The 57,671-nt window shown below is 51.1% G+C and carries 53 protein-coding genes (1 of these 53 running past the window's edge); 6 read left to right on the top strand and 47 right to left on the bottom strand.

Going from position 1 to position 57,671, the window contains the following annotated elements:
• The 5 genes from LIZ87_RS07730 to mtaB all read right to left on the bottom strand — a co-directional run.
• Positions 1-303, bottom strand: the 5' end (the start) of a protein-coding gene (locus LIZ87_RS07730) for a ribonuclease J (protein ID WP_227146231.1). It extends 1,332 nt beyond the left edge of the window; only the first 303 of its 1,635 coding nucleotides appear in the window; the start codon lies at positions 301-303; its stop codon lies beyond the left edge, outside the window.
• Positions 304-634: 331 nt separating this feature from the next.
• Entirely contained in the window at positions 635-916 is a 282-nt protein-coding gene (locus LIZ87_RS07725) for a DUF1292 domain-containing protein (RefSeq protein ID WP_178314696.1), read from the bottom strand.
• Positions 917-955: 39 nt separating this feature from the next.
• Complete coding sequence (gene ruvX / locus LIZ87_RS07720) at positions 956-1,384, bottom strand: Holliday junction resolvase RuvX (protein ID WP_178314694.1); 429 nt, start codon at positions 1,382-1,384, stop codon at positions 956-958.
• A 282-nt stretch (positions 1,385-1,666) separates the two neighbouring features.
• Complete coding sequence (locus LIZ87_RS07715; RefSeq protein ID WP_178314692.1) at positions 1,667-1,927, bottom strand: IreB family regulatory phosphoprotein; 261 nt, start codon at positions 1,925-1,927, stop codon at positions 1,667-1,669.
• A gap of 149 nt (positions 1,928-2,076) precedes the next feature.
• Positions 2,077-3,435: a tRNA (N(6)-L-threonylcarbamoyladenosine(37)-C(2))-methylthiotransferase MtaB gene (mtaB, locus tag LIZ87_RS07710; RefSeq protein WP_178314690.1), complete on the bottom strand. Its 1,359-nt coding sequence runs from the start codon at positions 3,433-3,435 to the stop codon at positions 2,077-2,079.
• A gap of 153 nt (positions 3,436-3,588) precedes the next feature.
• Between mtaB and LIZ87_RS07705 the strand changes: the two genes are divergently transcribed.
• Positions 3,589-3,822 carry an HPr family phosphocarrier protein gene (locus LIZ87_RS07705; RefSeq protein WP_178314688.1) on the top strand — a complete coding sequence of 78 codons (234 nt, stop codon included), beginning with the start codon at positions 3,589-3,591 and terminating at the stop codon, positions 3,820-3,822.
• Positions 3,823-3,891: 69 nt separating this feature from the next.
• Here LIZ87_RS07705 and thiI read toward each other — a convergent pair whose 3' ends face one another.
• The 5 genes from thiI to LIZ87_RS07680 form a co-directional block, all read right to left on the bottom strand.
• Positions 3,892-5,076, bottom strand: coding sequence for a tRNA uracil 4-sulfurtransferase ThiI (gene thiI, locus LIZ87_RS07700; protein WP_178314701.1), 1,185 nt, complete (start codon positions 5,074-5,076; stop codon positions 3,892-3,894).
• 90 nt (positions 5,077-5,166) lie between these two features.
• A complete protein-coding gene (locus LIZ87_RS07695; protein WP_178317400.1) occupies positions 5,167-6,321 on the bottom strand; it encodes a cysteine desulfurase family protein in 1,155 nt (384 codons plus the stop codon).
• Positions 6,322-6,455: 134 nt separating this feature from the next.
• The gene (locus tag LIZ87_RS07690) at positions 6,456-7,205 is read right to left on the bottom strand and encodes a 16S rRNA (uracil(1498)-N(3))-methyltransferase (RefSeq protein WP_178317401.1); all 750 of its coding nucleotides are present in this window, start codon (positions 7,203-7,205) and stop codon (positions 6,456-6,458) included.
• A 14-nt stretch (positions 7,206-7,219) separates the two neighbouring features.
• A complete protein-coding gene (prmA, locus tag LIZ87_RS07685) occupies positions 7,220-8,176 on the bottom strand; it encodes a 50S ribosomal protein L11 methyltransferase (protein ID WP_227146140.1) in 957 nt (318 codons plus the stop codon).
• 19 nt (positions 8,177-8,195) lie between these two features.
• Positions 8,196-8,951 (bottom strand): sulfite exporter TauE/SafE family protein, encoded by a 756-nt coding sequence (locus LIZ87_RS07680; protein WP_227146228.1) that lies wholly within the window; start codon positions 8,949-8,951, stop codon positions 8,196-8,198.
• A 753-nt stretch (positions 8,952-9,704) separates the two neighbouring features.
• Between LIZ87_RS07680 and LIZ87_RS07675 the strand changes: the two genes are divergently transcribed.
• From LIZ87_RS07675 to LIZ87_RS07665, 3 genes are read left to right on the top strand one after another with little or no spacing between them, the layout of a single operon-like run.
• The gene (locus LIZ87_RS07675; protein ID WP_178313956.1) at positions 9,705-11,429 is read left to right on the top strand and encodes an ABC transporter ATP-binding protein; all 1,725 of its coding nucleotides are present in this window, start codon (positions 9,705-9,707) and stop codon (positions 11,427-11,429) included.
• Entirely contained in the window at positions 11,429-13,324 is a 1,896-nt protein-coding gene (locus tag LIZ87_RS07670) for an ABC transporter ATP-binding protein (protein ID WP_178313958.1), read from the top strand. Before LIZ87_RS07675 ends, LIZ87_RS07670 begins: the two co-directional genes overlap by 1 nt.
• Positions 13,325-13,349: 25 nt before the next feature.
• Positions 13,350-13,805, top strand: a complete 456-nt coding sequence (locus tag LIZ87_RS07665; RefSeq protein ID WP_178313960.1) for a MarR family winged helix-turn-helix transcriptional regulator — start codon at positions 13,350-13,352, stop codon at positions 13,803-13,805.
• Positions 13,806-13,975: 170 nt separating this feature from the next.
• Here LIZ87_RS07665 and LIZ87_RS07660 read toward each other — a convergent pair whose 3' ends face one another.
• The 21 genes from LIZ87_RS07660 to LIZ87_RS07560 all read right to left on the bottom strand — a co-directional run bounded on the left by LIZ87_RS07660 (position 13,976) and on the right by LIZ87_RS07560 (position 36,532).
• The gene (locus LIZ87_RS07660; protein ID WP_178313962.1) at positions 13,976-14,398 is read right to left on the bottom strand and encodes a GNAT family N-acetyltransferase; all 423 of its coding nucleotides are present in this window, start codon (positions 14,396-14,398) and stop codon (positions 13,976-13,978) included.
• Entirely contained in the window at positions 14,370-15,227 is an 858-nt protein-coding gene (locus LIZ87_RS07655) for a GTP pyrophosphokinase (RefSeq protein ID WP_178313964.1), read from the bottom strand. Before LIZ87_RS07655 ends, LIZ87_RS07660 begins: the two co-directional genes overlap by 29 nt.
• 64 nt (positions 15,228-15,291) lie before the next feature.
• Positions 15,292-15,621, bottom strand: coding sequence for a tRNA-binding protein (locus tag LIZ87_RS07650; protein WP_178313966.1), 330 nt, complete (start codon positions 15,619-15,621; stop codon positions 15,292-15,294).
• 247 nt (positions 15,622-15,868) lie between these two features.
• Complete coding sequence (locus tag LIZ87_RS07645; RefSeq protein WP_178313968.1) at positions 15,869-17,212, bottom strand: MATE family efflux transporter; 1,344 nt, start codon at positions 17,210-17,212, stop codon at positions 15,869-15,871.
• Positions 17,213-17,465: 253 nt separating this feature from the next.
• The gene (locus LIZ87_RS07640) at positions 17,466-17,972 is read right to left on the bottom strand and encodes a CBS domain-containing protein (protein WP_178314890.1); all 507 of its coding nucleotides are present in this window, start codon (positions 17,970-17,972) and stop codon (positions 17,466-17,468) included.
• A 218-nt stretch (positions 17,973-18,190) separates the two neighbouring features.
• Positions 18,191-18,961, bottom strand: coding sequence for a peptidoglycan DD-metalloendopeptidase family protein (locus tag LIZ87_RS07635; RefSeq protein ID WP_178314888.1), 771 nt, complete (start codon positions 18,959-18,961; stop codon positions 18,191-18,193).
• 40 nt (positions 18,962-19,001) lie between these two features.
• Positions 19,002-19,955 (bottom strand): SpoIID/LytB domain-containing protein, encoded by a 954-nt coding sequence (locus LIZ87_RS07630; RefSeq protein WP_178314886.1) that lies wholly within the window; start codon positions 19,953-19,955, stop codon positions 19,002-19,004.
• 105 nt (positions 19,956-20,060) lie between these two features.
• Positions 20,061-20,837 carry a class B sortase gene (srtB, locus tag LIZ87_RS07625; protein WP_178314884.1) on the bottom strand — a complete coding sequence of 259 codons (777 nt, stop codon included), beginning with the start codon at positions 20,835-20,837 and terminating at the stop codon, positions 20,061-20,063.
• A 141-nt stretch (positions 20,838-20,978) separates the two neighbouring features.
• Complete coding sequence (locus LIZ87_RS07620; protein WP_227146137.1) at positions 20,979-25,523, bottom strand: VWA domain-containing protein; 4,545 nt, start codon at positions 25,521-25,523, stop codon at positions 20,979-20,981.
• 93 nt (positions 25,524-25,616) lie between these two features.
• Complete coding sequence (locus LIZ87_RS07615; protein ID WP_227146134.1) at positions 25,617-26,276, bottom strand: hypothetical protein; 660 nt, start codon at positions 26,274-26,276, stop codon at positions 25,617-25,619.
• Between the two features lie 239 nt (positions 26,277-26,515).
• On the bottom strand, positions 26,516-27,400 hold the full coding sequence (locus tag LIZ87_RS07610; protein ID WP_227146131.1) for a tyrosine-type recombinase/integrase: 885 nt from the start codon (positions 27,398-27,400) through the stop codon (positions 26,516-26,518).
• Positions 27,401-27,702: 302 nt separating this feature from the next.
• Entirely contained in the window at positions 27,703-29,043 is a 1,341-nt protein-coding gene (locus LIZ87_RS07605) for an MATE family efflux transporter (RefSeq protein ID WP_178317190.1), read from the bottom strand.
• Between the two features lie 6 nt (positions 29,044-29,049).
• A complete protein-coding gene (locus LIZ87_RS07600; RefSeq protein ID WP_178317189.1) occupies positions 29,050-29,877 on the bottom strand; it encodes a sugar phosphate isomerase/epimerase family protein in 828 nt (275 codons plus the stop codon).
• Positions 29,874-30,719 (bottom strand): sugar phosphate isomerase/epimerase family protein, encoded by an 846-nt coding sequence (locus LIZ87_RS07595; protein ID WP_178317188.1) that lies wholly within the window; start codon positions 30,717-30,719, stop codon positions 29,874-29,876. The genes LIZ87_RS07600 and LIZ87_RS07595 overlap by 4 nt, the downstream gene beginning before the upstream one ends.
• 124 nt (positions 30,720-30,843) lie before the next feature.
• Positions 30,844-31,836, bottom strand: a complete 993-nt coding sequence (locus LIZ87_RS07590) for a substrate-binding periplasmic protein (RefSeq protein WP_178317187.1) — start codon at positions 31,834-31,836, stop codon at positions 30,844-30,846.
• A gap of 19 nt (positions 31,837-31,855) precedes the next feature.
• Positions 31,856-32,578, bottom strand: a complete 723-nt coding sequence (locus LIZ87_RS07585; protein ID WP_178317186.1) for an amino acid ABC transporter ATP-binding protein — start codon at positions 32,576-32,578, stop codon at positions 31,856-31,858.
• Entirely contained in the window at positions 32,571-33,224 is a 654-nt protein-coding gene (locus LIZ87_RS07580) for an amino acid ABC transporter permease (RefSeq protein WP_227146128.1), read from the bottom strand. The genes LIZ87_RS07585 and LIZ87_RS07580 overlap by 8 nt, the downstream gene beginning before the upstream one ends.
• Before the next feature lie 33 nt (positions 33,225-33,257).
• Entirely contained in the window at positions 33,258-34,025 is a 768-nt protein-coding gene (locus LIZ87_RS07575) for a hypothetical protein (RefSeq protein WP_227146125.1), read from the bottom strand.
• Between the two features lie 13 nt (positions 34,026-34,038).
• Complete coding sequence (locus LIZ87_RS07570; protein WP_178315512.1) at positions 34,039-34,785, bottom strand: hypothetical protein; 747 nt, start codon at positions 34,783-34,785, stop codon at positions 34,039-34,041.
• A 22-nt stretch (positions 34,786-34,807) separates the two neighbouring features.
• The gene (locus LIZ87_RS07565; protein ID WP_227146123.1) at positions 34,808-35,734 is read right to left on the bottom strand and encodes a LysR family transcriptional regulator; all 927 of its coding nucleotides are present in this window, start codon (positions 35,732-35,734) and stop codon (positions 34,808-34,810) included.
• 33 nt (positions 35,735-35,767) lie between these two features.
• The gene (locus tag LIZ87_RS07560) at positions 35,768-36,532 is read right to left on the bottom strand and encodes a cupin domain-containing protein (RefSeq protein WP_178315516.1); all 765 of its coding nucleotides are present in this window, start codon (positions 36,530-36,532) and stop codon (positions 35,768-35,770) included.
• 539 nt (positions 36,533-37,071) lie between these two features.
• On the opposite strand from LIZ87_RS07560, the gene LIZ87_RS07555 reads away from it, so the two are divergent.
• On the top strand, positions 37,072-37,380 hold the full coding sequence (locus tag LIZ87_RS07555) for a helix-turn-helix domain-containing protein (protein WP_227146121.1): 309 nt from the start codon (positions 37,072-37,074) through the stop codon (positions 37,378-37,380).
• Between the two features lie 99 nt (positions 37,381-37,479).
• Here LIZ87_RS07555 and LIZ87_RS07550 read toward each other — a convergent pair whose 3' ends face one another.
• Both LIZ87_RS07550 and LIZ87_RS07545 read right to left on the bottom strand, forming a co-directional pair.
• On the bottom strand, positions 37,480-38,997 hold the full coding sequence (locus LIZ87_RS07550; RefSeq protein WP_227146119.1) for a carboxypeptidase M32: 1,518 nt from the start codon (positions 38,995-38,997) through the stop codon (positions 37,480-37,482).
• Between the two features lie 159 nt (positions 38,998-39,156).
• Positions 39,157-39,609, bottom strand: coding sequence for an NUDIX hydrolase (locus LIZ87_RS07545; RefSeq protein ID WP_002567924.1), 453 nt, complete (start codon positions 39,607-39,609; stop codon positions 39,157-39,159).
• 307 nt (positions 39,610-39,916) lie between these two features.
• Between LIZ87_RS07545 and LIZ87_RS07540 the strand changes: the two genes are divergently transcribed.
• Positions 39,917-41,086: a hypothetical protein gene (locus LIZ87_RS07540; RefSeq protein ID WP_227146117.1), complete on the top strand. Its 1,170-nt coding sequence runs from the start codon at positions 39,917-39,919 to the stop codon at positions 41,084-41,086.
• Between the two features lie 99 nt (positions 41,087-41,185).
• Here the strand turns inward: LIZ87_RS07540 and LIZ87_RS07535 are convergent, their stop codons facing one another.
• The 14 genes from LIZ87_RS07535 to LIZ87_RS07470 all read right to left on the bottom strand — a co-directional run bounded on the left by LIZ87_RS07535 (position 41,186) and on the right by LIZ87_RS07470 (position 57,470).
• A complete protein-coding gene (locus LIZ87_RS07535) occupies positions 41,186-42,454 on the bottom strand; it encodes an L-cysteine desulfidase family protein (RefSeq protein WP_227146115.1) in 1,269 nt (422 codons plus the stop codon).
• A gap of 141 nt (positions 42,455-42,595) precedes the next feature.
• Positions 42,596-42,856, bottom strand: a complete 261-nt coding sequence (locus LIZ87_RS07530; protein WP_227146113.1) for a glutaredoxin — start codon at positions 42,854-42,856, stop codon at positions 42,596-42,598.
• Between the two features lie 55 nt (positions 42,857-42,911).
• Entirely contained in the window at positions 42,912-44,162 is a 1,251-nt protein-coding gene (locus tag LIZ87_RS07525) for a dicarboxylate/amino acid:cation symporter (protein ID WP_178317169.1), read from the bottom strand.
• 63 nt (positions 44,163-44,225) lie between these two features.
• A complete protein-coding gene (locus LIZ87_RS07520) occupies positions 44,226-45,395 on the bottom strand; it encodes a MalY/PatB family protein (RefSeq protein ID WP_178317168.1) in 1,170 nt (389 codons plus the stop codon).
• A gap of 203 nt (positions 45,396-45,598) precedes the next feature.
• A complete protein-coding gene (locus LIZ87_RS07515) occupies positions 45,599-47,710 on the bottom strand; it encodes a sigma-54 interaction domain-containing protein (RefSeq protein ID WP_178317167.1) in 2,112 nt (703 codons plus the stop codon).
• Between the two features lie 10 nt (positions 47,711-47,720).
• Positions 47,721-50,054 carry a xanthine dehydrogenase family protein molybdopterin-binding subunit gene (locus LIZ87_RS07510; RefSeq protein ID WP_178317166.1) on the bottom strand — a complete coding sequence of 778 codons (2,334 nt, stop codon included), beginning with the start codon at positions 50,052-50,054 and terminating at the stop codon, positions 47,721-47,723.
• Positions 50,054-50,521, bottom strand: coding sequence for a (2Fe-2S)-binding protein (locus tag LIZ87_RS07505; RefSeq protein ID WP_178317165.1), 468 nt, complete (start codon positions 50,519-50,521; stop codon positions 50,054-50,056). Before LIZ87_RS07505 ends, LIZ87_RS07510 begins: the two co-directional genes overlap by 1 nt.
• The gene (locus LIZ87_RS07500) at positions 50,518-51,312 is read right to left on the bottom strand and encodes an FAD binding domain-containing protein (RefSeq protein WP_178317164.1); all 795 of its coding nucleotides are present in this window, start codon (positions 51,310-51,312) and stop codon (positions 50,518-50,520) included. Before LIZ87_RS07500 ends, LIZ87_RS07505 begins: the two co-directional genes overlap by 4 nt.
• 404 nt (positions 51,313-51,716) lie before the next feature.
• Positions 51,717-52,592: an alpha/beta hydrolase gene (locus LIZ87_RS07495; protein WP_227146110.1), complete on the bottom strand. Its 876-nt coding sequence runs from the start codon at positions 52,590-52,592 to the stop codon at positions 51,717-51,719.
• An 8-nt stretch (positions 52,593-52,600) separates the two neighbouring features.
• Positions 52,601-54,007 carry a glucuronate isomerase gene (gene uxaC / locus LIZ87_RS07490; protein WP_227146108.1) on the bottom strand — a complete coding sequence of 469 codons (1,407 nt, stop codon included), beginning with the start codon at positions 54,005-54,007 and terminating at the stop codon, positions 52,601-52,603.
• Between the two features lie 134 nt (positions 54,008-54,141).
• A complete protein-coding gene (locus LIZ87_RS07485; RefSeq protein WP_227146105.1) occupies positions 54,142-54,942 on the bottom strand; it encodes an SDR family NAD(P)-dependent oxidoreductase in 801 nt (266 codons plus the stop codon).
• Positions 54,943-55,148: 206 nt separating this feature from the next.
• Positions 55,149-56,390, bottom strand: coding sequence for a UxaA family hydrolase (locus tag LIZ87_RS07480; RefSeq protein WP_227146102.1), 1,242 nt, complete (start codon positions 56,388-56,390; stop codon positions 55,149-55,151).
• A complete protein-coding gene (locus LIZ87_RS07475) occupies positions 56,383-56,721 on the bottom strand; it encodes a UxaA family hydrolase (protein WP_330664564.1) in 339 nt (112 codons plus the stop codon). The genes LIZ87_RS07480 and LIZ87_RS07475 overlap by 8 nt, the downstream gene beginning before the upstream one ends.
• Positions 56,722-56,762: 41 nt before the next feature.
• Positions 56,763-57,470, bottom strand: coding sequence for an RraA family protein (locus LIZ87_RS07470; protein ID WP_178317182.1), 708 nt, complete (start codon positions 57,468-57,470; stop codon positions 56,763-56,765).
• Positions 57,471-57,671: the final 201 nt, after the last annotated feature.

Genomic DNA, 57,671 nt, shown 5'->3' with positions numbered 1-57,671 from the left:
GTGCTCCTCCAGCTTATGTTCGATCAGGGCAATGGTCAGCTTTGTGCCGTACACAGGCACATTTACCTGCTGTAAAATGTAAGGAAGGGCTCCGATATGGTCCTCATGGCCGTGGGTGATGACAAAGCCCTTTACCTTGTCAATGTTCTGCTTTAAATAGGTCACATCCGGTATTACCAGGTCAATGCCCAGCATGTCGTCCCCCGGAAATGCCAGTCCGCAGTCCACAACAATGATGCTGTCCTCATACTCAAAAGCCGTGATGTTCATGCCGATCTGCTCAAGGCCTCCCAATGGAATGATCTTAAGCTTGCCCCTGCCGTCCTTCTTTGACGCCTTTGAGGGCTGCTTTGCAGGGCTTTTTCCATCCTTCTGGCTCTTCGCAGGCACCTGCTTGGGCTTCTGGGTATTTGCACTTTTCTGGGGAGCGGCTGCCTTCTGGCCTCCTGCATTTTCCTGGTGCTGCTCCTGGCCCTTTGCTGCATTCGCATTTTTCGGAGCTGTCCTCCTCTGTGCCGTTCTCCTGGGCTGTGGTTTCCCGCCGGATTTTCCCGAAGCCTCTTTTGCCTCAGCTGTATTCTCTTTTTCTTCTAAAAACAAATTGATTCCTCCAATCTAATTTTATCATAAAGCTTTATTTCTCAAGAGCCACGTCTGCGTCGCTCAGCAATTCTTCAAATATCCCCATCAGGCCGTCCAGTTCCACATCGTCCTCCACGAACTCATAGATAGCTTCCGGGTCGCCTTCACCGGATACGTCCTTCAGGATATAACATTCTCCATCCTGTCCCTCCGGTGCGTCTGTCACAAGCAGGTAGTTCCTGCCGTTCATTCTCGTTTCTTCCAATACATAAAAATCTACTGCTTCCTCTGTATCTGTTACCATGGTGATCATGGTTTCTTTCTTCTCTGTCATATGTTTCTCCATCTGTATGGTTTCTTCCTCTTCCTCATCCTATCTGGCATTTGCAAGGCTGTCCAGATATCCCTGAAGGATCATGGCTGCCGCGATCTGATCCACGGATTCCTTCCTGTGCTCCCTGCGCACGCCGCTCTCCATCAATACACGGTCTGCTGCCACGGTGGTGAGCCGCTCATCCCAGAGCACAACAGGCAGTCCTGTCCGCCGCTCAAGAGCGCTTTTCAGCTCCTCTGTCTTCTTTGCGCGCTCACCCAGGGTGTTGTTCATATTCTTAGGATAACCAAGAACGATCCGTTCAATCTCATATTCCGCAATTAGTTCTTCAATTCTTGCAAGGGTTCTCCGAAGCTTATTCTCGTCCTTGCGCGTAATGGTCTCCACTGTCTGGGCAGTGATACCTAAAGGATCGCAGACTGCTACCCCCACTGTCTTTGAGCCGTAATCCAGACCCATTATCCTCATATTCTGTTCCTCCGAACCTGTTCCTTGACTATGAAAGTCCCGCCGCCGCAAGGCGGCACTAAATTCAGGTATGCCCAATGCGCCCGCCAGATTTTCGTGGTGCGGTGGCGCGTCCGCCAGCCGGGCGCATGCAGGTTTGCTTTGCCGACCTTAGATATGAGCACAACAAAACCAGCTGGCTATTTGCCAACTGATGCCGCCCTCTCATACCCATATATCCGAAATCCATAAAATCCGGCAGAAAGCCCCTCTGGCTCCTCCTCTGCCGGATAACAGCGCCTATTATTTTAAACGGGCATCAATATATACAGCCATCAGCTCCTCCAGGATCTCATCCCGTTCCACCTTCATAATAAGGCTCCTGGCTCCTCTGTGGCTGGTAATATAAGTGGGATCCCCAGACATGATATAACCCACGATCTGATTGATCGGGTTATATCCTTTCTCGGTCAGGGCAATATATACCTGCTCCAGCACATCACTGACTTCCATCTTCTTGTCCTGAACAGCCTGAAAATATTGTGTTTCTCTCATATTGCCCATATCATCACGTCCTTTAAGTATTCTTCTCTATTCTACCTTATATTTTCCTATTCGGCAATAGAGTATTTTCTTAATTTTAACCATTTATTGTCATATTTTTGTAAAATGTCACATAATTTTTCCGTCTTTGGCGGATTTTACACGTATTTTTATAAAAATTTTACTTTTAACAGCTCTTCTGTAAGCAGTCCATCGCCCTGGAGAAGAACGCATTTCCCGGTAAGCTCATCACCCTGGGCCGGGTCCTCAAGAGGAAGGGCAGCCCGCACATACTGGGGTGTATAGCCTGTCATATAGGTCTTCCCATCGATCCGGACCGTCTCCTCAAAAAGCACAGACACCTTTTCTGCGGCAAAGCGTTCCCTGTACTCCCTTGACATTGCCTTTTCCAGAGAAAGAAGCTCATCGCTCCTTACGGCCTTTACCTGCTCGCTCACCTGGTCCGGCATCACGGCTGCCTTTGTACCTGCCCGCTTAGAGTACTTGAACACATGCATTTCATAAAAATGCACCTCCTCCAGGAATTTCCTTGTGACGGCAAACTCCTCCCCTGTCTCCCCCGGAAAGCCTACGATCACGTCCGTGGTGATGGCCGGATCTGTAAAATGCCTCCGCAGTATCCTGCACCGTTTTCCATAATCTTCTGTCGTATAGTGGCGGTTCATCCGCTTTAATGTTTCATTGCAGCCGCTCTGGAGGGACAGGTGGAAATGAGGGCAGAATTTCGGCAGGGCCGCCAGCTTTTCAGCAAACTCCTCTGTGATGATCCTGGGCTCCAGGGACCCCAAACGGATGCGCTCCAGCCCTGGGATCCCATGGATCTCCTCGATCAGCGCCAGAAGCTCCCTGTGGTTCCAATCACCCTCCTGCACCGGATTTCCCTCCATGTGCTCAATGCCGTAGGAACTTAAATGGATCCCTGTCAGCACGACCTCCTTATAGCCTCTTTCCGTCAGTCCTCTGATCTCCTCTGCCACATCCTCACGGCTCCTGCTGCGCACTCTTCCTCTTGCATAAGGAATGATGCAGTAGCTGCAGAACTGGTTGCATCCGTCCTGCACCTTGATAAAGGCTCTGGTGTGGGCTCCCATATCCTCCAGCCGGAGGTTCTCATATTCCTTTGAGCAGGCAATGTCAATGACATGGGACTGCTTCCCGGCCCGCTCCCTCATATAGTCCTCAATAATGTCTGCCAGCTCCGCCTTTTTGTTGTTTCCCACGATAATGTCCACGCTGGCATCCTCTTTCAGCTTCTCAGAGGCCACCTGCACATAGCAGCCCGCCGCCACCACCACGGCCTCCGGATTCATCTTTTTTGCCCGGTGGAGCATCTGGCGGGATTTGCGGTCTGCAATGTTGGTGACAGAGCAGGTGTTGATCACGTATACGTCCGCCTTCTCATCAAAGGGAACGATCTCGTACCCGCGTGTTTTCAGCTGCTGCTCCATGGCCTCTGTCTCATATGCATTTACCTTACATCCCAGATTATGCAGGGCTGCCTTTGGCATCTCGATCCCTCCTGTTCACAAATTACCAGTTTCATACATTGTTTTTCATGCAATCTCACTATTGACTTTTAGTCCCTCCATCTGTAGTATTAAAACAAAGTAGGTTTTCCTGCATAATTATCACTTTACATACATTACAAGGAGGTTTTCCACATGAAAACAGTTCGTATTTCGTTAAATTCCATTGACAAAGTTAAGTCATTTGTAAATGATTTATCAAAGTTTGATGTTGATTTTGATTTAGTATCCGGCAGATATGTGATCGATGCAAAGTCCATCATGGGTATCTTCAGCCTGGATCTTTCCAAGCCAATCGACTTAAACATCCATGCAGAAAGCGGTGTTGAGGAAATCCTTGCTCTCCTCTCCCCATACATCATCGACTGATCGATTCGTTATCCGTCAAGAGTCAAGTAAGAGTCCGGCAGGCCGGACTCTTTTTTCGTTTCTCCCTGCTTATCCCTCGCAGTGGATCACCTCTGTGGTCTCAAGTGCTGTCTTCACCATCTCATCGATCTTCTCTTCCAGATGGCGCTCAGAGCTGCGGATCACATGGATATTCGGCTTTGTCACAGGATGCTTTGCCACGAAAATGGTGCAGCAGTCCTCATAGGGCTGGATGGAAGTCTCATAGGTTCCGATCTTCTCCGACACGTCCACGATCTCCTGCTTGTCAAAGCCGATCACCGGCCGGAATACCGGCATAGTGCAGACCTCGTTGGTGGCTGCAAGAGACTGAAGAGTCTGGGATGCCACCTGGCCGATGCTCTCTCCTGTGATCAGGCCGATGGAGCCTGTGCGCTCCGCAATGGTCTGGGCAATGCGCATCATGTAGCGGCGCATAATGATCGTAAGCTCCTCATGAGGGCATTTATCATAAATATAAAGCTGGATATCCGTAAAATTCACTACATGCAGATCCATGGGGCCTGCATACCGCGCCACCAGGTTGGCCAGATCCACCACCTTCTGCTTTGCCCGGTCACTGGTATATGGCGGGGCGTGGAAGTAGACAGCATCGATCTTCACTCCGCGCTTTGCGATCATATAGCCGGCCACAGGACTGTCAATGCCGCCGGAGAGCAGAAGCATGGCCCTGCCGTTGGTACCCACAGGCATACCGCCCGGACCCGGGATGATCAGGGAGAAAATGTTCACCTTCTGGCGCACCTCCACCCGGAGCAGAACATCGGGATCGTGCACATCCACCTTCATCTCCGGGAAAGCCATAAGGACCGCCTCCCCTAAGTCACGGTTCATCTGCTCTGAACTTATGGGGTACTGCTTATCCCCTCTGCGGGAGACCACCTTAAAGGTGAGATGGCGGTCAGGATATACCTGCTCCACATAGGATACCACCTGCTTCTTTACATTTTCAAAATCCTTGTCTTCGATCTGGACCATAGGGCAGATGTCTGCGATTCCGAAGACCCTCTTTAAGGCCTCTATGGTATCATCGTAATCATACTCTCCCTCTGCCTTCACATAGATGCGCCCGGACTCCTTTGTCACGGTAAACTCTCCGTCCACATCCCTTAAGGCATAGCGGATCTGCTTTATCAGGGCATCCTCAAACATATAACGGTTCTTGCCCTTTGTACCGATCTCGGCATATTTGATCAAAAATGACTGGTACTGCATGTTTTCTCCTCTTTCTATCATATAGGCCGCGGACTCCGGCCTTTTGTTCCGCAAAACAGGGGTTCTCTGCCGGATAAACGGTGAACCGGATCAGGCCCTGTGGTATCTTCTCAGCACCGGAAGCAGCTCCTTCAGCACCCCGATGCAGTAATCAATCTCTTCTTTTTTGTTGAACAGCCCAAAGCTGAACCGCAGCGTGGAATCCAAAAGCTCCTTTTTCACCCCGATCGCCTTTAAGGTGCCGCTGATGGCAGGATGGTTGGAGGAGCAGGCGGAGCCTGAGGACACATAGATGCCTTTATCCTCCAGCGCATGGAGCAGCACCTCGCTGCGCACCCCTGCAAAGCTTGCGCTGACGATCTGGGGCGCTCCAGCGCTGCCCTTTAAGCTGTTGACGGTAACGCCCTCCAGCTTCTCCATCTCATCGATCATATGATCCTTTAAGCCTGTGATATAAGCTATCTTCCGGCTGTGGTCCGTGTACATCTCCATTGCGGCCACGCCCATGCCTGCAATGCCCGGTACATTTTCCGTGCCGGAGCGCATGTCCTTCTGCTGACCGCCGCCGTAGAGGAGAGGCCTCACCTTCACCCGCTCGTCAATGTAGAGGAAGCCCACGCCCTTTGGACCATGGATCTTGTGGGCGCTGACGCTTAAGAGGTCAATACCCTGCTTTTTCGGACGGATGAGGAGCTTTCCGTAAGCCTGGATGGCATCTACATGGAAAATGATGGAAGGAGCCTTCCCGTGGATCAGGGCTCCGATCTCCTCCACAGGCTCCACTGCTCCCATCTCATTGTTCACATACATGATGGAGACCAGGATGGTATCCGGCCTTATGGCCTCTTCCAGCTCCTTAAGCGATATGTGGCCCTCATGGTCCACGGAAAGGTATGTCACCTCAAAGCCCTGCTGCTCTAAAAATGCCAGCGGGTTGTACACGGAAGCATGCTCGATCCTGGTGCTGATGATATGCTTTCCCGCCCTCTGGTTCGCCATAGCTGTACCGATGAGGGCCATGTTGTTGGACTCCGTGCCTCCGGAGGTAAAAAGGATCTCCTTCTCCTTTACCTTCAGGGTCTTTGCGATCGCTGCTGCTGCCTGGCGCACATACTGCTCTGCTTCCATGCCCTTCCTGTGTTTTGCGGAAGGGTTGCCGTAATCCTCTGTCATTACTTTTACCACCATGTCCTTTACGCTGTCAAGGACACGGGTGGTCGCTGAATTGTCAAAATATGCTTCCATCCTATCTTCTCCTTGCACACAGAGACTGCTTCTTTTTCCTGATACTCCCGGCAAAGCAGCTCTCTGCTCCTTCCATCTGCATTAAGCTCTGTCTTTCCCCATTCCAAACGCGCTTTCAGCCTGCAGCAGCTCCTTTAAAATGCGCCCTCCAGCTTCATCATGATCACTGACAGCAGCGCAAGTCCCGCTGTCTCTGTCCGCAGGATGCGCTTTCCCAGGCTTATGGGGCTCACGCCGTACTCCAGGGCCGTCTCGATCTCCTTCTCATCAAAACCGCCCTCCGGCCCGATGAAAACCGCGATATCCTGACCAGGACCAATACGTTCAAGAGCCCTTCCTGCGCCCTCCATGCCCTCTGCATTCTCATAGGGGATCAGGCGCACCTCAAAATCTCTTTCCTTTATATAGGCAAATGCCTCTGTCAGGCTCATGAGCTCCATCACCTCAGGCATGCGGCTGCGCTTTGACTGCTTTGCCGCGCTCTCCGCAATGGCCTGCCAGCGCCTGCGCTTTGCTTCTTCCTTCTTTTTATCCAGCTTTACCACGGCATTCTTTGTGGCTACCGGTACAACGGCAGCTGCTCCCAGCTCCACTGCCTTTTGGATGATAAGCTCCATTTTATCCGATTTTGGCAGTCCCTGAAAGAGCCAGATCCCGGAAGAAAGCTCCCTTTCCTCCTCATTGACCGCTGTGATCTCTGCCTCTACCAGGTCATTTTCCAGGCTTTTTACCAAACAGGTGTAATCATGTCCCTCGCCGTCACTGATCAGGACCTGCTCACCCGGCTTCATCCGCAGCACATGCTTCATATGGTTCACATCCGGCCCGGTGATCTGCACCAGGCTTCCTTCTACCTGAGAAGGTCTCACAAAAAAATGATGCATATATGGGCCCCCTGCTACACCCTTCTTGCTGTCACGGACACCCACTCTCCCTGGTAGGTGACCTCCACTACCTCCAGCTCCTCACTCTCTGCAAAGGCAGCCCTTACGGCCTCCTCCTTCATATTGATAATGCCGGAGGTGATGAAGTAACCGCCCTTCTTTAAATGGGCCGGGATCTCCTTTACCAGCAGGATGATGACATCTGCCAGGATATTGGCAGCCACAATATCGTACTTCTCATATCCTGCCCAGTCCTTGACGGCCTTATCATCAATGATATTTCCCTGGAGCACATGGAACTTCTCTGTGGAAATGCCGTTGGCCTCCAGGTTCTCTCCCACAGCCGTGATGGCATTTTCATCCAGGTCCGTTCCCCAGACCTCCCCTGCCCCCAGCTTTAAGGCCGTGATCCCCAAAATACCGCTTCCTGTTCCCACATCCAGCACCAGGCTGGTATCCTCCACATATTTCTTAAGCTGGCGGATGCAGAGCTGGGTGGTCTCGTGCATGCCCGTGCCAAAGGCTGTGCCGGGATCGATCTGGATAAGGAGCTTGTCCTTGTGCTCCTCCGGTATGGTCTCCCAGGTGGGCTTTATCAGGATATCGTCAACCGTGAAGGGCTTAAAATACTGCTTCCAGTTGTTGATCCAGTCCTTGTCCTCTGTCTCGGAGGCGGTTATCGTCCTGGCTCCCAGATCCACAAACAGGGCCAGCTCATCTAAGCCTTCCTCCACCTTTTTTAACATTTCACCGGTATCCACATCATCATCCAGATAGAAGCTCACCTTTGCAATGCCCTCATCCGGCGGAAGCTCCGGAAGGATGTCAATGAACATGCCCTTTGTCTCCTTCTCTGTCAAAGGCACATTGTCCTCGATCTCAATTCCTTCAATACCGATGTCATCAAACATGCTGCTGACCAAGTCCACTGCCTCTGTGGTGGTGGTCAGTGTAAATTTTTTCCACTTCATATACATTCTCCGTTCCTGATCAATTGCCGCTTAGTATCTTCACAAAAAGTATCCCCAGCACCACCAGCACCACAGGCCGGACGATCCTCTGTCCGCTCTTCACCACCAGCCCTGCCCCCAGATAATTCCCTGCAATGGAGCAAAGGCCTGCTGCCACTCCCAGGCGGAAATTGACATTTCCTGTCAGGACAAAGGTTGCCATGGCTGCCAGGTTGGAGGAAAGATTTGTCACCTTCGTGAGGGCGGAGGCGTTTCTGGTATCCATATGGGCAGCTCCCGTGAGTATGAGCAGCAGAAAGGTTCCCGTGCCCGGCCCATAGAAGCCGTCATAGCCTCCGATGAAAAAGGCAGCTCCGATGCAGATGGCCGCCATTTTTTGTTTGGAAATTTCTCCCAGTTTCTCCGTGCTCTCCATATTTTTCCTGCGGAGCACATAGTAGGCTGTCACAGGAAGTACCACGATCATCATATGCCTGATCACAGAATCCGGCACCATCAGAGCCAGGTGTGCGCCCAGAGCTGAGCCTGTGACAGCAGCCACCGCAACACAGGCTGCGGTCAGAAGCATTCCCTTCAAGTATCCGTGCTTTGCCAGCCGTATCATAGAAACCGTTGTTCCCATAGATGAACTTGTCTTGTTGGTTCCCAGCGCCACATGGGCCGGAACCCCTGCGATCATATAGGCTGGTAATGAAATAAGCCCGCCTCCGCCTGCAATGGAATCCACCAGGCCAGCCAAAAATACCAGCGGGCACACGATCAGATAGGGTATCATGATTTGTTTCCTCTTCTGTATTTCTTTCATTGTAAGCCTGCATGCGCCCGGCAGCGGACGCGCTGCCACATCATGAAAACCTGGCGGGCACATTTGGCATACCTGAATACATGCCGCCTATCCGGCGGCAGGACCTTCATTGTAACCAAACTTTCTGCAGTCTCTGATAACGTATATTACAGGAACCGCTGCGCGAACCCTGTAATCAGATTTACGGCGCTTGCTGCGCCTTTTATCAGAACCCGCTTTGCGGCTTCTGATAACCCATATTATCACAGATTACCAGGGCTGGCAAGAAGAGGCAGAGGATTTTTGCAATAAAACAGCCCGCTTCTGCATTAACCTTATGAACGGATGAAAAGCAGGCTGAAAGGGACCGGCGTTCCGGCCAAACGTTTCCATAAGAGAAAGCCGCGGCTTTCGAAAGGCGCGCGGCAGAGAAACGAAATTCCTTTTTGCATTACACTCCATCACACAACCGGAGCCATACCCCCTGCCAGCTGATTCATTTGTACCAAAGACGATATCTCCAAGCAGATACAAAAGAAAAAATCCTTCTGGTTTTATCTGTAAAACCTGAAAACAGCCCTCCGAAGCCTGCAGCAGCAGGACGGAGGGCCGTTTTTTGCTGCGTGTATTTTTTTCTGCCTCTTGAGTTTTTGCATGCTATTGACATTTCCTATAAATGTACATACAATAGTTGTATCTGCAACTATTGCAGTTGCAACTTATTTTCATCCGGGAGGAATTTTTATGAAGCGCTTTTTTTCCTACCTAAAGCCCTACAAAAAGGACGCCATTCTGGCCATACTGTGTATTGAAGCCGAAACCGTGTTTGAGCTTGTCATCCCTCTGGTGATGGCTTCCATTGTAGATATTGGGGTGGCAAACGGGGACAGGCGGTATATTATTACCAGAGGGATCCAGATGATCCTCCTGGCTCTCATATCCCTTGTACTGGGCCAGGGCTCGGCCATCTATGCGGCCAGATGCGGTCAGGGGCTGGGAGCCGAGATCAGGAAGGCACAGTTTGCAAAGCTCCAGCAGTTTTCCTTTGCAAATACGGATCATTTCAGCTCCTCCTCCCTTGTGACAAGGCTCACAAGCGATGTGACGGCCATTCAGAACACCGTGTCCACCAGCATGCGGCCGGGCTTCCGCTCCCCTGCCATGATGCTCACTGCCATGACAGCCTCCTTTCTCATCAATCCAAAGCTGGCCACAGTATTTCTGGTAGCTGCGCCCACCCTGGGCTTCCTGCTCTTTCTCATCATCAGCCATGTGCGCCCTCTTTACACAGTGATGCAGGGCTCCATCGATATGGTAAACCGCATTATCCAGGAAAATCTGACCGCCATCCGTGTAGTGAAATCTTACGTCCGCGGCGGTCATGAGATCAGCAAATTTGAGGAGGTCAATGAAAACCTCCAGCATACAGCAGAAAATTCCTTCCGCCTGGCTGCCCTCAACATGCCTGCCATGCAGTTTGTCATGTATTCCACCATCCTGGCGATCCTGTGGTTTGGCGGAAAGCTCACAAGCATTGGCGGCATTAAGGTAGGGGAGCTTACAGGCTTTTTAAGCTATGTGCTCCAGGTCTTAAACTCCCTTATGATGTTCTCCAACGTCTTCCTTATGACAACCAGGGCTTTGGCCTCCTGGAAGCGCATTACCGAGGTACTGGATGAAGAGATCGACATCAAGGAGGACAGGGCTCAGGATATCCGGGTAACAAAGGGGGATATCCGTTTTGAACATGTTTCTTTTAAATACAATCTGAATGCAAAGGAGCATGTGCTCACTGACATCTCCTTCCATATAAAGCCCGGACAGACAGTGGGGATCCTTGGACAGACAGGAGCCGCCAAGACCACCCTGGTGCAGCTGATCCCCAGGCTCTATGAGGCAACGGAGGGAACTGTATGGGTGGACGGCTATCCGGTATATGAGTATCCCCTTAAGGGTCTCAGGGATTCCATCGCCATGGTGCTCCAGAAAAACACCCTGTTTTCCGGTACAGTAAGGGAAAACCTGCTCTGGGGCAAGGAGGACGCCACAGAGGAGGAGATCGCAAGAGCCTGCTCCATTGCCTGTGTGGATGAGTTTCTCTCCCGCCTGGAGAATGGCCTTGACACAGACCTGGGCCAGGGCGGCGTCAATGTGTCGGGAGGCCAGAAGCAGCGCCTCTGCATTGCAAGAGCTGTCTTAAAGGCACCCAAGGTGCTGATCCTGGATGATTCCACCAGCGCCGTAGATACAGCCACAGAGGCAAAGATCCAGCAGGGACTGGCAGAAAGCCTTCCTGATACCACAAAGATCATCATTGCCCAGCGCATTACCTCTGTCATCCATGCAGACCAGATCCTGATCCTGGAGGACGGAAGGCTGGCAGGCCAGGGAACACACGAAGAGCTCCTTGCCTCCAACTCCATTTACCAGGAGATCTATTATTCCCAGCAGGAAGGAGGAAATCTGTAATGGCAAAGACCACTAGCTTCAGCCGTCCAAAGAACACAAAAAAGGCCCTGCTCACCATGCTGGGATACTTAGGCCGCCACAAGTGGTACATGCTGGTCATCGCCCTTTTAGTAGCTGTCAGCAGCATGGCAGGTATTCTTGGGACCTATCTCCTAAAGCCTGTCATCAACCAGTATATCCTGCCGGGAGACATACCTGGGCTTGTACGGATGATCGCTCTCATGGGAATCCTGTACCTGTGCGGTGCACTCTCCTGTCTGGCCTACAATCAGATGATGGTCCACATTTCCCAACAGGTGGTAAAGGAGATCCGCTCCGATCTGTTTTCCCATACCCAGAAGCTGCCCCTATCCTATTTTGACGCCCATACCCATGGGGAGCTCATGAGCCGTTTTACCAATGACGTGGATACCATAAGCGAGGCGTTAAACAGCAGCTTTGCCATGCTGATCCAGAGCTTTATCACTGTCGTCGGCACGCTTACCATGCTCCTTGTATTAAGCCTTCGGCTGTCTCTCATCGTTATGGTGTTCCTGGCTGCCATGTTCCTGTTCGTGCGCTACAACAGCAGGCGCAGCAAGAAGTATTTTAACCTCCAGCAGCAGTATCTTGGAAGCATCAACGGCTTTGTGGAGGAAATGGTGACAGGCCAGAAGGTGGAAAAGGTATTTAACCACGAGGCAAAGGATTTTGAGGAGTTCTGCCGCAGAAATGAGGCCTACCGCACAGCGGCCACAAGGGCTCTCTCCTACTCTGGCATGACCGTGCCCACCATTGTATCTCTTTCTTATATTAATTACGCATTGTCAGCCTGTGCAGGCGGCCTCTTTGCACTGTCCGGCCTGATCGATCTGGGCACCCTGGCCTCCTATCTTGTCTATGTGCGCCAGAGCGCCATGCCCATGAACCAGTTTACACAGCAGATCAACTTCCTTTTAGCCGCCCTTTCCGGCGCAGAGCGCATTTTTGATATGATGGATGAAAAGCCGGAGATCGATGAGGGAGCTGTAACTCTCTGCAATGTAAAGGAAGCAGAGGACGGAGCTCTTACGGAATGCGAAAGCTTTACCGGAAAATTTGCGTGGAAGGTGCCCTCAGACGCGGATGAGCCTGACAGCAGGCAGCGGGAACCCCTGCGGCAGTCCTCCCGACTCATCCCCCTGCGCGGCGATGTACGCTTTGAACATGTGGTGTTCGGCTACACACCGGAAAAGCGGATCTTAAACGGGATCAGCCTCTACGCAAAGCCCGGCCAGAAGATCGCCTTTGTGGGCTCCACCGGTGCCGGAAAAACTACGATCATCAATCTGATCAACCGCTTTTATGAGATCGATGGCGGCATGATCACCTATGACGGCATTGACATACGAAAGATCAAAAAGGACGACCTGCGCCGCTCCCTTTCCATGGTGATCCAGGATACCCATTTATTTACGGGAACCATTGCGGACAATATCCGCTACGGACGGCTGAATGCCACGGATGAGGACATCAGGATGGCTGCCCGTATCGCAAACGCCCACTCCTTTATCCGCCGCCTGCCTCAGGGTTATGATACCATGCTCCACAGCGACGGCGCCAACCTGTCCCAGGGACAGAGGCAGCTTCTGGCCATTGCAAGGGCTGCCATCTCCCGCCCTCCTGTGCTGATCCTTGACGAGGCCACCAGTTCCATTGACACCAGGACCGAAAAACTCATTGAGACCGGCATGGACGCCCTGATGGAGGGAAGGACCGTATTCGTCATCGCCCACAGGCTTTCCACGGTACGCCGCTCTGAGGCTATCATGGTGCTGGAAAAGGGTGAGATCATGGAGCGTGGAAGCCATGAGGAGCTGTTAAAGCAGAAGGGGCGGTATTATCAGCTGTACACCGGCATGTTTGAGTTGGAATAGAAGGCCAGAAAGTGAGAGAATCATTATGATAGAAAAAAGTAACATACGCCGTTTAATGGTAAAATGCGAAAAGGCACGCAAGAACATCCTCCATCCATATTTTTCCCAGATAGGCCTTACCTTTGGTCAGGGGCAGGCCAGAGTTTTGGAAACCCTCCTTGTGCGGGACCACATTTCCCAGAAGGAGCTGGCTGACCTCTGCCATATTGATGTCACTACCATATCGCGGGCTATTGACCGCCTGGAGGATACCGGATATCTTGTCCGGGAGCGGGACCCCGGCTGCCGCCGCTCCTTCTCCATCTGCCTCACAGACCATGGGCGGGAGGCTGCTTTCAAGGTACAGCAGGTCCTTTCCTTTGTAGACGACCGTATCTGGGAAGGCTTTTCCCCGGAAGAAATGGAACAGCTTTCCGAAATGCTTCAAAGGATCTGTAAAAACCTGGAAGTTTCCGCTTTTAAACCTCAACAGCCGCAATAAACAATCCCCGGAATAGCCCTCCTCCATCCCATGGGGCTGTTCCGGGGATTCCTGTTAAGAATGCCAAAAGCAGCATCCTTCTGACCCTGGGCGGGCTGCTTTTATCAGAGGGAAAACGCTGGTAAACAAACTGACAGACCGCCTGCCTATCGAGATACGCGGGCTCTGTCTCACAGCAGCTGGACAAATTTGTAATGGCTCTGTGCCATCCCCTCCCGCTCATAAAACCGATGAGCCCCGGTACGCACCTTGTTGCTGGACACCTCCAGCCTCACACAGCCCTCCTGTATGGCGATGGCCCTTGCCTCCTCAAACAGGCTGTGGCCGATCCCCTGGGAGCGCAGCTCCTGATCCACTACAAATTCTACGATCTCCCCGATCCTCCCTGCCCGGCAGAGCATGGGGCCGGTCCGCAGGGTGAGGATCCCCGCCACACTGCCATTTTCCTCTGCAGCCAAGCAGAAATATCCCGGAAGCTTCTCATATTCTAAAAACGTCCGCTCAAAGCCCTCCCTGTCTAACTCTTCCCCCTCCAGTTCACAGAGAAGCCTGTAAATGTACGGCTCATCCTCCATTTTCGCAAATCTGATCATTCTGACGATCCTCTCTCTCTGTTTTTCCCTTGCTCTCTGCTTCCTCTATCTGGCGCTCCCATTCCTCCTTTGCGCTGCGCATCCTTCGGAAATAGGAGCTCATCTCATCCGCCATACCGGACAAACGGTTTAAAAGAGTAGAAAAATCTTTTAACATCACATCATCCTTAAAATAGGGATATACGATATCATGGTCGATCTCGCTCCAGCCCTCCTCAAACAGGGTCCTTCCCTGGATCTCCACATAATAGCCCTTGTACTTAATGATATAATGGAGAGAACGGTAAATGCCGTCCGACTTAATATCGATCAGGCTTTCATCATAGATCCTGCTGTCGCCGTTTCTGCGGTAGACCTTGGGGCGCTCCGCAATATAGTAGTGGCTCTTGTCCTCATCAAAATCATCGATCCTGTTTTCCACATACAGGCCGGGATCATTTTCAAACACCGTGGTGATATAGCGGTGAAAATAGATCCAGTCCTCACGGTACAAAAAGAATACCCGGATACCGATCAGGTCCGTAATATATTTGTAGAAATTCGTCCTGTCGATCCTGGCAAAGCGCTCCGGATGCTCATTCCTCTTGCGGATGATCTTTTCCAGAAGATGGCCGGGATCCTTTGTCCTGTAGCGGTAGGAGTGGATCCCGGCTTTCTCGATATCATAGAGATAGTCATTGACAAAATCCTTGCCAATGCTCTTTAATTCCTCCTCCATTGACAGGTAATTGTCATAGATGGCTGCCAGCTCCTCCCAGGAGATCCCAGCCGCCTCAAATTCCTCCTGTTCCATGTTATATTCTCTGAAAAAAGCTTCCCGGTTGATCATTGCTATCCCTCTTTCCTGAATTTGGGGTATACCGGTATGCGAATCCCCCTGTACCAGCCGCTTATCAGCAGATGCGGTCCCCATTTTTCACCTTCTCTGATGGTCCTAAGAGCACGATCCCCTGCTCCGAATCACTCCCCAGTACCAGCACCTCGCTCTTTACATCTCCGATCCTGATGGACGGGAAGTTCACCACTCCCACTACCTGCCTGCCCACCAGATCCTCCGGCTGATAGCAGGCTGTCACCTGGGCCGAGGACATTTTCACTCCAAGCTCCCCTCCAAAATCGATCACCAGCCTGTAGGCCGGCTTCCTGGCTCTCTTGTTCACAGATGCCTCCACAATGGTGCCAATGCGCATATCGATCTTATCAAAATCCTCTATTGTGATCATAATTCCCATCCTCCCTTTTCCATATACTCCCGGAGTCTCTTTGTGCCCGATTTTGTGAGATGATTTTTTGTCAGTTGTGCCCATATTTTTGAGGCGTACGCAGCGCATGCATCAATGAAATTTGGATGCGGCCGGCGGAAAATCAGCCGCAAAAGCGAGTGCAGGAAAGATTCCGAGAGTACATTTACTCATAAGTATAACATAATTTTCCCCTGACTCCAACTAAGTTATGTTTTCTTATGATATCTTACTTTCTCTTTTTCATGCTCTTTCCGTAGATCACAAAAAATACCACATTGATGACAATGCCGAACACGGTTGCACTGGGCGCTGCCAGTCCAATATTTGTCAGGCTGGCATTGGGCTGAATGCTCATAAAATAAGACATGGGAAGCCTTACAAGGAAGGTCTGGGCAATGCCCTGGAACATGACAAATACTGTCTGGCTGTGGCCGTTATAATAGCCGATAAAGCTGAACAGGATGCTGGTAACCACCGCCTCGATGCTGAAGCCCTTTAAGTACTCGGCGGCCCTCAGGATGACTGCCCCGTCCTTTGTAAACACATAGGACAGCAGGTCTCCATGGAAAAATGCCAGATACGCAATGAAGACTCCGATAAAGGCTCCCATGCCCATTCCAGTTATCAGGGAGCGCCTTGCCCGGTCTTCCTTTCCCGCGCCTACATTCTGGGCCACAAAGGCGGACATGGACTGCATCAGTGCACCTGGCACCAGCATGATAAAGCTCACGATCTTGTTGGCGACTCCATAGCCGGAGGATGCCTCCAGCCCCAGCCTGTTGATAAAAGCACAGAGGGCCAGAAAGGAAAACTGGGTCAGGATCTCCTGAAAGGCAATGGGAATGCCCACCTTGACGAAATTGCCGATCTCCGGGTTAAAACAGATGTCAGAGCGTTTCATTGTAAAGGGAAGCTTCTGCCTGCGGATGATCATCAGGGACAGGACTACGCTCACTGCCTGGGCAAGCACAGTGGCAAGGGCCGCCCCTGCCACATTCATCTTAAACACAGCCACAAACAGCAGGTCTCCCACCACATTTACTGCGCAGGCGATCGCCACAAAGACCAGAGGAAGCCGTGAGTTTCCCAGCCCGCGGAAAATGCTGCTGATGACATTGTAGGCCACAATGAACAGAATGCCTCCGCCGCAGATACGCACATAGGAGGCTGTCAGATCAACGGCTTCCTCCGGGGCCTGCATCAGAATGGAAAGCTGTCTTGCAAACATCAGCATGACCGCTGCGATCGCCACAGACAGCACGGCAAAAAAACAGACAGCCCCGCCGATCACCCTGCCGACACGTTCCTCACGCTTCTCTCCGATATACCGTCCGATCAACACGGTAATTCCCATGGAAAGCCCTGTAACTGTAAATGTCACCAGATTTACGATCCCGCTTCCCGTGGATACGCCGGATATTCCTGCTGTTGTTCCAAACCAGCCCACCACCAGAATATCCACTGCCCCGTACATTGCCTGGAGCACAAGGGCTCCCAGGACCGGCAGCATGAAGGTCAGTAGCTTTGCAGCGATGCTTCCCTGAGTAAAATCATTTGAATGTTGTTCCATTTTTATGTACCTTGACCTTTATGTTTTTCCCACCCCTATACAAAGTGAAATGACCGGTCGGGGAACCGGTCATTTCAGGAGAAGGTATTTCGTTTCTTATGGGGTGTAGCAAAAACTATATAATGTATTGGGGGGGTTACGTCTATTATAATAGCATAGGACAGCAAAAAAGTGTGCACAAACTTTTTCTTTTATCGGAGATGTTTTTATGCAATTTGGTACATTACTGTAATGCAGTGGCTTTGGACCGGACCTAGATCATCATCTCTTCCCTGCTTCTCAGCCGCACAGCCTCCGATATGTCCGTCTTTTTGTAGCTCGCTTCATTTCCCGCATTCTGGCCTGAGCGCTGGCGGGCAAGCTCACATTTCTGGTAAAAGTATTTGATAATGTCCTTTCGGGTGATAATGCCGATAAAACACTTTTGATCATCAAGCACAGGGACAAAGTTCTGATTCAGGACTTTTCCGATCAGGTCTTCCATATCCGCATCCGCCTTTACCGGACGGTTATCCAGACGGCGGCGCACGGCTGTCACCGGGATCTTTTCCGCACCCTTCAGATTTAAGTTGTACTGATTCTTGATCCCCCACAGCAGGTCTCCCTCTGTCAGTGTGCCGACGTACCGGCCTGTCCTGCTGATGATCGGTACTGCGGAATACTTATGATGCTCCATTTTTTCCAATGCCTGCCGGAGGGTGTCATCCTCATTTATGTAAGCCACTTCGCTTTTAGGCGTCAGGAAAAATAATATATTCATACGAATGCTCCTTTTTCTCTATTCTTATTTCAGTATACCCTACCCCTCTTAACCTATTGTGAACAAATTATTATAAAAATCTGAAATTTTATTACAGAGAGCAAAAAATCTCCATACAGTTCTGCCAGTCAAATGCGATTTCATTGGCCCGGCGCTGTATGGAGATTTTGCTGCAAACTTACGGGAAGCGCGAACTCCGCTTCGCTCTGTTTGCTTTTTTATTCCATATGATCCAGAGGATCTATGGTCTTTCCCTGATGGTCCAGTTCAAAGTATACATTCACGCCTTCTACGGAATAATACTTTGTAGGCTCTGACACATAGCCCAGTATCTGTCCCTTATGAAGGTATTCTCCCTGAACGGCAGTGACCTCCTTCAGCTGGCCGCAGGTAGCTGTGTACTCATTTCCCAGATCCAGCACCACATAGCTCCCGATCTCCTCATTGGAGCCCACCTCCAGCACTCTTGCATTGGCGGGAGCCTCCACAGGCGTGCTCACGTCAGACTGGATGACGATGCCGGGATTGCACTTGTACTGATCCAGGGTCGGGAAATAGATGGTCTGATCCATGCTGTAGTCAAGGAGCACATTGCCTCTGACAGGCCAGGACATTCGGCTGGTGTCTGTAAAATCCAGCACCAGCGCCTCCGCTGCGCTATTTCCGGCTCCGACCTCTGCTGCCAGGTCATTGCCCTGGTTCCTGTTTTCGGCCACCGCTGTTTTCTCCTGGCCTTTTGTCTCTGCTCCCTTTGTCTCCTCCTTTGTCTCTTTCACTGCATCGGACGCTCCTGCGATCTGCATGGAGTCCGGCGTTGTCTCCTGGGCGATCAGCTCAGGCTGTGGCATCTCAAGGTAGGGGTTCGTCTCCCCGGCCTTTCCTCTTTGAACAGTAATGATCCCTGCTGCGGCTACAATAGTCAGCAGGCCTAGCACTAGCATGACAAGAAACAGCTTATCCTTGAACATCTGGTTTACTTTGTCTTTCACGTTTATCACCTCGGTACTATTCTTACCAAACCGAGACAGCTTATTCAGAAATCAAAGCAATATTTTTATAAAAATATCCCAGGATGTCTTCTGCTCTCCAGCCCTCCTTTGCCTTCTCATTGGCTGTGTGCTGACTCAAACCATATCCATGGCCGATCCCCTTTGAGACCGCACGGAAGCCCTCGCCGTAGGCCTCCATGGAAAAGCAGGCGGAGCTTAAGCCTAAGGCGTACTGTATTTCCTCCCCTCCAAAGAGAAAGCCTCCTATCTGGATCTGCTCCACATAGCCTGCCCCATCCCTGGATATGATCTGCACACCTGCGGGAAAATCCTCTGCCTTCACCTGGCGTGGTCCTGCCCCTCCCTCCGGGATCCCATTCACTGCCCTGGCCCCTTCCTCCCCTGTAAAGGAAGAAAACTGCTGGAAGCCCTCTGCCTCCACATCAAGGGGGCAGTCCACGGGCTGCAGATAGGGATGGGCAAAGTCACCTGCTCTTGTCATGCCTGCCGAAGCCCGGCAGAACATGGGGTCTATCGCCTTTCCCTCATATGTCATGATCACACCGGAGGTCTCCCTTACTGCCTGCTCCAGCTTCTGATAATATCCGGGAAAGGAGCTGGTTCCCCACAGCCGTTTCAGCTGGTCTGCCTCCATATAATCCATATCTAAGGCTGATTCCGGGATCTCTGTCCCATCACCAAAGGACTCAAGCTGACGGCAGATATATGTTCTGGCAATGACCGCCTGGGCCTTCAATGCCTCCAGCTCATATTCAATGGGCATCTGCCTTGCGATCACTCCCGGCAGATATTCCTCCATATCCATGTAGTAAGCACCGCTCGTCCTGTCAAGAAGGATCCTTATGCCTCCCGCTGCTCCCTTCTGATGTTCATAGCGCAGCTCCTCGCCGTGAACTGCGCCTGTCCACCCCAGTGTTCCCACATAGGGAACCAAAAATACGGTCAGGGCCGCCCAAAGGAAGTGTCTTCTCATACCTCCTCCCCTCCTTTCTTTTTGCATCCAATGACACACTTCCTCTATACAATATATGCCGGGGCGTGTTTGTCTATGTCCAGAAGGGCTGGTCCGCGGTCTCCGTCATTCTGTCTCCCAGGCGTACAGGATCGTCCTGGCATCGGAAAATTCATAGCTGCAGGTCACAAAGGAAAACAGCGGCTTCTTGATTTCAGGAAGTACCGCCTTTGCCGAGGCCCCTGCCGTCATCTCCTCCACATAGGAATCAAAGGCGTCCTGTGACAGAAACTCCGTCTTTCTTCGGATAGCATCGGGGGTTGTATACAGGGCCGCCGCTGCCTTTAGATGGAACTCCCTGTCAGGCGTATAAATATAAATGTCTCTGTGGGCGTCAAAATACGCCTGCTCCTTAAATTTTACGATATCCTTGAACATGCTTCCATTGCGCATATTGTGGCCATAAAGAATGTTGTGATAGCCGGAAAAATCCTTTTCACTCTCAAAATCCAGATAGATTGCCCCTGCCGCATTCTCCTCCTCGTGGATGTCATGGTGGAGATATTTGTCATTGTCACCTGCCTGCAGGATCGGATAATCAATTTTCGTGCCTGGTATGGTGATCCAGCCTACCACCTCCGGATTGATCTCCCACAGCGCTTCAAAATCAATGGGAGAACAGTAGCGCTCCTCCCTTGTCTCCTCTGTGCTCTCTGTTTCTTCTGCTTCCTCCAATCTGATTTCCAATACTTCCGCCTCTGTCTCCCTCACTGCTTCGGCCAGAGACTGATACTCCCGGTCTCTTCTGCTGCCCTCCATTTCCCTTAATAGCAGTTCCGCCCCTCCTGCCAGGATCGCGCCTGCCGCCAGGATCAAAAGACATCTGGCTCCATTTTTCCTCATATTAAGCCTCCTTCCTCCCGTATACCCACATCACCTCCCGGTTCTGTGGACTTTCTGCCATATCTGTGTCTGCCAGGTACGTCAAAAGGGGGCAGCCTGTTTCCCGCTGCCCCCAGATACGGACTTTTTACTGTCCTGCTCTTATGCTTCTTCTTTCTTTTTTTCTGACATTCCTACATACATCACAGCCAGCATTCCCATAAGGATAATGATCATGGGATTGTCTGCCGGATGCTCTCCTGTTTTGGGAAGTCCTGCTGATGGAATCATCTCCTCAGGTACCTCTTCCACCTCGATCTTTGTCTCCTGGACACCAGGGCCTCCGGTTACCGCTGTGCTGGCTTTGGGCCCTCCGGATGAGGAGCCGCCTCCGCCTCCACCGCCGCTGTGGCCTCCGCCTCCGCCGCTTCCCGGATCAGTAGGAGTTGTCCCTCCGGTTCCATTAACTGTATAGGATACAGCCGGTTTCAGGAAATCCTCCGGCTCAAGCTGATTCTTGTTGCTGTCTACCGGATGCAGGGTCGCACTGTTGTTTGTATATAAGCCATAGCTTAAGGAACCGTCATTATTCTCTCCAAACCTGTCATAGGCACCGTAGGTCTGTGTCTGTGCTCCTGCAGCCTTTGTCTCCTGAAGCTCCACCACATAGGTGAGTGTCACAGGTTCAAACTGACTGACCGGCGTATTGATCTCCCATACAAAATGTTCGCCGCCCTTTAAATCTCCCGGAACATATCGGAGTACATATGGGTAGGTCTTTCCGTCACTGCTCCCGTTTTCATTGCCAAAGCCATAGCTAAGGCCGTCGCCCAGAGGCGTTACCGCGAGAGGCTCCTTGTTTACCGTGAGTGTCAGTGCATCGGAGGAGTTGACAAAGTTGAAATTGTAGTCATTCTCCACATAACCCATGTAGTCTGTTACCCAGCTTCCGGCATCCAGAAGGTAGAGGATGTCGTTTTTGATCATATCAAAGGATACATCTTTTCCTCCTGCAAGGTAATCCATGAATGCAGGGCCCCAAAGATACTGCTGTCCCAATCCCGGATTTGCTCTCATCGCATAGCAGCGATAACCCTTTGAAGAAGCCTCCTTGTATACCTGGTTTGTGTAATACAGGGCTTTATCGACCGACATTGGATGGATGGAAGCCTCCTCCAGCGGGGTCTTATTCACAGCTGTCCCTCCAACAGGATAATCATAGGTATCTCCATCTGCAGCAATACCCGCTCCGATTTTGGACATCCAGTCCTCCCAATCAGCCGGGGCCTCCTCTGTCTTGTATTTTGAATACCAGTTGTCCGGTCCTGCCCAGTCTTTAACAGCATCAGCCCAGAACGTCCAAGCAGTTACTGTTGGCTCTTCACCGTACATGTAGGTAATTCCATCACTAACAAATACAAGATATTTGCGGGACGCCTCCACCTCGGTGTCCTCATCCAGCATTCTTGTTCCAGCCAAAAGACCTGCATGGGTGTTGGTACCGGAGGAAATGTCCTGCTTAATGGCAGCCTCAATCTCCCCATACTGTGTAGACAGGTTCATCCATGAGGAAACATGTGCGGCCTTATTGAAAATCACAACGCCTACCTTTACCTCTGCGCCTGTGGCATCAACCTGCTCCTTCAGATCACTGAGCATCTGCAGAGCCTGATCCTCCAGGCTGGGGCTGGTTGATTTATCCAATACGAATACTACATCAGAGACAAGCTTTTCTTCTGCCGCCGGAAGAGAAAGTGTCACATTGGAGCGGTATTTTCCCTCTGTGAGGGCAAGCTGGGTGGCCTCCTTTGATTTTGAGGTCGTCCACTCGGTAGCCGGAATATCGGGGTTGGGGTTCTCGTCTGGTGTTACCCAGTAAATCGCATCCTTGAACCATGTAAAGGTTTTAATTAGATTATTTTCATCAATTCCTGTAAAATTCAGGGTATGGGAACCTGTCCGGTTAGCCTCAATGATCTTCTCTGTGGCATAGGCAGTAGAGCCGTCAGGGTTCTTGCCCCAGTCTACGTCAAGATCATCCACGCCTGTCAGCTTCCAATAGCCCTGGCTGTTCTCAGGCACCTGATAGCTGGTATAAAAGTCGATGGTTCCCGGCTCCACTGCTTCCACATAGAAGCTGCCGTCGCCAAAGGTATTGCTGTCCAGAACCGGTGAAACGGTCTCTCCGCTTTCTCTCAGATTTACCAGGCCCACAATGGCATTTGTCAGAGTATTGTTTTTCACATCCGCCTTTAATGCTCCTGTATTTGTCTGATCCTGGATAACGATCTTGCAGCGCAGGGACTCTGTTCCTGTTACCGTATTGTCTGCAAAATTCAGGCTGCCTGCCTCACCGCTTCCGCCGTAGTAGCCGTGAAGGGCAAAGGAGCAATTGGTAAAGGTATTGCCTGTTACTTCAGCCCCCTTCATAAGAGTACCATCTCCGTACATAGAGACAGCTTCTTTAAACCCGTCGAAGCTGCAGTTCATTACATTGAACTGGGTGGTACCTGTGTTGATAAATACACCTATATTCGCGCCTTCTCCCTGGAAGGCACAGTTTTTTACGGTGATGTTGTCCCCCTTCTCTCCACTCTCCGTAAAGTTGGAAATGCCTGCCGCATACCATGGATTCGATACAGTTCCAAACTCAAGGGTCAGCCCCTCCAGGGTAACATTATTAGCCTCGCGCACAGAGATACCGAAGGTGTCAGGATATGCCCCTGAAGTTTCAGCTGGGGCAGCACTGCTGTTTACTACCTCAATAACAACCTTCTCTCCCTCTGCCGCCTTGACTGTCAGGTCATTCATACCATTCAGGACAGTAAAACGTGAATAGGTGCCTTCCTTCACGATGATCGTCCAGCCAGCCTTATCCTCCTGCTTTTCAATATAATTAATGGCATCCTGAACCGTCGGATAAAGCGGAATTTCTCCCCCTGCACCCCCGGCCGGATCCACTGTCACAGTCTTTTCCGGATCAGATGCAGTACGTGCAAAAACAGAAAATCTGTCCACGCTCAGACGGATACCCGATACGGCGTTATCCTCCGTTGTCTCCACCTCCGCGTCAGGCAGCTCGGTCACCTCGTCCTCGTGGATATGGAGAATCTTGTTCTCTAAACCGGCGTTCTCTGTTTTCTCCGGCTGCTTCAATTCAATGTTTACCTGGATCTCTGCGCCCTCCAGGGGTTCGACCTCTTGTCCGTCTGCATCTACAAAGCTGATATCGTAGAGCAGCAGTCCATAGGTAGAATAGCCCTTTGCAGCGATCTGGTTTTTCAGCTCTTCATATTTCTCAGAGCCCTCCTCTATATCCTGTGCTGTCAGTGTGACGCTCTCGGAGAATGCGCCTTCCGGCACAACTGCGGTAATGTCTGCCTTCTCTGTCGCACAGGTATAGCTGCTTTCTGCAAAATTGTCTTCCAGTCCCAGTTCACCCGCCGTTATCGCATAGGCTGCTGCCGACTTTCCATTTACAAGCACTGCCTCGTAGATCTCGCCGTCCAGTTCACCCACATGAGCAGCTGTCTCTTCCTCATCGTCCTCTGTCTCATTTTCTGCATTGCTGGGGCTTGCTGTTTCTGCTGTGGTCAGCAGGGTGCGTGTATGTATGGAAATGGAGGCGTTAAGGGAAAGTGCTGTCCCGGCATCGGCAGCGTCGGCAGCTTCTGCTCCTTCGCTTCCTGTATCTGACGCTCCTGCCTCTGAGCTGCTTTCTCCCTCTTCAGCACCGGCCTCTATGCCGCTGCCTTCATTTCCGCTTTCACCGGCTTCTTCTGCGGAGCCGCTCTCCTCCGGTGCGCCGTTTTCTCCTGTTGCACCACTCTCTTCCTTGCCTTCACCTGCTTCAGGCTCCTTGCCTTCTTCCGGTGCCTGGCTCTCTCCGGGCGCCTCGCTCTCCTCCGGTGCCTGGCTTTCTCCGGGTGCTTCGCTCTCTTCCGGTGCCTGGCTTTCTCCGGGTGCTTCGCTCTCCTCCGGTGCCTGGCTCTCTTCGGGTGCTTCGCCTTCCTCCGGTGCCTGGCTCTCTCCGGGCGCTTCGCTTTCCTCCGGTGCCTGGTTCTCCTCCGGCGCACCGGCATTCACCCCACCTGCTCCGGCGCCTGTTCCCGCTGCGCCTGCTCCGGCCGTTGGATTCTGAAGGTCGATCTCGATCACCTGTTCCACGCTGTCAGCGGGAACCACCGTGATGTCGTCGGACTCCACTCCGTCAACCACGATCCGGCCAGTGCGTTCTTCCTTTGAATCATTTACCAGCAGGAAAATGATCTCCTCATTTCCCGTTATCTCATATGCATCTAAGCTCTGTGTCTCATCAAGGCGCGCAAAGGTCCGCAGCTTCAACCTGTTTCCATCGGACTCTGCCTCTGTGTCCAGTTCATACAGCATATCGTCTGCCAGAAGCAGTTCCTCGTACTGCTGTGCCTCCGCACCCTCGAATTGCAGTTCTTCCTCCCCTACCGGTTCTCCCTCTGATGCCGCTTTCACCATAGCCTTTTTCAGGTCCTCTGACTTCAGTGAAAATTCCTGTACTGTCCCGGAAGGCGTGATCCCATAGGCCAGCATGGCTGAATTGGCAATTCCCGTGCTTACCAGGCTTGTACATACCACAAGCGACAGGAAACGTTTTATGCCAGCCAGACCAGCCCGCGCCAGGGATGCCGTTTTTCTTCTCCGGCTCCTCCCTCTTATCCTTTCCTCTTTCATGTTCCGTCCTCCTTTTTCAATGCTCCATATCCCCATGGATAAATGGATGTTTATATCCGGCCGCATTTCCTCTGACAGAAAGCAGCATAGATATCACTTACCTTCTTTCTGCCCTTTCTCCTTCTCATACTTCTGAAGGAAAGGATCATACAGCTCTTTTTCCGCCATAAGCCTGGCATTTACCGCATCCTCATAATCCCGGAAGCTCCCCAGATTGTAAATTTTCCCCTGAAAGCCAATGGAAGCCCTCCAGCGGTTGTTTTCCCGGCGGTAAACACCCCTGTGCCCGGAAGTGTTGTTGGCACAGGTCCTGCGGCAGGCGATCCGCTCCACGCAGGTGCCCTCCACAAAATGGATGGCTTTTTTCATATTTTCCTTGCGCTTTTCCTGGCCCAGGCAGCCGCAGCTTTGGGTATTCCCTGAACGCAGGTTATCCCTGCTGCAGACCACATGGTTTCCGCAGTCGCAAAGGCATTCCCATTGATTCATCCTGCCATCATGTTCGGAAGCTGGTCCCAGAACAGTCAAACGCCCATAACGATGGCCCCGCAGATCGATACTTCTTCTCCGGGGTAGTACTTTTCTATAACAGCCGCAGCTTTTTGTGTGTCCGCTCTTTAAATGGGACTCTTCCACTACGGTCTCATTGCCGCAGGTGCACCGGCACCGCCAATACCGGTGGTTCCCCGCCCTTTTCTCTTCTTCCACCACAGTAAGGCGGCCAAAGCTTTGTCCTGTCAAATCCTGTTTCATACGCCTGACATGACATAATGCATATTATGTCGTGAAGCAGCTCCAGGCGATTGCCGGATACATGTCCTAAAACAAAAAAAGCCTGCCCAAAGACAGACTTTTTCAAAGGCTCCTGCATTTTCCCTGCAAAGGCCCATATTTTTCCATTTATGCCGCACCCGCATTTTCAAAAAAAGGTTGAAAATCATGCGCTTTAGTGCTAACATATATTTATGTATGTAAAGTGGAGGTGGAAATTTTCATGACATAATATGCATTATGTCACGAACAGGATTTTCACTCCCTTTTTGTTTTTCAACTAATCCCAGCTCCAGTTGTCTCAGGCAGGCTTCCATACTGCTGATCACCGTATACCTTCTTGTGGTTTCCACGCTGTTGTGTCCCAAAAAATCCGCTAAACGTACCAGATCCTTTTCCTTTTCATAAAAGCTCCTTGCAAACATATGCCTCAGATTATGTGGGAACACCTTACTGGACCTGATACCGGCTGCCTTGCACAGGCTTTTCATTTCCGCCCATATATTTCTCCTGTCGACAGGCGTTCCGTTTCGTGTCACAAAAACCACCCCCCTCTTTATCTTATTCTTATTGCAGTAGTTTTTCAGCAGGAGGACCAGGGAGGACGGGAGGGGAACGATACGGTTCTTTCCCTTCAGCTGGATCCGGATGACCTGCTGCTCTAATGCTTCTACGGTAATGAATTTCAGCTCACTCACCCGTATGCCAGTGCTCCCTATTGCCTGAAGAATACAGCTTAGACGTATCTGTCCGTTCTTTTTTGCCGTCTGTATCAGGTGCAGATATTCATCCCTGCTGATCATCCTTTCATCAGGCCAGAATATCTGTCTTTGAAGGCGGCAGGTCTTCACGCAATACTCAGGCCTTCCTATATATCGGAAAAAGCCATTCAGAGCAATCAGCATGGAATTGACACTGCTGAGTTTGTAATGTTCCTGAAGATACTGTTTATAAACGATCACCTGCTCTCTGCCGTACTCCTCCGCATCCACAAAATCGAAAAAGCGCCGTACATCCCGCATATATTTTTCGATCGTGCTTTTGCTTTTCTCCTGTTCCCTTAAGTAGTGCTCAAACCGTTCCATGTCTTCTCTCTTCTTGTCCATAACTATGCTTCCTTTCATCTCAGTACCCAGGTCAGCCCTCCTTCTAACCCGCATATTTTTGTTCGTATCTACGGTATCATTTTTCTCTTACACAGCCATTTTCATACCCGGTTTAAAAAACGTCCCAGACATGCCGGAACGTTTCATGCATTACTTTATTCTATTAAGCTGAAATGCAGGATTGTTTCATTATACCAGACTTCAACCTTTTTTCAATAAGAATTTAACTAAGGAATTTAAAAGGCCCAGCAAATACTGCCGGGCCTCAAATATAGACAAACGGTTCTTTTTGTAACGGGAGCTCATTTCACTTTCTTATCCAGCCACTTTTCCCCCCTAAAACGCAGGAAATATACTCCTGCCCGCAGGATCCAGTCGCAGTACATGGCGATCCACACATTGTACACCCCCAGGGCAGGGAACAGACGGACCAGAAGATAGCTTCCGCCCACACGGCACAGCCACATGCTGGTAGTGGATATGGTCATGGTAAATTTCACGTCTCCTGCGGACTTCAAGGCATTGGCAGTGGTAAAGCCCATGGGCCAGAATATTCCGCAGATCACGCCGTGGCTCACAAGCATTACAACACCGATCTCAAGTGTCTGGGGCGTCAGGTTGTAAAGTCCCAGTATCTGGGGCGCCAGTATCATGGAAGCAATGCAGCAGATCCCCTGAAGGATATAGGCCAGACGGATCAGGTAGGACGCATTTTCCCTGGCCTGCTTTTTCTCGTCAGCGCCAATACACCGCCCTACGATGGTGATCATGCCGATTCCGATCCCTGCTCCGGGCATGTGGAGAAACTCTGTGACAGTCAGAGAAACCGCATTGGCTGCAATGGCAGAGGTGCCAAAGCCAGTCACAACACTCTGCACCAGAAGCCTTCCTATGTAAAAAATGCTGCTCTCTAAGCTGGTTGGGATCGCCAGGCTCAATATGGCAGAGGAGGTCTTCTTATTCAGCCTCCAGGTAAGAGGAGGAGCCAGCTTCAGCATATCCTGCTTTCGAAACAGCATGGAAAACAGCAGAAGGCTGACGATCATTCTCGAAAGCAGAGATGCCAATCCCGCACCGAACACGCCCCATTTTAACAGGAAAATGAACACGCCGTTCATGAGGATGTTTAAAATGTTCATGGTCAGCGAGGTATGGAAGGACAGCTTCGTATATCCCAGAGCCCTCATCACCGCGGCGCTGCAGCAAAACAGCGCGATAAATGGATAGGAAATGCCTGACAGCGTAAAATACACAGATGCATTGTCCATCACGCTCTTTTCCAGAGAGCCGTAGAGCAGCCCCAGTATCAGCCGGTTTCCGGCTAAGGCCACTGCCATAAGGGCTGTGCCGGCCAGCACCACGATCAGCACCAGATGCTGCACAGCCTCCTTTGCCGCGTCCAGATTCTTACGGCCCACATACTGAGAACACACGATGACTCCGCCGGTAGACAGTGCTGTGAGCACACTGTTGATCAATTGATTGATAAAATCCACCAGGGATACCGCAGAGATAGCGTCCTCTCCAATCCCGCTCACCATGATCACATCAAACATTCCTATGGCAGCCATAAATACCTGCTCCATAATGAGCGGCAGGATGATCCCATGCATCTGCCTTCTGGTAAATAACGTTTCGCTCATAGTCCTCTATTCAATGAATCTGCTTAACATCTTCATTGCCTTTCTGTCTGCTTCTTTCGGATCGCGCAGATAGCCTCCGCCCGATGTCTCAAGGCCTAAACTGCCCTCATAGCCGTGGCGCAGGATGGAAGCCATCATATCATCTAATGGCGACTTCCCGTCCCCCCAGGTCAGATGCATCCCGTCCACAAAATGCATGGCGCCTATGTGTTCTCCAAAAGCCAGAAACCAGTCCTCCAGCCGCTCCCCATTATAGGCAATGGCTCCCGTGTCTGCCATAAGCCGGAACGCAGGGTGGCCTACCTCCCGCTCCATCCTTACTGCGTCCTCCAAAGTCACTACCAGATTTGTCTCGCAGGCCTTCAGGCTTTCCATGGCAATGAAAACGCCATGTTCTTCGGCCTCCACGCAGAGACGGCGTATCATATCTCCGGAGCGTTTAAAGGCCTCCTCCCTGTCGTGGTTTAAATAGCCCCATCCTGAGTTGATGGAGATAAAGGGACTTCCCAGCTCCTCACAGGCCAGGATACCATTTCTGAAATATTGGAACACATGCTCCCTCTGTGCGGGCTCTTCCGTTGCGATCTGATACCGGTAATTGGATCCGGTCACCAGAAAACCGGTGATGGAAAGCCCATGGTCCTTCACCCGGGAGCGGATACGCTTGCAATCCTGATAGGACAGGTGATCGCAGTCAAAGTGCGGCGGTCCGCCCCACAGGGAAATACTCTCAAAGCCCAGCTCCTCCATGGACTCCAGAAAATAGTCAAAGGTATGCCATTTGTACATGAGGTTCATGCCGGCGATCTGTCTTCTCTTTATCTTTTTGCTCATACGGACACCTCCCCTAAAGCCCAGGAAATGATCTCTCCCGTCCTCTCATCCGCCAGCCACGGCTCCTTCAGATAATCACGCACATAAAAGCTGCAGCCTATGGACTTCCCGTATCCCACATGTTTCAGCACTTCCAGGATCTCCACAGGATTCAGATATCCGTCTCCCCAGTAATGCCTTGCCCCGTCAAATTTCGTATTATTGAAGCTTACATGGGACAGGCTCTCCCCAAAAGAGGAAAACCAGTCCTCCAGGCATTCTCCCGCCTCATACACAGAGGCCGTATCCACTGCCGGAAGAAAGCTTTCTGAGGAAAGCTCTGCCAGAAATCCCTCCATGTCTGCCTTTGTCCGTATAAGGCTGGTGCCGTCGCTAAAGCTGTTCAGCAAAAGAAACTGAAAGCCATAGGGCTTTCCCAGCTCTCCCAAGTGTCTCAAGCTGTCCTTCAGCCGTCTTCTCTGCTCCTTTTCATCCCTGTCAAGCAGAAAGCCATTTGCTGTCAATATGATCCTTCCTGTCCCCAGGCCGGCGGCAAATTCCAGGAAGCGCTTTACATACTCCCAGGTCTTTCTCTCTCCTTCTCCCTCTGCTCCCAGGGTATAGCGCATGGAGGAAAATTCCGGTGTGAAGCTGTTTACCTCCATGCCGCGGCCTTCGATCTGCCTGCGCACCTCTCCTGCGTCCGAAGCGCTGTAGGCATCGATCCACATATGAGGCGTTGCCCCGAACAGATCGATCTTCCTTACTCCCAGCTCCTCCTGCTTTTCCAAAAATGTTTCAAAGGGGTAAAACCGATAATGGATATTGGAATTTGCAATATCCTCCCGTTTTATGGTGCCCATATGATTTCCTCCTAACATCCGGCAGCATGCATCACTGGCCCATGTGCCGGATTCTCCGTAATGCAGATGACCGGATCCCTTCCAGAATCCGGTCATCTTCAGATTATTAAGCCAGTTGTAGGAATTACTTGTTGTTTAAAATGTTCTTGGAGCTGAAGCCTTCCAGAAGTGCCGGATCATCCAGTTCTAAGATGGCTTCCTGCTCATAGGATGAGAATGTGCCGTCAGATAAGATCTGGTCAAGCCACTCGTCGATCATTGCTACGAAGTCCTCATTGCCCTTCGGAACTGCGATGGATGCACCTGGATCTCTCTCTACCGGGATATCAAAGGACAGGTCATAGTCGATCATCAGATCCGGGTTTGCCTTACAGATAAGGATCGCATACTTCTCGTTGAGAACAGCTGCATCTACCTTGGAGTTTGCAACTGCCAGCACGATATCCGGGGAGGACTCATACTCAACTAACTCTGCCTTTGGATACTGCTCTGCGAAGGTCACAGAGGTAGAGGTTCCCTGTCCGGATGCCGTGCGGACGCCCTCCATCTCCTTTGCAGGGTCAAACATCTCATCATTTTCTCTGTCCTTCTTGATCACGATGGTCTGGAGAGAACGATGGTAAGGCTGTGTGAAGTCCATATTCTCTCTTCTCTCTGCGGTGCCTGCCAGAGACGGTGCAAAGTCAACCTGCCCTGCCTGAAGGGATGCAAGGACACCAGGGAAGGTCATATCGTTGATCTCTACTTCAACAGGAACGCCCAGCTTCTCTGATACATAGTCAGCCAATCCGTAGCACATACTGATCTCAAATCCGCACAGCTTGTCCTTGCCGTCCACGTTCTTGTGGAATCTCCATGGCGGGGACTGTGCATTGATAGCCGCTACCAGCTTTCCTGTCTCCTTTGCCTTCTGAAGGATCGGACCGTACTCTACTTCTTCTGCTGCCTCTGTCTCTTCCGCCTCAGCCTCTGTCTCCTCGGCCTTTGCTTCGGTTGCTGCCTCTGTTGCTGCGGTAGTGGCAGGTGCTGCTGTCTCGGCGGGCTTAGAGCCGCATCCGGCCAGTGCGCTGACTGCCATTGCCATTACAAGTGCTGCTGATAACCATCTTTTTTTCATATTACTTCTCCTTTCTTATTTAAAGGACCTTTGATAAGAAGTCCTTTGTTCTCTCGTGTACAGGGTGGTTGAAGAGCTGCTCCGGTGTGTTTTCCTCCAGGATAACCCCCTGATCCAGGAATAAAATCCTGTCAGCCACTTCTCTTGCAAATCCGATCTCGTGGGTTACGACCACCATGGTCATGCCGTCCTTTGCCAGCTCCTTCATCAGGTTCAGAACCTCGCCTACCATCTCCGGGTCAAGGGCGCTGGTCGGCTCGTCAAAGAGCATGATATCCGGATTCATAGCCAGGGAGCGGGCGATCGCCACCCTCTGCTTCTGGCCGCCGGAGAGCTGCCCCGGGAACTGCTTGGCCTTTTCCTCCAGGCCTACTCTCTTAAGCATCTTCATGGCGAGCTTTTCGGCCTCTTCCTTTTTCATCTTTTTGACCTTGATAAGAGCCAGGGTGATATTGTCCAGTACATTTTTATTCGCAAACAGGTTGAAATGCTGGAACACCATTCCGATCTTCTGCCTGTGCTCGTCTAAATTCACCTTCTTATTCATAAGAGACACGCCCTCAAAGACAATATCTCCCCCAGAAGGCTTTTCCAGCAGGTTCAGACAGCGGATAAAGGTACTTTTTCCGCCTCCTGACGGGCCGATGACACAGACCACCTCTCCTTTATGGATCGTGACGTTAATCCCGCGGAGAACCTGAAGCTTTCCAAAATTCTTTTCCAGATTAATTACATCAAGCACTGTATTTCAGTCTCCTTTCCAGATAATTCACGCCCTTCTCCAGGAAGAAGCAGACGATAAAGTACATGGTAGCCGCTATGATAAGGGGTTCAAATGCCAGGTAGGTATTGGCCCTTACGGTATTTGAGTTGTACATCAGCTCATGTACGCCGATAACGGACATCATGGATGTATTCTTAATCAATATGATAAACTGATTACACAAGGATGGAAGAATACTCTTGATTGCCTGTGGAATTACGATCTCCTGCATAGCCTGCCAATGTGTCATGCCCAGACTTCTTGCCGCCTCCATCTGTCCCTTGTCAATGGATTCAATACCGCCTCGCACGGTCTCGCCGATATATGCGCTGGCATTGACGGTAAGAGCCACCACAGACGCCGCAAACATGCTCAGATTCAGGGAAAGTGAGTAATACACAATGTAGATCTGGATCAGCATTGGCGTACCGCGGATAAAGCTTACATAAAATGCCACTACGTTCCTGATGGCAAAATTCTTTGACAGGCGCATAATGCCGATAATAATGCCGAACAGAATACTGGTGATCACAGATACAGCGGCAATCTTCAGTGTTGCGGACATGCCCTGCAGATAGTAATAGCTATACTGCTGCCAAATGGTTAAGACTTTCAAGTTTCCCACAGCCCGGTTCCTCCTTCCAAGTAAGTATATTGTTTAGTCCTCTGTCCACTCCTGTCCTGGGGCCAGGCTTACGCAGAAATCCTTCTCCCTTACATAATGCTCATACCATACGTAAAATACCTCCTTGCCAGGCTCAGCAACCAGAGAATGGTCGAAGCCCGCAGGGATATAACTCCACTCGCCGCCCTTGTGGTTCACCACAGGCGCGTCCTCCACTGTCATGTTAAAATCGGCATTTCCCAGGCAGTAGTTCCACTGCTCTACCCGGTCGTGCCCCTTCTCCACTGTACCCTCGCCTACAGCTCTTACAACGCCCAGCATGATCCTTCCCAGCTGCTTCGGGCTGAAGATCCACCAGGATGCGGTATTCGGTCCCTTGCAGTCCTGATCATAGATGATGGCATCGCTCATCCTTGTAAAGTATGGCAGACGGATGTGTCCCTGCTCGTAGATCTCCTTGTCCCACTGGTTCATCTCTACCACGCTGAGAACAAACTCCATATCCTCAAAGGCATGGATCGTGTAGGGAACGCGGTCAAAATCAGGCGCATAGAAGGCAACCTCTGTTATCTTGTGAAGAGCCTCCTTTGATTTTATGTAGCCCCGGCCCTTACCAAACATCAGGATAACGGTCTCCTCCTTATGAAGCTTGGGAGATACCTCGCAGCCTGCCTTTAAAAAGCACTTAAAATTCCGGATCCCTCCGGCATAAGTACCGGGAAGGAGTTCTTCCATATAGAATCCATTTTCATCATAATTTACATTAATATCTTCATTTTTAACAACATATACTTTCTGCATGCTTCACATCTCCTTATTTATGCTTTGGGGCAGGCTTCACTATGAAATCCTTTTCTTTTGCATAGTGTTCATACCATACATAGTAGGCTTCCTTGCCTTCATCGGAAACAAGGGCATGATCCTCTCCTGCCGGAACAAAGCTCCAATCTCCTGCCTTTGTGGAAATGGTCTCATCTCCTACTGTCAGGTTGAAATCAGAATTGCCCACACAATAGTTCCACTGATGTACTGCCGCATGTCCTTTTTCTCTTGTACCGCTTCCGACCGCCCTTACAGCGCCGATCATGATCCTGCCCAGCTGCCTTCCCTGAAGCACATTCCAGGAAGAGGTTCCCGGTCCCTTGCAGTCCTGATCATAGATGGAACATTTGCTGATAGTGCGGAAGAAGGGAAGCCTTGCATGGGAAGCGTTGTATACCTGCCAGTCCCACTCATTCATATCCACAATACTCAGCACAAATTCCATATCGTCGATCGCATGCACCGTATATGGAGTCTTATCAAATTCCGGAGCATAGAAGCTCAGCTCCTCCACATGGTATGCATCCTTTTCATCTGTCACATAGCCTCTTCCCTTTCCGAAGAAGAGGATCACGGTTTTATCTCCATACAGCTTTGGGCTGTACTCACTTCCGGCTTTTAAGTTATATCTATAATTACGGATCCCGCCATCGTAGGAGCCTGGCAGCAGTTCTGATACTGCGATGCCATTTGCATCATACTCTATGTTGGAACTCCTCCTATCAATCTGAATTGCCATTTTCTTACCTCCCTTGTTACGCTTAATCTCCTTCGTCCTTCTCCTCTGCCGCCATGGTGAGCCATGGCTTTGAACGAATGAACCGACTTACTTCTCTGTCCCAATACTGGATCACTTCGGGATACAGCTGATAATTTGTTTTTGATGTCACCCGGTAGCATATGCGCTCCGGCGGCGACTCCTTCAGGGTATACAGCTTCATCCCTGCCTCCTTCTCCAGCCTTGTCCCCATGGAATGAGGCACAATGGCCCAGCATTCATGTTTTTTCATAAAACTGAATGCCAAAGGCGGCGAATTTGTCTTCAAATATGGAAGCTCCTTTGGGTTGAACCAGTGCTCGTACCACAGGTTCAATCCCTGCTCCTTCCAGTCAAACTGGCAAGCGTCTCTGATATCAAGCTGGCTGGGGTGGACAGAATTGCCTGGAAATGAAAGCTCCGGCGACGCCGCCAGTATCATCTGCTCCGTAAAAAAGGGAGTCAGAGACATACTCTTCTGGCGCAGGGGCTCCATCACATAGGCAATGTCAAGCTGCCCACCCTCTACCATGTCAAAAAGACGCTCATTGTTATTCAGAAGAAAATGCATTTTTACGCGGTTCCCCCGCCGTATCACGTCATTGTACAGCTCGTCCAAGAGGTAAAGCCCCATGCTTTCCACACAGCCGATGCTGATGACAGGATGGCGGGAGACTTCCTTGAAGGAAACAATATCATACTGGATATTTTTAAGACGCTCCGCGATGGGGAAGAATGTCTCTCCTTCCTTTGTCAGAAGGCTCTGGTTCTGCCCTCTCCCGCGCTCAATGAGCTTACAGTCCAGCTCCTCCTCCAAAAGCTTTAAACGGTAGCTGACTGTTGACTGGGAGACGAAAAGAGTTTTCGCTGCTTTCGATATGCTTCTCGTCCGGGCAATTGCCAAAAACACTTCAATATTTGCTAGATCCATTCTTCCTCCGTTTTTCTTTCACTTGCCCCAGAACTACTCCTCGTCAGCAATCGCAACCTCCGGATATCCATCGGTGGCAAGCTCTACCCAGAAGTAGTTGATCTTCTGGTCTGCAGTTGCCTTGCTTCCGTGAGGTACTCCTCTGTCTGTGTAGGACACGTCGTATGGTCCCATCTCCACATCGCCCTGGTCTGCTGTATATGTAAAGCTGGAATCCTGAAGCACGAAATACCACTGCTCCACAACATCATGAGTATGTGTTCCAACAAAGGACGGGCCCTCACCTACATTGTAGCCCATGCTGTATCTTCCTAACTGTCTTCCCTCTAACAGAAGGTGGGAACGAAGGTTAGAGCCTGCGTCACCGGTAAAGCCCTCGGTGTATCTCATGCCATCTCTGAAGAGGCGGAAGCGCGGAAGCACAATGTGCTGCAATTTAAATCTTCTGATATCCCAGTCATTCATAACGCCGATATAGCGGTAAAACTCTAAGTCCTCTGCGCCTGCATGGATCTCGATCAGTGGATCACGGTCAAAATCAGGGCAGAACACAGCTCTGTCATCAATATTGTAGGAGCGGTCAGTTGTCAAAACATATCCGCTTGCTGAGATAAATGCAAAAAACTGGATCTTATCAGTAATACTGAATAATTCTGGTCTCCATACATGTCCCTTTTTCAGAACACAACGGAAAATCCGTAAATCCTCGCTGCAGCCGGCCAGGATCTCTGTCTGGGCAAAGCCATCTTTGAATTCAAACGTTACATCACTGCCTTTTGCTAACTGCATCTGCTTCATTTTTACTTAATCCTCCTTACATGCTTCATGTTTGAAATTTTTTATCAATATTGATGTAGGTATTATATAAAAATTCCCCAGATATCGTCAATTTATGTGTGAATATTTGAATTATTGATTAGTTAATATTTAAATATTAGATTTTTATTATTTATTACGGATAAATAACATTTTTTCAACGAATTATAGTAGACTTTTCCTAGATGAAACTGTTTTTTCTTATGTAAGCTTAACACATTTCATTGCTTATATTATTTTTAAAAAGTAAAATGTGCTATTTGCTTCTTTTATAAACATCAATGTTTTTATTATTTAAAGCAGTGTTTGATCTTGATCTTTTTTAACGTATCTATTATACGATTATAATAACTATTCTGCAACGATTTTGCGCATTATAATATCGACTATAATTACTATAAAAATCCCGCCGCCGGATAGGCGGCACGAAATTCAGGTATACCCAATGCGGCCGCCAGGCGTTCGTGGTGCGGTGGCGCGCTGCCCGCCGGCCGCATGCAGGTTTACTATGGAGGCGTCACATGATTGACATTCTTCAAAAAATTACGAACCAGAGAACTGCCAGAAACTGGACGGAATACCAGCTAGCCCTCCGCTCCGGGCTTCCCCAATCAACCATATCCTCCTGGTACCGAAAGGAAATGCTTCCCTCCCTTCCCTCTCTCGAAAAAATCTGCAATGCCTTCGATATGTCCATGGCCCAATTTCTATCAGATGGGAATTTCACCGAATTAAGCCCCTCTCAAAAAGAATTGTTAGATAAATGGGAGCTGCTGACCCCCTCTCAGAAAACTGCTATATTAGAATTATTGAGAACGATCGTAGATTAAATTGACAAATATCGAGCACCGCCGCTCCCTTTTCTATGGTTAGAACCGGCGGTGCCCTGCATCTCTTGGATCTTGCTGCCGCAAGCCCCGAAAGCCTCTTTATTTTCCTGTCAGGCCATAAAGCCTCGAATATTTCTCCTTCAGATACTTTACATAATACTTCGGATCAAAGTCCTCCCCTGTGACATCGCGAAGAATTTCCCGGCTGGTCTTGATCTTGCCGTACTGGTGGATGTTCTCCTTTAAGTATTCCCTGATCACGCCGATCTCCCCTCTCTCCAGAAGGCCCTCAAAATCCATGATTTTCTTCATGTGGAAATAGAGCTGTGCCCCAAACGCGCTTCCCAATGCATAAGAGGGGAAGTATCCAAAGGAACCCTGGGACCAGTGGATGTCCTGCAATACCCCTTCTGCTGCATTCTCAGGCCGTATTCCCAGGTATTCTTCGTATTTATCTGCCCAGATCTCCGGCAGCTTTCTTACATCAAGCTCCTCCTCGATCAGCATTTTCTCGATCTCATAGCGGATAAGGACATGGAGGCTGTAGCTCAGCTCATCTGCTTCTGTGCGGATCAGGCCAGGCTGGATCTTATTGATCCCTTCCACGAACCTGTCCAAGGATATCTCCCTTAGCTTCTCCGGGAACATATCCTGCACCTTGCTGTAGATAGGCGCCCAGAAGGCTCTGCTGCGCCCGATGATGTTCTCAAAAAACCTGGACTGGGACTCATGCATCCCCATACTGGCTCCCTGTCCTGCTGGCGTCAGAGTAAGCTCGTCCCGGATACCCAGCTCATATATGGCATGGCCTGACTCGTGGATCACGGAAAATAAGGAGCTGTCCAGGCGGTCCGTATAGTGGGTTGTGATTCGCACATCCTTATTGTGAAGGTTGGTAGTAAATGGATGGGCACTGACTGCCAAGACACCTCTGTCAAAATCAAAGCCCACATACTCTGCCAGGAAACGTCCCAGCTTTTCCTGCTCTTTTTCAGGATAGCCGCCGGAAAGAAAACTGTCATCAATATCCTTTCCGCACTCCATGACCTCCCTTAAGAAAGGCACCAGTTCCTCCTTCAAAGGGCTGAAAAACCTGTCAAGATTTTCCATGGAGAAGCCCTTTTCATAATCATCCAGCATGATGTCATAGAGGGCTTTTTCCTCCCCGCCTCCGGCGTTTTCCCGTCGGTATCCGGCAAACCGCTTCTGATAACCGATCACCTTTTTCAACGTAGGTGCAAAAGCTTCAAAATCCTGGTTCTTCTTTGCCTCCGCCCAGACGCTGGTGGCCTGGGAGGTCAGCCTTGCAAAGTCCTGGTATTCCTCTTTCGGAATGTATTTGATCTGCAAAAGCTCCTCCTTCAGTTCCCTCACATTGGCCGCCTCTGCTTCACTTAGGCTTCCTTCCTTTTCACACTGTTCCAAAAGCTCCTTCATCCGCTCACCGGTCACTGCCTGAAAATACTCTCCCGACAAAATCCCCACCACACGGGCCGTCAGCTCCCCAGCCTCCTTTGGTGCCAAGGTCTCATTGTCCCACTCAAACAAGGTCATCGCTGTCTTCACGGCCATGGCTTTGTCCATTTCCTGCCTTAGTTCATCGTATGCTCTGCTCATATTGATGCTCCTCCTCGTCCTTGCCATTTTTCTAAAACCGAAAGGATTCCTTCCTATTAGTATTCAGGTCTTGTCTTCCTATTATGCAGATAATCTCCCTTCCAAATCCAAAAGACGTCCCAGCCCCGCCGGAACGCCTTTTTTTGCATCATTCTTCTGTTAGAAATACTTCTTGCTTCCCCAAAGATTACTTTTCTTTAAATCCAGATATTCATTGTAAGCCTTTTCCAGTATCTGCTTCTCATTGGAAAACTTCAGCAGATGGTAGGCCTCGTAAAACTTGTAGTATCCGGAATCTAAAAAGTATTCTTCCCGCTGTGGTTTGCTGTAATAGCTGTCGGCCATCATCAGATACCAGTGGACATCCTTTTCCACCACATCTTGAGGGGTGTTGAAGGAGTATTGGCTTTTTCCTATATACTTGATGATGGATGCACTGACACCGGTCTCCTCCTTTACTTCCCGGAGAGCCGTCTCCTTATATTCTTCGCCAGCTTCTACTGTTCCCTTTGGCAAAACCCAGCCTTCATATTTGTTCTTGTAATTCTTATAAAGGACAAGGATTTTCCCTCGAAATATAACCACACCGCCGCAGCTCGTTGCCTCAATCATTGCAATCCCTCCTGGTGTTGGTGTGAACCCGGTTATGCTTTGCGTTGCTTTTTTAGCCAGTTTGCATAAACCATAACTGGTCTTAGTATACAACTTTTACAAAGGATATGCAAGGGGATATCGCAATACCTGAGGACTAAATATTTCGATCCTTGCCTTTTTCTCTCTTCTGTGCTACCATAGAATCATCTTTTATTTCTTATGCCTAAGGGCATCTGTTTCTTTGATTCTGGTATCCCACAGGGGATCGTTATCCGCTGGTCGGGCACCTTCCAAACAAAGCACAATATAAGAAGGAGGTAGCATCATGACAAATGTTCCACGCACACAAAAAAACACCGGAGGGCTGGCCGCCTATTTTCCGATCATCCGTTCCCGGCAAGAGATCCTCCGGGATATTCGAACCCATCCTTCGCTTTTTCTCCAATTCCAGCAATGGAATCAGGAGGAACAGGAGGCCTTCCTGGATATCTGCTCTGGAGCAAGAGGGATCAAGGTCGTATATGACGGTTTTTTTAAAGAAATTTTTAATCCGGAATTTTCTCCGGAACGTCTGGAGTCCCTTCTCTCCCTGCTTCTCAACCGAAAGGTCCGTATTCAGACGGTTCTTCCCAATGATTCCGTCCGCCTGGGTTCTGAGTCTTCTCTCCTCTATACAGACATTATCGTGGAGCTGGAGGACGGAAGTCTCTCTAACATTGAGATACAGCGCATAGGCTATGCCTTTCCCGGTCAGCGCAGTGCCTGCTATTCAGCAGACCATCTGCTGCGCCAGTATAAACGTGTTCGGAGCAAAAAAGGAAAGCATTTTACCTATCGCAGTATCAAAAGTGTCTACACCATTGTCTTCTTTGAAACATCACCTGCAGAATTTCACAATTTTCCCCATAGTTATATCCACCGTTTTCACCAGGAATCTGATACAGGACTTACATTAGAGCTGCTCCAGGAATATTTCTTTATCCCTCTTGACATTTTCAGGAAGAACATGGACAATAAGATTATAGGAACGGAACTGGAGGCATGGCTGGCATTTTTAAGCTTCGACGACCCCAAACGGATCAGTGAACTCATAACATGCTATCCCGATTTCATGACCATGTACCAGGATATTTATCAGATATGTCTGAATACAGAGAAGGTGATGCATATGTATTCGAAAAAATTAGCAATATTAGACCGCAACACGATCCAATATATGATGGATGAAATGCAGGCCCAGCTAGATGAAAAGGCCGCCCAACTAAGCCAAATAACCGAAGAGTTAACTCAAAAGAGTGAAGAGCTAAACCAAAAAGATGAACAGCTAAACCAAAAAGACAAACAGCTAAACCAAAAAGACAAACAGCTAAACCAAAAAGACGAACAGCTAAACCAAAAAGACGAACAGCTAAACCAAAAAGACGAGCAGCTAAACCAAAAAGACGAACAGATCGCACTTCTCCAAGCCCAATTAGCTGCTCTCTCAAAAAAATAACCCTTTACACCAAACAGCCAATCCCATGAACCAGAGCTCTATTGCCCTGATGCCATAGAATTGGCTGTTTTGCCATTCCAGAGAGCGGACAGCTCCCTATTATTTTCCTTCCATGATCTCCACGATCACCTTCTCCGTCCCCACCATTCCCGGCGAAGCGATCAGGCCCATATTCCTCATGGTATCCTCCGGGGTATTTCCGTTGATGCCGTGTTCATTGTCAATGAAAATGCCTCTCAGGGCAAAGTCGGCACAGCGGAAGGCACAGTCCGTGGCTACCACGCCCTTCATGGTACAGCCTTTGTTGCCGCCGTCACAGATCATGCCTGTCAGGCTGCTTGCCATATTGTTGAGACAGCGCTCCATGGCTTCCACTCCGCCGCCATTTAAATATACCAGGCCGCAGGCCATGCCGCTGCCCGCTGCGATGCCGCAGCCGCAGAAGGCAGACAGCTTCCCGGAATATTCCTTGATGTACATACAGATAAGATAAGCCAGGGCAGTGGCGCGTACCAGGGCGTCCTCCCCCATATCACGGACGGATGTCACTGCATAGAGCGGCAGGGTAGCGATAATGCCGTGAGCGCCTGAACCCGTGATGCTCATGGCCGGCTTATCAAGGCCCATGACTCTGGCTTCTATGGCTCCTCCGCAGAGCAGGGAAGCTGTAGCCTGCTCATCCTTTGAGATGATCTTTCCTCCATTTTTTTCCAGAAGGTATCTGCCGTAGCTTGTCCTGGGGCTTTCAAGGCCTTCTAAAAACAGCTCATAATTCATCCTGTGGGCGTCCATGATAAAGCGAAGCTCCTCCCCATCCACAGTGGTGATATATTCATACATTTCCCTCAAGGTATAGGAATGGATCAGGGGAGTTTCCACTTCCTTTCCGGCCTCTGCCTCCTCCTTTGAGAGCACAGTCCTGCCGTTCACCGTGATCCGCACAATATTGGTATGGGAATCCCGTATGGTAACGGCTGCTTCCCCATCCTCCGTCCGCACTGCAGCCTCAATAAAAATACGGCTGGTGATCTCTTCCATGTGAACCTTTACAATTCCTGCCCCCACCAGCGCCTCTGCCCTCCTGTTATCCTCCTCTGTCACATCAGCCAGGCTTTCAAGCCCCTTTTCCGGCCGTCCTGCCACTGCTCCAAGGGCTGCTGCATAGACATTTCCCAGGTGGCTGCTGTTGGGAATACCGCAGGTATAGGCATTTTTATAAATACCGCTGTTAAGCTTTAACACTACCTCTTTTAACTCCCCGGAAAGATAGGAACGGGCAGTAGCCACTGCGAACGCAATAGCCCCTGGCTCTGTTACTCCTAAGGCCGGTTTCATGTCTTCCTGTATTAATTTTGTCAATTCATGCATAGGTCCCTGCCTCCTTCTATAAAAGCCTAGTGTGCTGTCTCATTCACTTTCAGCAGAATGAGACAGCACACTAGGAGGCCTGCCATCTATCGCATTCATCACAGATAACAGGCCGCCTTCCGGTGCCGCTTTGGCCCCGGATTATTTTATTTTCTTCAGGACAACATCCAGATCCATGGTTTCCGTGCCATCCTCCAGGCGGAAGAACGGAATGCCAATGCCTCCGGCCTTTCTCACTGCCTCGTACATGTCATTGCTCTCTCTCACTGCCAAATAGGCCTTCAGATCCGGCAGGCTTGCTGACAGGTTCTGAAAATCAATATCAGCTCCTGCTTCCTTCAGCTTGCAAAGAGCATAAAGGGTATCAGGACATAAGTGGCTTCCAATTACAGTGATCTTCATTTTTCTTTCCTCTCTTCTCATTTTATTTTATATGATTTTGTTCCATTTTCAAGCCTTAAGCGTTCTCTTTCTCTGCGCGTACTCTCTTCTCCAGCCAATCCTTGCCCTCCACCAGTCTTGTCACCATCATGGAAGCAATGGTATCACCGCTGGCATTTAAGCAGGTAGCAGCCGGGTCAACTAAGAAGCCGATGGTAGCGATCAGCGGAAATGCCTCTGCCGGGAAGCCAAACAGGCTGACGATCAGCATCTCACCCACCAGGCCGCCGCCGGGTGCGCCGGACAGCACAAAGGCGCTTAAGATGGAGACTGCAATTGCCATAGCATAGGTTCCCACGCCGGTAAAGGGCTGGCCGAAAATGCCGAACAGGAAGCTGATCTTCACAATAGCTGACAGCACGGAGCCGTCCATGTGCATGGTAGCGCCCATAGGAAGGACAATGTCACGGATATCAGCAGGAACGCCGATCTTGTCACAGGCCTCCGTATTCACCGGAAGGGTAGCAATGGAGCTCTGAGTAGCAAATGCAGTCACTGCCGGGTTCAGGATATTTTTGAACATACGCCTTACGCCCTCTTTTCCTCCTGCAAAGTAAGCATATGCCGGGAAGGCAACGATGAAGTACAGGGCACACATAGGATAGTACACCAGCATGGTGTGGCCGTAATCACCGATCAGGCTGGGGCCGAATTCTCCTACCAGGGATGCAAAGTAAGCGCCCAGGCCGATAGGAGCATACAGCATGATCAGGTTTACGATCTTCATGATAACGTCGTTTAAATTGTTCAGGAACTGTCCTACCGGGCTGTCCTCCCCTCCGCAGGAGCTGACACAGAAGCCGAACAGGATGGCAAATACGATGATGGGCAGCATATTTCTGCGGCTTAAAAGTCCGGTAAAGTCATCTACGGTCAGAGATCCCACGATCATATCTCCGATGCTCGTCATCTCCTGCAGCTCCGCTGTTGCAAACTCAATGGTGGTTCCGGCTGCAGGCGGGAACACATTTACAACTACCAGCACCAGCGCGGCTGCAACTGCGCCTGTGCTCACAAAGATCAGCACCAGGCTTCCAAGGATCTTGCCCAGGCGCTTCATGTTCACCATATTTCCAACTGCGCTGGAAATGGACACAAACACCATCGGAACTACAACGGTAAACATCAGGTTCAGGAAAATGTCTCCGATAGGAGCCAGAACCTTTGCCTTCTCCCCCAGGATCACACCCAGAATAGCTCCAATGATAATACCGGATAATAAGATGATCGGAAAACGGTAATTCTTCCATATTGTGGACTTATTCATATCAAATCTCCTTCTCTTTTTGTATTTAAGCTGCGCAAAACGGTTCTCCCCGCCCGTTTTTCTTTACAGTGCCTCCACAGCATCCTTTAACTGCTTCAGTGCCTTTTCCAGAATGCTTCTGGGGCAGGCTGCATTCAACCGCATATAGCCCGTGAGGCTCCGCCCAAAGGTGTAGCCTTCATTCAGTCCCAGGCCGGCCTTGTCGATCATAAAGCTGCGCAGGGTCTCATTGTCCATATTCAGTCCCCGGCAGTCCAGCCATACCAGATAGGTGGCATCAGGCATCACAGGCTTGATCTGCGGGATATTTTTCTCAAAATACTCCTTGATGAAATGGAAATTCCCATCCAGATACACTAACAGCTGCTCCAGCCATTCCTCGCCCTCATTGAAGGCTACCTCCATGGCTACGGAGCTGAAGGCATTATTCCTGTGAATGTCCATCGCCATCCAGAATTTGTCAAATTTTTCCTTATATTCCTTATTGGGGAATACGGTAGTGGAGGCCTGGAGTCCCGCCAGATTGAAGGTCTTTGTTCCGGAAATGCAGCTGATAACCTTTGACGCTGCCTCCTCGGAAACCATAGCTGTAGGAATGTGCTTCTTTCCATGGAAGATCAAGTCGGAATGGATCTCATCTGATACGAACAGCACATTATTGTCAAAGCAGATCCTTGTCATGCGCTCCAGCTCTTCCCTGGTCCAGACAATTCCCAGAGGATTGTGAGGGCTGCACAAAAGGAAGATCTTTGCCTCCTTTGCCTTTGCCTCAAAATCTTCAAAATCAATGGTCCATCTGCCGTCCTTTTCCACCAGCTTGTTTTCCAGAACCTCTCTGCCCCATGCCTCTGTTACATCGTAGAACTCAGAATATACCGGAGTCTGGATCATCACCTTATCTCCGGGCTCGGAAAACAGCTTTACAATGGCGGACAAGGCAGGCACCACGCCCAAGCTCCAGCTCATCATCTCCTTGTTGATATCCCAGCCGTTTCTGCGCAGCTGCCATCCCCTGATGGCCTCAAAATAGGAATCCGGCCTGGAGGTATATCCCCAGATCCCTTCCTCCGCCCTCGCCTTTAATGCGTCAATGATCGGCTGTGCTGTCTGAAAGTCCATATCAGCAACCCACAGCGGGATCACATCTGCCCTGCCAAATTTCTTCATACGCTCATCATACTTTGAGGATCTGTTGTTTTCACGGTCAATCACCTGATCAAAATTGTACTGCATATTTTCATACTCCTTTCTTACTCACTGGCTTTGCTTTATTATAGAGCAAGTATGATGCCAACTTTTAAATTCAGGATAAAAAAAGCAAAAAAGCCTGCTTTTACAGCAAAAGCAAGCTTTCTCTTTCTATGAATCCGTCTCATGAAAGGACTTAATTGTGTTCAAATGGTTGACTATATGGCATTATACGGTTCTATTTGGTTTTAATTGGTCCGAGGCTGGTATCTTTCCATCTCCTCCCAGCAACGCTGTCCCGCTGAGGTGATCCGGCTTCCGCCTCTGCCACGCTCCACGCGGGCCAGGCCGTATTCCTTAAACACGCCCAAAACTGTCCGCACCTCCAGCTGGGAAAGGCCTACGCCCTCTTTCCTGGCGCGCTCCAAAAGCCGCTCCCGCCCGCCAGCCTCTCTGCTCTTGCTCCATTGATACAGCATCTTAAGCACAAAGCCGTAGGCCTCCGGCAGGATCCCCTTTTCTTCCATGGCCCTCTCCCACTCAAACAGCCTCCTCGGCTCCGCCTTTGGAGGGACAAAAGGCTCTTCCTGCACCTCTTCCCGCTCATAGAGAAACGTGGGCGGCAGATCCTCCTCTGTGATCACAGGGCTTCCAGTAAATGTAAAATACTCTGCCAGATTCCTGAGTTCTCTGATATTTCCGGGCCAGCTGTATTCCCGGAAAATCCCTTTGACCTTCTCTGACAGCACAAAGCTTCCTCCCAGCTTGCGGCCAAACCGCTCCAGCAGAAGGAAGACGTCCTCCCCCCTGGCTCTTAAAGGAGGGATGAGAACGGGCAGAGTATTCAGCCTGTAGTAAAGATCCCTCCGGAAGCTTCCATCCCGGACCTTTTCCTCCAGGGATTCATTGGTTGCCGCCACAATGCGCACATCAATATGGATGATCCTGTTTCCGCCTACGCGCATGATCTCATGCTCCTGAAGGACACGCAGCAGCTTTACCTGAAGAGCAGGACTCATGCCCTCCACCTCGTCCAGGAACAAGGTTCCGTGGTGGGCAAACTCAAAAAGTCCAGGCCTGCCGCCCTTCTTTGCCCCTGTAAAGGCGCCCTCCTCATAGCCAAAGAGCTCGCTCTCCAGCAGGTTTTCCGGCATTGCCCCGCAGTTGATCGCCACAAAGGGCCCCTTTGCACGGCTGGAGGCCAGATGCACGGCATTTGCAAACAGCTCCTTGCCCGTACCCGTCTCTCCGATCAGCAGCACCGGGGATTCTGTGGAGGCCATCTTCCTCAAGATCTGCTTTGTCCTCCGGATCCCTTCCGAATCGCCTACCACATCGTCAAAGGTATATTTGGCCCGGTAGCCCTTGTGGAGCAGCTGACTACGCAGCTCGTTTTGGCGGTTCTCCGAATCGTTAAACCTCTGCAGGATCGCAAAGGCGCCGATACATTCTCCCTTTCTCAGAACGGGGCTGACAGAGACTGCCACATTGGCGCCATTGATGCGGGTGACCTTTGCCTCCAGCTTTCTCTTTGTCTTTAAGCATTCTAAAAAGGGAATATTTCCCAGCACTGTGGAGGCCTGCCTGTGCATTACCAGAGAACGCTTAAGGCCTGTTATCTCCTCCGCCTTCTCATTCATGGCAAAGAGCTCCGCCCGCTCATTGATACCGATGATGCCCTCATCCAGGATCTCCATCAGGATATCAAACTGGCTCTCCAGACGCCTGGTCCTGGCAAACATAAGGTCAAAGCTGTAGGTATTGGTGGCAATGCTGGAAAAATACTCCTGGAAAGGACGTGTCTCCAACAGCTCCTCCAGCCCCAGCTTCAAGGCTGCCTCAATCATGGTCCCCGAGGTCAGACAGCGCTGTCCGATGTTCATCACCTGCTTCATTCCAGCCGGGACATACCGCTCCTCATCCGGGGTGACCGCCAGGTCAATGCCCTCGGCCGCCGCCGGATCTGCTCCGGGATAAAAGGGAATGAACTGGAGATGGTTCACTCCCAGCTGGTTTAAGCCTGCCGTGGCCTCGCGCACCATCTTCTCTGTCAGGTTCACGAACAAGGCCTTTGTACCGGCCGGGATCGCCTGAAGCCTCTTCACCACTTCCCAGAGATAGCTCACATGGATCTCGCTGATCTGGGCGTCAATAGGGATATACTGGGGCACATCCTCCCTGTTGTCAAATGCATCCGTAGACATAAGATACAGATCTGACCGCTCCATTTGGGAGACCGTTCCTGCCAGCACACTGTAGGACTTTACCTCCACGTATTCCCCGAACAGCTCCTGGACCTGCTTCCCATAAAATCGGCTCGCCATGGGGTCAAGAGCGATCACCGCAACCTTCTTTGCCATGTTTCCCCTCCTACTGTACCTCCTGCATTCCCATAAATACCTTTTCTGCAGTAATCGGAAGCTCCCGGATGCGCACGCCCACTGCATTGTACACAGCGTTGGCAATAGCCGGAGACGGCGTATTGATCACGATCTCTCCAATGGACTTTGCACCAAAGGGTCCTGTGGGCTCATAGCTGCACTCAAATTCCACCTGCACTTCCCCGATATCCAGGCGGCTGGGCAGCTTGTACTGCATAAAGGAATTTTCGTACACCTGTCCTGCGGCAGAGTAGGTCACATCCTCATACAGAGCCATGCCGATCCCCTGCACCAGGCCTCCTTCTGTCTGCACCCTTGCCAGGTTAATATTCAGAGGCGTGCCGCAGTCCACCACTGCCGCAAAGCGGATGAGCTCCACATGGCCGGTCTCCTTGTCCACCTCGATCTCTGCTGCTCCTGCCATAAAGGGAGGCGGAGATACCGGGGAAGTATGGGACTCTGTGGCCTGAAGGGCATCCTCGTTAAAGCACATGACGCGGTTGCCGATCTCCTTCAGGGAGATCTCCTTCCTGCTTCCATCCTCTTCCGGTGAAAGCTTGCGGACAACACGTCCGTCAAATTCCAACTCTTCCGTGCTGCATTCCAGATACTTGGCAGCCTTGTCCATGATCTTTTTCTTCAGAGTTTCACATGTCTTTACCACAGCCATGCCTGTGAGATAGGCGGTACTGGAGGCATAGGAGCCGGAATCATAAGGAGAAATGTCAGTGTCCACGCCGTAAACCACAATATCGTCCACATCGCAGTCCAGGCATTCTGCTGCGATCTGGGCCAGGGTGGTATCACAGCCCGTTCCCATATCGGCTGCACCAATGGTCATGCTGTAAAATCCGTCGTCATTGACCTTCATGGTAATGCCTGCCACATCCACGCCAGCGATACTGGAGCCCTGCATTGCCATGGCCAGGCCTACACTGCGCACCTTTCCGTTTCCCATATCCTTTCTGGGATATTTTTCATCCCAGCCGATCATTTTCTTTACCCGCTCCACACAGCGGTCCAGGGCACAGCTGTTTGCTGTCTCTCCATAGTAGGCAGGCATGACATTTCCCTGCCTTACCATGTTGAGCTGCCGCATTTTCACAGGGTCCATGCCGATCTTTGCTGCAAGCTCGCTGACAGCAGACTCCACTGCAAAGATGCCCTGGGTAGCGCCGTAGCCCCGGTAGGCCCCGGCAGACATGCGGTTGGTGTACACCACATCGTATGCAAAGCGGAAGGCCTTTGGCGTCCCATAAAGAGGGATGGCCTTATGGCCGGAAAGTCCCACGGTCGTCGGGCCATGTTCGCCGTAGGCGCCTGTATTTGACAGAGTATACACGTCCATGGCCTGCAGGATGCCATTGTCATCGCAGCCCACTCTTACGCGCACCTCCATCTCATGACGGGGTGAGGAGGCGATCTGGGATTCATAGCGGCTGTAGACCATCTTTGCCGGCTTTCCCGTCTTTATGGTGACAATGGCAGGATAAACCTCAGCCACCACTGTCTGCTTTGCGCCAAACCCTCCGCCGATCCTGGGCTTGATGACCCTGATCTTTGACTTCGGCACATCCAGGGCATTTGCCATGATGCGGCGTACATGGAAGGTGATCTGGGTGGAAGCCACCACATTCAGGCGGCCATATACATCCATATAGGTAAATGCCCGGAAGGTTTCCATCATGGCCTGCTGGTTTGCCTTTGTGTGATAGACCCTGTCCACAACATGGCTGCAGCCTGCAAATGCAGCCTCCAGATCCCCATGCTCCTCACAGCCGGAGGCGCAGAGATTCCTGCTGTTGTCAGCCCCCACATTGCACAGGGACTGCCAGTTATCCTCCGGATGCACCAGGATATGGCTGTCCTTTGCATCATGCATATCCAGAACAGGCTCCAGAACCTGGTATTTTACGCGGATCAGGCGCATGGCGTGGTCCACTGCCGCCTCTGTCTCACCTGCCACAATCGCCACTGCATCTCCCACAAAGCGCAGACGGCGGTCCAAGATCAGCCTGTCGTAGGGGCTGGGCTCCGGGAAGGTCTGGCCTGCCATGGTAAAGCGCTTCTGGGGCACATCCCTCCAGGTCAGGATACATTCAATCCCCGGTATCCTGGAGGCAACGCTGCAGTCAATGTCCGTGATCAGCGCATGGGCATAGGGACTCCTTAACACCTTTACGATCAGGCAGTCCTTTGGGGCCAGATCATCTGCATACACCGGTTTTCCCGTCACAAGCGCCTTTGCGTCCTTCTTCACAAGGGGTGCACCTACCACGCGGAACCGTTTTCCTGTCAAAGGGTTGATATATGGGCTTTCCATCACGCTTTTCCCCCTTCCTGCTTATATTCCAGATACTTCTTTACCGCCCGCAGCTGGGACATGTAGCCGCTGCAGCGGCACAGGTTTCCGGACAGGTATTCCTTGATCTCTTCCTCGCTTGGGGAGGTAAGCTCTCTTTCCATTGCCAGCACGTTCATGATAAATCCGGGGCTGCAGAAGCCGCACTGCTCTCCGCCCTCCCTGGCAAGGAACATTCCGAACTCCTCCGCCTCCTTCTGCACGCCCTCCAGCGTGGTGATATGGCGGCCCTGGGCCCTCACTGCCAGAGTGGAGCACGAAAGGATTGGGGTATTATCCATCCATATGGTACAGAGGCCGCAGTTTGCCGTCTCACAGCCCCTTTTTACGCTGTAGCAGCCCAGCTGGCGCACCAGATCCAAAAGCACCATATCCGGCTTCACATCTGCCTGGACCTGTTTTCCATTTAACCGAAAACTGATATTCATGACCGGCTCACACTCCTTCCTGTCAGGCTTTCCATCAGGCGGCGGGTATACACGGCTGCAAGCGTCCTCCGGTATTCCCCGCTCCCTCTGATATTGCTTCCATAGGTAAAGGAATCCGCAGCCTCCTTCGCCATCCTGGGAAGCGTATCAAAATCATCCTCCGTAATGCACACCAGCCTGGCCTTGGCAGGTCTCGCCCCAATCGCCACAAACCAGCGGCTGCCGAGACGGGAAACACAGCATGCGATCAGCGGGAAATCGGTCTTTGAATTTCTCTGGCTGGCATAGGCCGCCCTTCTTCCATCCTTCTTGATCACAATACGTACCAGGATATCCTTTCCATCCCTGCGCACAGGCCGGGCTGCAAATTCTGTCAGCGGGATCCTGCCTTCATGGTAAAGCTCCACATAAGTATCCAGGGCCATCATACAGGTAAGAATGTCGGAAAATCCAAAACGGCTGTAAATGCTCCCCCCTACCGTAGCGCAGTTCCGCATCTGTACACCTACGATACCTTTTGTACATTCCTTAAAAATGCCGTTAAAATAGCTGTTCAGCCCCTCGTGCTTCTCCAGCTGGCGCAGGGTACACATGCAGCCGATGGAAAACCCATCCGCTGTCTCCTCAATCCGGTCAAGTCCCAATCCGGACAGATCTACAATGGTACGCTTTGTAATATTTGTCATCTTCATCCAGACCATGCCGCCTACCACCAGGCTGCTGCGCTTCTGACACAGCTCATAGGCCTCTCCCAGATTCTCCACTTTCACATAGTCATCTGCTCGAAACACTGATTTCTCCTTTCGTAAATGCAAATCCCTTATCCATTTAAACAATCATATTATGAGAACCGCTTCGTGAACCTCATAATCGGATTTACGGTGCACAAAACGCGTCTTTTTTGAGAATCTGCTTTGCAGCTTCTCATAACCCATATTTTTACAGCTTCCAGGTACCATACCCTCAAAAAGCCGTGACAGGCAGATGCATTATAGCATGAAATCCTTGTATTTTCTACATTTATCGTTATTCTTTTGCAAGATAGATAACAGTTCAGACGGCTGCCGGGAGGGCGGCTGGCGCTCCCGGCAGCCGTCTGAACTGTTACCAAGATAGCGGAATTGGAAATAGTACCCGAAACGTAAAAGCAGGAGGCCCGCCGTAAACCGGCCTGCCTCCTGCCTGATATCAAATACTATGATCCCTGTTCTTTCTTCCTCTGTCTGTCCAGCCACTCTGCGCACTGTCCAAACCAGCCAGCCACATGGACATCTGCAAACCGTCCTTTGGCAGGCTCCTCCACCTCCTTTGTGGCAAGGGACAGGCCGTGCTCCCCCTCAGGGTAAATATGAAGCTCAAAGGGGACTCCCTCTCTTGCCAGGCCTTCTGCAAACAGGAGCGTATTCTGCACAGGCACGTCCCTGTCGGCAGCCGTATGCCAGATAAATGCAGGGGGCGTCTGGGAGCTTACGTAGCGCTCCAGGCTGAAATAGTCCCTTCGGGAGTCCTCCTCTCCGGCCAGCATCTTCATGCTGCCCTGATGAGCATAGAGCCCAGACGTGATCACAGGATAGCACAGCACCAGCCCATCCGGGCGGATGCATCTCTGCTCTTCTTCGGAAAACAGGCTGCTGTCGTTCCAATGCACGCCCAGGCTTGCCGCCACATGGCCTCCGGCAGAAAAGCCGCAAAGGATCACCGGCTTATGAGGCCAGTCCTCCCGCACGCGCTTCACGGCAGAAGCCGCATGGAGGAGCGGGGCAATGCCCAGGCATTCTCCACCCCCGCCCGCTTCTATCCTCCCGGCTTTTTGTTGTACTGCCCTTGCTTCTGCGGCTCTTTCCGGCGCTTCTCCCCCGGTCTCTTCCTTATCCAAAACCGGGTAGTACAGGATCCACGGCTTCCAGCCCGCCCCTGCAAAGGCCTCGGCCACAGGCCCGGCCTCCCTTGGGGAATGCCACTGGTATCCGCCGCCGGGGCAGATGATGATGTTTCCTTTCCACTCCTGTGAAACAGACGCGCCTTTCGTCCCCGCCTCAGCCAGTCTGATATTATCCTCCAACCTGCTCATCTCTTCCATCACACCTGAAATCCAAAGAATTCATTTACGTTGTTGAAGCAGACATCCTCGATCACCTGCTTTAAGGCCTCCTCGCCGGAGAAGTATTCCCCTCTCTCCACCAGCTCGCCAAAATAATTGCAGAGTACCCTGCGGTACAGCTCATGGCGCGGGTAGGAGATAAAGCTGCGGCTGTCTGTCAGCATGCCCACAGACAGGCTGACGGGATAGAGGTTTGCACAGGACTCAAACTGACGCTTTATGCCAAATGCCTGGTCATTAAACCACCAGGGAGCCCCCAGCTGTACCTTCGCTCTTACACCATTGTCGCAAAAGCCTGCTGCAAGGATGGCCCAGGCCTCGATCTTTGTTCCGTCCAGTGGATAGAGGATGGTCTTCGGCAGCTCCCCTGCAATGGTCAGGCGGTTTAACAGCTCTCCCACACTGGTGACGGAGCACTGGTCGTCAACACAGTCAAAGCCCGTGGACTGTCCTACATTTTTCACTCCTGTTGTATTGGCATCCAGATAGGTTCCGATATGCAGCTGCATCACATAGCCGTTCCTGTGATAGCGGCGGGCCATCTCATAGAGGAAGGCGCTCTGGTACTGATCTGCCTCGTGGGCGCTTATGGGTTCATTTGCCCTGGCCTTTCGGAAGATCGCCTCGACTTCCTCCGGCCTGTAATCTGCCCAAGTAAAATAGGGGATGCCGTCATCGCTGACTGTGGTGCCTGTGGTCTCCTGGAAAAAGCGCAGTCTTGCCTCCAGAGCATCCAACATGGTTTCAAAGGAAACAACCGGAATGCCCGACACCTGCTCAAGCTGGTCCATATAATCTGCAAATGTATCAAGGAGGAGAAACATTGCCTTATCCGGACGGAAGGCAGTGATCACTCTGGTAAACATCTTTTCCTCCTTTAGGGCAATGTGGTAGCGCAGATCATCGACAGGATCCTCTGTGGTGCTCACCAGCTTTACATTGGAGTGCTCCATGCACCAGCGGCGGGTCATGTGCTGTTCCCGTATCATTGCCGTGGTCCTCTGGTAGATCTCCTCTGCATTTTCACCGGAAAGCGGCTCATCAATATCGAAATAACGCTTTAGTTCCAGTGCGCACCAGATATAAATGGGATTTCCGATAAGCTTCGGAAGGATGGCGGCAAAGGCAAGATACTTGTCGTGGTAGCTGGCCTCCCCTGTGATATATTTCTCATCGATCCCAAAGGTACGCATGGCGCGCCACTTATAGTGGTCGCCCCGAAGCCACATTTCTCCCAGATCCTCAAACTCCTTGTTCTCATAGATCTCGGAGGGCTGCAGGTGGCAGTGATAATCAATGACCGGAAGCTTTTCTGCGTATTTGTGGTAAAGCTCTCTTCCTGTTTTGCTTGTGAGAAACAGCTCCTCATCAAATCTTGTATTCATGTTCCCTCTCCTTACTATGAAATGTCCGCCGCCGATAGGCAGCATGTATTCAGTTATGTTAAGTGTGCCCGCCAGACTTTTATGATGCGGCGGCGCGTCCGATCGCCGGGCGCATGGAGGTTTCCCCTCCGGATTTAGAATCCGATCAAAGCTCCGCCGTCTACCGGTATACAGCTTCCGCTGATATAGCGGGCTGCATCACTGCACAAAAAGGCTGCGCACATGCCCACATCCATGGGATCTCCCACCGTCTTTGCAGGGATCCTGCCCATGATCTTTGCCAGGCGCGGCGGGTCATTGTCCACTGCCTTGTGGAACATGGGGGTGTCGATCCAGCCAGGAGCAATGGCATTGACTGTCACGCCATACTCTGCCAGCTCGGCTGTCAGTGTGTGGATGAGTCCCAGGAAGCCTGCCTTTGCAGTAGAATAGCCAGCTACCTGCGGCTGTCCGATATAGCTTGTCATGCTTGCCTGGAATACGATGCGTCCCCTCTTCTGATCCTTCATGTAGGGAACAACGGCCTTTGTCATTGCAAAGGATCCCACCAGATGCACCTCCAGGACTCTCTTATAGTCCTCAACGGTCATATCCCAGATAAATTTCTTGCAGTGGTTTCCCGCATTGTTGATCAAAATATCCACGCGGCCCTGCTCTGCCACGATCCTGTCCACCAGCTCCTGTGCATGGGCGGTGTCTGTGATATCAAACTGGTAAAACTCTGCCTTATCTCCAAACTCAGACAGAGCCTCTGCTGCCTGCTCCGGTGTCTCAAAGCTGACAACGCAGACCTTTGCCCCGGCGCTCACAAGGCAGCGCGTAATGGCAAGGCCCAGACCCGTGGACCCTCCTGTCACGATCGCAACCTGGCCCGAAAGATCATACCAGTTTGCCATTTTAAATTGTTCCATTTCTTCTGCTGTAAATGCAGCCATTGTCCTTCCTCCTGTCTTTACTATAAAAATCCTGCCGCCGGACAGGCGGCATGTATTCAGGTATGCCAAGTCCGCCCGCCGGGCGCATGTAGGTTACTATGAAATGTCCGCCGCCGACAGGCGGCATAAATTCAGGTATGCCCAATGCGCCCGCCAATTTTTTATGGCGCGGTGGCGCGTCCGCCCGCCGGGCGCATGTAGGTTTGCTATGATAATTCCTCGCAGGCCCGCTTAAAGGCGACCTGCTTCTCCTGATATTTATAGGGAATGTAATATTCCCTGTGTCCTAATGCCTCGCTCTTTGTCGGCCTTCCGGCCGCTGTGGCAGCCACATACTCCGCCAGCTTCACAGCCATCTCATCCTGGCTCATTTCCCCTGTGAGGATGGGGCTGGCATCAAAGTCCATGTCCTCCTCCATCCGCCTGTAGGTAGCATGATTCCCGGTGATCTTGACGCAGGGGGAGACTGCACTTCCTACCACATTTCCACGTCCAGTCACGAGAAATACGATGTGGGCCCCGCAGCTTACCAGATCCATTAATCCCTCATTGTCATTTGGATTCGTGATCCCGAACTGCATCCAATGCGGATCCGGTGTTGAATCAAGGAGCCACAGGCCGCTGTGCGCAGGTGGCACTGAAACCTTAAGTACCCCTTGGATCGGCCTGGAACCGCTCTTGACGACAGCCCCCATGCTCTTCTCCTCAATGGTGGAAAGCCCTCCTGCGAAATTGCCGGGACTGACCGAATACTGGCGTACGGACTTGCAGTAATCCAATGCTTTATCATAGGTGTACCGGATCTCCTCACGGACCTTGTCACTCGCCGCCCGCTCTGTAAGCAGCCTGTCAAGTCCAATGGCCTCTACGATCTCCTCAAATATGGCTGTGCCGCCCATGTCCACAAGCTTGTCATAGAACCGCCCCACGACCACATTGCCTGCAAGGCCGCTGGTATAGTCGCTGCCGCCGCACTCTGCGCCGATCACCAGATCCCGAAATCCCATTTCCACACGCGGCGTTTTTTCAAGCTCCTTTAAAGCCTCCCTCACCCAGGCCGTGCCCTTTTCCACGGTCTGTCTGGTTCCGCCCTCATTCTGGATGAACATCCAGCAGGCAGGCTTACCCTCCTTCCCGGCAATACCGGCCAGCCATTCCGGCTGTATGTATTCACAGCCCAGTCCCACTGCCAGGACGGCGCCTACATTCGGATGGCGGATCAGGCTGATGATCAGATCCACCGCATACTGATTGTCCGTGCATCCGTCAAAGCCTACCAGCTCCACATCCGGATGTCCTGCCTGTTCCACGATCCTTTGCCCAACAAACTCGGAACATTTTACCGTATAAATGACCAGCACCCGGTTGCGGATGCCAGGCGCTCCGTTTTTCCTCTGGTAGCCCTGCCAGGTTAAATCCGTCAGCTTCATCGTTTCATCCTCACTCATATTTTGTATCCTTCGGCGCGCCTGTCTTCACATCCAGATGACTGGATCTCTCATCGTAGATGCTGTGCATGACATGCAGGTGCACCCAGCTCCCCTTGGGGATATCTGCCGTGGCCCGCCCGATCACAACGCCGTATTTCACAATATCCTCGCCTGCCCGGATATCCTTAAGGGCGATCTTGTGGCCTGTGGGAATGTCTGTGGCTGCCGCAAGCCCTGCCTCATGGCAGTCGCCGATCAGCCTTACCTGTTCCCCCGCCTTTGCCTCTGAAAGCATGGTCGCCACATTATCCTGTAAATCAATCTGAAATGCTGTTATCTCTTTTTCCATATCCATCATCCTGCTCCAGCCTGTGTCCCGCTGCCCGAACCCTACAATATCCCAAACTCTGCAAATGCCTGGGTTGCAGACATACCGCCCTCTATTGCCTTGCGGACTTTCTTTTCCCCGGAGGCCTTGATGAGCGCCTTCTCGATCACCTCGTCCTTCATGTCCTTCGGAATGATCAGGACGCCGTCAATATCACCGAACACCAGATCCCCGTCATGGATCGTCACCTGGCCGATCTCGATGGTGCAGCGGTAATCACACACATAGGTGCGGACAGAGGAATCCTGAGCCCAGCACTGGGTGCAGAATACCGGGAAATTCTGTCCCAACACCTGAGGCGTATCCCTGCTGTAGCCATCCAGCACAGCGCCCACAGCCCCTCTTGCCTTTGCGGTAGCTGTGAGGAGCTCGCCCCAGAGGGCGCTGTGATGTGCGCCTGTGGCAATATAGACTTCTCCCGGCTTTAACTGGTCCAAAGCCTCTGTCAGATAGCCAAAGGGCTTCTTCGGATTTTCAAACACATCATTTTCCAGGACCGTGCAGGCATAGCCTGCGATCTTCAACCGGTTGTCCGGCTCGCTGCGGTCAATATAGGCATCTGCCGGTACAAGGGCCTCCAGAGGGCGGATCCCAGCCGGAAGGAACTGGTGCTTATAGCCCATCTGATCCAGAATATCTCCCACTACCGGGGTATAAAGCTTTTCTTTCATCAATGCAAACAATTCTTCGTCATTTTTCCATTGTGCCATATGTAAAACACCTCTCTGTTATTACTATGAAAATCCTGCCGCCGGATAGGCGGCATGTATTCAGGTATACCAAATGCGTCCACCAGTCTTTCGTGGCGCGGCGGCGCGTCCGCCCGCTGGACGCATGTAGGTTTACTATGAAAATTCTGCCGCCGGATAGGCGGCATGTATTCAGGTATACCAAATGCGTCCACCAGTCTT

Source organism: Lacrimispora sp. 210928-DFI.3.58 (assembly GCF_020554865.1).
Taxonomy (GTDB): domain Bacteria; phylum Bacillota; class Clostridia; order Lachnospirales; family Lachnospiraceae; genus Enterocloster.
The sequence above is the reverse complement of the archived record's forward strand: the minus strand, read 5'-3'. Positions and strand labels throughout refer to the sequence as shown.

Excerpts from the sequence above, each read along its gene's own strand:
- LIZ87_RS07725 (WP_178314696.1), bottom strand. The coding sequence starts at position 916 with ATGACAGAGAAGAAAGAAACCATGATCACCATGGTAACAGATACAGAG.
- ruvX (WP_178314694.1), bottom strand. The coding sequence starts at position 1,384 with ATGAGGATAATGGGTCTGGATTACGGCTCAAAGACAGTGGGGGTAGCA.
- LIZ87_RS07715 (WP_178314692.1), bottom strand. The coding sequence starts at position 1,927 with ATGGGCAATATGAGAGAAACACAATATTTTCAGGCTGTTCAGGACAAG.
- mtaB (WP_178314690.1), bottom strand. The coding sequence starts at position 3,435 with ATGCCAAAGGCAGCCCTGCATAATCTGGGATGTAAGGTAAATGCATAT.
- LIZ87_RS07705 (WP_178314688.1), top strand. The coding sequence starts at position 3,589 with ATGAAAACAGTTCGTATTTCGTTAAATTCCATTGACAAAGTTAAGTCA.
- thiI (WP_178314701.1), bottom strand. The coding sequence starts at position 5,076 with ATGCAGTACCAGTCATTTTTGATCAAATATGCCGAGATCGGTACAAAG.
- LIZ87_RS07695 (WP_178317400.1), bottom strand. The coding sequence starts at position 6,321 with ATGGAAGCATATTTTGACAATTCAGCGACCACCCGTGTCCTTGACAGC.
- LIZ87_RS07690 (WP_178317401.1), bottom strand. The coding sequence starts at position 7,205 with ATGCATCATTTTTTTGTGAGACCTTCTCAGGTAGAAGGAAGCCTGGTG.
- prmA (WP_227146140.1), bottom strand. The coding sequence starts at position 8,176 with ATGAAGTGGAAAAAATTTACACTGACCACCACCACAGAGGCAGTGGAC.
- LIZ87_RS07680 (WP_227146228.1), bottom strand. The coding sequence starts at position 8,951 with ATGATACCCTATCTGATCGTGTGCCCGCTGGTATTTTTGGCTGGCCTG.
- LIZ87_RS07675 (WP_178313956.1), top strand. The coding sequence starts at position 9,705 with ATGAAGCGCTTTTTTTCCTACCTAAAGCCCTACAAAAAGGACGCCATT.
- LIZ87_RS07670 (WP_178313958.1), top strand. The coding sequence starts at position 11,429 with ATGGCAAAGACCACTAGCTTCAGCCGTCCAAAGAACACAAAAAAGGCC.
- LIZ87_RS07665 (WP_178313960.1), top strand. The coding sequence starts at position 13,350 with ATGATAGAAAAAAGTAACATACGCCGTTTAATGGTAAAATGCGAAAAG.
- LIZ87_RS07660 (WP_178313962.1), bottom strand. The coding sequence starts at position 14,398 with ATGATCAGATTTGCGAAAATGGAGGATGAGCCGTACATTTACAGGCTT.
- LIZ87_RS07655 (WP_178313964.1), bottom strand. The coding sequence starts at position 15,227 with ATGATCAACCGGGAAGCTTTTTTCAGAGAATATAACATGGAACAGGAG.
- LIZ87_RS07650 (WP_178313966.1), bottom strand. The coding sequence starts at position 15,621 with ATGATCACAATAGAGGATTTTGATAAGATCGATATGCGCATTGGCACC.
- LIZ87_RS07645 (WP_178313968.1), bottom strand. The coding sequence starts at position 17,212 with ATGGAACAACATTCAAATGATTTTACTCAGGGAAGCATCGCTGCAAAG.
- LIZ87_RS07640 (WP_178314890.1), bottom strand. The coding sequence starts at position 17,972 with ATGAATATATTATTTTTCCTGACGCCTAAAAGCGAAGTGGCTTACATA.
- LIZ87_RS07630 (WP_178314886.1), bottom strand. The coding sequence starts at position 19,955 with ATGAGAAGACACTTCCTTTGGGCGGCCCTGACCGTATTTTTGGTTCCC.
- srtB (WP_178314884.1), bottom strand. The coding sequence starts at position 20,837 with ATGAGGAAAAATGGAGCCAGATGTCTTTTGATCCTGGCGGCAGGCGCG.
- LIZ87_RS07620 (WP_227146137.1), bottom strand. The coding sequence starts at position 25,523 with ATGAAAGAGGAAAGGATAAGAGGGAGGAGCCGGAGAAGAAAAACGGCA.
- LIZ87_RS07615 (WP_227146134.1), bottom strand. The coding sequence starts at position 26,276 with ATGAAACAGGATTTGACAGGACAAAGCTTTGGCCGCCTTACTGTGGTG.
- LIZ87_RS07610 (WP_227146131.1), bottom strand. The coding sequence starts at position 27,400 with ATGGACAAGAAGAGAGAAGACATGGAACGGTTTGAGCACTACTTAAGG.
- LIZ87_RS07605 (WP_178317190.1), bottom strand. The coding sequence starts at position 29,043 with ATGAGCGAAACGTTATTTACCAGAAGGCAGATGCATGGGATCATCCTG.
- LIZ87_RS07600 (WP_178317189.1), bottom strand. The coding sequence starts at position 29,877 with ATGAGCAAAAAGATAAAGAGAAGACAGATCGCCGGCATGAACCTCATG.
- LIZ87_RS07595 (WP_178317188.1), bottom strand. The coding sequence starts at position 30,719 with ATGGGCACCATAAAACGGGAGGATATTGCAAATTCCAATATCCATTAT.
- LIZ87_RS07590 (WP_178317187.1), bottom strand. The coding sequence starts at position 31,836 with ATGAAAAAAAGATGGTTATCAGCAGCACTTGTAATGGCAATGGCAGTC.
- LIZ87_RS07575 (WP_227146125.1), bottom strand. The coding sequence starts at position 34,025 with ATGCAGAAAGTATATGTTGTTAAAAATGAAGATATTAATGTAAATTAT.
- LIZ87_RS07570 (WP_178315512.1), bottom strand. The coding sequence starts at position 34,785 with ATGGCAATTCAGATTGATAGGAGGAGTTCCAACATAGAGTATGATGCA.
- LIZ87_RS07565 (WP_227146123.1), bottom strand. The coding sequence starts at position 35,734 with ATGGATCTAGCAAATATTGAAGTGTTTTTGGCAATTGCCCGGACGAGA.
- LIZ87_RS07560 (WP_178315516.1), bottom strand. The coding sequence starts at position 36,532 with ATGAAGCAGATGCAGTTAGCAAAAGGCAGTGATGTAACGTTTGAATTC.
- LIZ87_RS07555 (WP_227146121.1), top strand. The coding sequence starts at position 37,072 with ATGATTGACATTCTTCAAAAAATTACGAACCAGAGAACTGCCAGAAAC.
- LIZ87_RS07550 (WP_227146119.1), bottom strand. The coding sequence starts at position 38,997 with ATGAGCAGAGCATACGATGAACTAAGGCAGGAAATGGACAAAGCCATG.
- LIZ87_RS07545 (WP_002567924.1), bottom strand. The coding sequence starts at position 39,609 with ATGATTGAGGCAACGAGCTGCGGCGGTGTGGTTATATTTCGAGGGAAA.
- LIZ87_RS07540 (WP_227146117.1), top strand. The coding sequence starts at position 39,917 with ATGACAAATGTTCCACGCACACAAAAAAACACCGGAGGGCTGGCCGCC.
- LIZ87_RS07535 (WP_227146115.1), bottom strand. The coding sequence starts at position 42,454 with ATGCATGAATTGACAAAATTAATACAGGAAGACATGAAACCGGCCTTA.
- LIZ87_RS07530 (WP_227146113.1), bottom strand. The coding sequence starts at position 42,856 with ATGAAGATCACTGTAATTGGAAGCCACTTATGTCCTGATACCCTTTAT.
- LIZ87_RS07525 (WP_178317169.1), bottom strand. The coding sequence starts at position 44,162 with ATGAATAAGTCCACAATATGGAAGAATTACCGTTTTCCGATCATCTTA.
- LIZ87_RS07520 (WP_178317168.1), bottom strand. The coding sequence starts at position 45,395 with ATGCAGTACAATTTTGATCAGGTGATTGACCGTGAAAACAACAGATCC.
- LIZ87_RS07515 (WP_178317167.1), bottom strand. The coding sequence starts at position 47,710 with ATGGCAAAGAAGGTTGCGGTGATCGCTCTTGACCCCATGGCGAGCCGA.
- LIZ87_RS07510 (WP_178317166.1), bottom strand. The coding sequence starts at position 50,054 with ATGGAAAGCCCATATATCAACCCTTTGACAGGAAAACGGTTCCGCGTG.
- LIZ87_RS07505 (WP_178317165.1), bottom strand. The coding sequence starts at position 50,521 with ATGAATATCAGTTTTCGGTTAAATGGAAAACAGGTCCAGGCAGATGTG.
- LIZ87_RS07495 (WP_227146110.1), bottom strand. The coding sequence starts at position 52,592 with ATGAGCAGGTTGGAGGATAATATCAGACTGGCTGAGGCGGGGACGAAA.
- uxaC (WP_227146108.1), bottom strand. The coding sequence starts at position 54,007 with ATGAATACAAGATTTGATGAGGAGCTGTTTCTCACAAGCAAAACAGGA.
- LIZ87_RS07485 (WP_227146105.1), bottom strand. The coding sequence starts at position 54,942 with ATGGCTGCATTTACAGCAGAAGAAATGGAACAATTTAAAATGGCAAAC.
- LIZ87_RS07480 (WP_227146102.1), bottom strand. The coding sequence starts at position 56,390 with ATGAGTGAGGATGAAACGATGAAGCTGACGGATTTAACCTGGCAGGGC.
- LIZ87_RS07475 (WP_330664564.1), bottom strand. The coding sequence starts at position 56,721 with ATGGAAAAAGAGATAACAGCATTTCAGATTGATTTACAGGATAATGTG.
- LIZ87_RS07470 (WP_178317182.1), bottom strand. The coding sequence starts at position 57,470 with ATGGCACAATGGAAAAATGACGAAGAATTGTTTGCATTGATGAAAGAA.